45 protein-coding genes and 2 pseudogenes (1 of these 47 only partly in view) are annotated in these 57,671 nt (G+C 44.9%); 10 read left to right on the top strand and 37 right to left on the bottom strand.

Translation table 11 applies throughout. The features are described 5' to 3' along the window. Positions 1 to 195: 195 nt before the first annotated feature. Positions 196 to 3,606, bottom strand: a complete 3,411-nt coding sequence (locus tag ACUTVW_RS23145; RefSeq protein WP_445647923.1) for a fibronectin type III domain-containing protein — start codon at positions 3,604 to 3,606, stop codon at positions 196 to 198. A gap of 353 nt (positions 3,607 to 3,959) precedes the next feature. Beyond that, positions 3,960 to 5,516, bottom strand: coding sequence for an ABC-F family ATP-binding cassette domain-containing protein (locus tag ACUTVW_RS23140; protein ID WP_445647922.1), 1,557 nt, complete (start codon positions 5,514 to 5,516; stop codon positions 3,960 to 3,962). A gap of 203 nt (positions 5,517 to 5,719) precedes the next feature. Between ACUTVW_RS23140 and ACUTVW_RS23135 the strand changes: the two genes are divergently transcribed. Next, entirely contained in the window at positions 5,720 to 6,178 is a 459-nt protein-coding gene (locus ACUTVW_RS23135) for an SET domain-containing protein (RefSeq protein WP_445647921.1), read from the top strand. Between the two features lie 383 nt (positions 6,179 to 6,561). On the opposite strand, the gene ACUTVW_RS23130 is transcribed toward ACUTVW_RS23135, so the two are convergent. Together ACUTVW_RS23130 and ACUTVW_RS23125 are read right to left on the bottom strand one after the other, a co-directional pair. Beyond that, positions 6,562 to 7,476 (bottom strand): phosphotransferase, encoded by a 915-nt coding sequence (locus ACUTVW_RS23130; RefSeq protein WP_445647920.1) that lies wholly within the window; start codon positions 7,474 to 7,476, stop codon positions 6,562 to 6,564. 376 nt (positions 7,477 to 7,852) lie between these two features. Continuing rightward, positions 7,853 to 8,461 carry a DUF1349 domain-containing protein gene (locus ACUTVW_RS23125; RefSeq protein WP_445647919.1) on the bottom strand — a complete coding sequence of 203 codons (609 nt, stop codon included), beginning with the start codon at positions 8,459 to 8,461 and terminating at the stop codon, positions 7,853 to 7,855. 175 nt (positions 8,462 to 8,636) lie between these two features. On the opposite strand from ACUTVW_RS23125, the gene ACUTVW_RS23120 reads away from it, so the two are divergent. Both ACUTVW_RS23120 and ACUTVW_RS23115 read left to right on the top strand, forming a co-directional pair. Next, positions 8,637 to 8,999: an iron-sulfur cluster biosynthesis family protein gene (locus ACUTVW_RS23120; RefSeq protein ID WP_445647918.1), complete on the top strand. Its 363-nt coding sequence runs from the start codon at positions 8,637 to 8,639 to the stop codon at positions 8,997 to 8,999. Between the two features lie 675 nt (positions 9,000 to 9,674). After that, entirely contained in the window at positions 9,675 to 10,451 is a 777-nt protein-coding gene (locus tag ACUTVW_RS23115) for a M15 family metallopeptidase (RefSeq protein WP_445647917.1), read from the top strand. Positions 10,452 to 10,735: 284 nt separating this feature from the next. On the opposite strand, the gene ACUTVW_RS23110 is transcribed toward ACUTVW_RS23115, so the two are convergent. After that, positions 10,736 to 10,978 (bottom strand): hypothetical protein, encoded by a 243-nt coding sequence (locus ACUTVW_RS23110; protein ID WP_445647916.1) that lies wholly within the window; start codon positions 10,976 to 10,978, stop codon positions 10,736 to 10,738. Positions 10,979 to 11,115: 137 nt separating this feature from the next. On the opposite strand from ACUTVW_RS23110, the gene ACUTVW_RS23105 reads away from it, so the two are divergent. Further along, a complete protein-coding gene (locus ACUTVW_RS23105; protein ID WP_445647915.1) occupies positions 11,116 to 11,748 on the top strand; it encodes a nitroreductase family protein in 633 nt (210 codons plus the stop codon). 213 nt (positions 11,749 to 11,961) lie between these two features. Here ACUTVW_RS23105 and ACUTVW_RS23100 read toward each other — a convergent pair whose 3' ends face one another. From ACUTVW_RS23100 to ACUTVW_RS23085, 4 genes are all read right to left on the bottom strand, one after another. Beyond that, positions 11,962 to 13,137, bottom strand: coding sequence for a leucine-rich repeat domain-containing protein (locus ACUTVW_RS23100; RefSeq protein WP_445647914.1), 1,176 nt, complete (start codon positions 13,135 to 13,137; stop codon positions 11,962 to 11,964). Positions 13,138 to 13,394: 257 nt separating this feature from the next. Then, the gene (locus tag ACUTVW_RS23095; protein ID WP_445647913.1) at positions 13,395 to 14,645 is read right to left on the bottom strand and encodes an aminopeptidase; all 1,251 of its coding nucleotides are present in this window, start codon (positions 14,643 to 14,645) and stop codon (positions 13,395 to 13,397) included. A 114-nt stretch (positions 14,646 to 14,759) separates the two neighbouring features. After that, positions 14,760 to 16,373, bottom strand: coding sequence for an acyl-CoA synthetase (locus tag ACUTVW_RS23090; protein ID WP_445647912.1), 1,614 nt, complete (start codon positions 16,371 to 16,373; stop codon positions 14,760 to 14,762). Positions 16,374 to 16,764: 391 nt separating this feature from the next. Beyond that, positions 16,765 to 17,769: an aldo/keto reductase gene (locus ACUTVW_RS23085; protein WP_445647911.1), complete on the bottom strand. Its 1,005-nt coding sequence runs from the start codon at positions 17,767 to 17,769 to the stop codon at positions 16,765 to 16,767. 209 nt (positions 17,770 to 17,978) lie between these two features. On the opposite strand from ACUTVW_RS23085, the gene ACUTVW_RS23080 reads away from it, so the two are divergent. Further along, complete coding sequence (locus tag ACUTVW_RS23080) at positions 17,979 to 18,815, top strand: AraC family transcriptional regulator (RefSeq protein WP_445647910.1); 837 nt, start codon at positions 17,979 to 17,981, stop codon at positions 18,813 to 18,815. Between the two features lie 106 nt (positions 18,816 to 18,921). Here the strand turns inward: ACUTVW_RS23080 and ACUTVW_RS23075 are convergent, their stop codons facing one another. The 9 genes from ACUTVW_RS23075 to ACUTVW_RS23035 form a co-directional block, all read right to left on the bottom strand. Then, positions 18,922 to 19,320: an Asp23/Gls24 family envelope stress response protein gene (locus tag ACUTVW_RS23075; protein WP_445647909.1), complete on the bottom strand. Its 399-nt coding sequence runs from the start codon at positions 19,318 to 19,320 to the stop codon at positions 18,922 to 18,924. 526 nt (positions 19,321 to 19,846) lie between these two features. Beyond that, on the bottom strand, positions 19,847 to 21,811 hold the full coding sequence (locus tag ACUTVW_RS23070; RefSeq protein ID WP_445647908.1) for an FtsX-like permease family protein: 1,965 nt from the start codon (positions 21,809 to 21,811) through the stop codon (positions 19,847 to 19,849). Next, positions 21,786 to 22,556 carry an ABC transporter ATP-binding protein gene (locus ACUTVW_RS23065; RefSeq protein ID WP_445647907.1) on the bottom strand — a complete coding sequence of 257 codons (771 nt, stop codon included), beginning with the start codon at positions 22,554 to 22,556 and terminating at the stop codon, positions 21,786 to 21,788. The genes ACUTVW_RS23070 and ACUTVW_RS23065 overlap by 26 nt, the downstream gene beginning before the upstream one ends. Before the next feature lie 276 nt (positions 22,557 to 22,832). Beyond that, positions 22,833 to 23,816 carry a sensor histidine kinase gene (locus ACUTVW_RS23060; protein ID WP_445647906.1) on the bottom strand — a complete coding sequence of 328 codons (984 nt, stop codon included), beginning with the start codon at positions 23,814 to 23,816 and terminating at the stop codon, positions 22,833 to 22,835. Further along, positions 23,813 to 24,517 (bottom strand): response regulator, encoded by a 705-nt coding sequence (locus ACUTVW_RS23055; protein WP_445647905.1) that lies wholly within the window; start codon positions 24,515 to 24,517, stop codon positions 23,813 to 23,815. Before ACUTVW_RS23055 ends, ACUTVW_RS23060 begins: the two co-directional genes overlap by 4 nt. A 74-nt stretch (positions 24,518 to 24,591) precedes the next feature. Next, a complete protein-coding gene (gene nagZ / locus ACUTVW_RS23050; protein ID WP_445647904.1) occupies positions 24,592 to 25,956 on the bottom strand; it encodes a beta-N-acetylhexosaminidase in 1,365 nt (454 codons plus the stop codon). Positions 25,957 to 26,455: 499 nt separating this feature from the next. Continuing rightward, the gene (locus tag ACUTVW_RS23045) at positions 26,456 to 27,559 is read right to left on the bottom strand and encodes an NADH:flavin oxidoreductase (protein ID WP_445647903.1); all 1,104 of its coding nucleotides are present in this window, start codon (positions 27,557 to 27,559) and stop codon (positions 26,456 to 26,458) included. Positions 27,560 to 27,883: 324 nt separating this feature from the next. After that, positions 27,884 to 29,197: a hypothetical protein gene (locus tag ACUTVW_RS23040; RefSeq protein WP_445647902.1), complete on the bottom strand. Its 1,314-nt coding sequence runs from the start codon at positions 29,195 to 29,197 to the stop codon at positions 27,884 to 27,886. A gap of 172 nt (positions 29,198 to 29,369) precedes the next feature. Then, a complete protein-coding gene (locus ACUTVW_RS23035; protein WP_445647901.1) occupies positions 29,370 to 30,419 on the bottom strand; it encodes a 2,3-butanediol dehydrogenase in 1,050 nt (349 codons plus the stop codon). 373 nt (positions 30,420 to 30,792) lie between these two features. Between ACUTVW_RS23035 and ACUTVW_RS23030 the strand changes: the two genes are divergently transcribed. Next, a complete protein-coding gene (locus ACUTVW_RS23030; RefSeq protein ID WP_445647900.1) occupies positions 30,793 to 31,818 on the top strand; it encodes a LacI family DNA-binding transcriptional regulator in 1,026 nt (341 codons plus the stop codon). Between the two features lie 245 nt (positions 31,819 to 32,063). On the opposite strand, the gene ACUTVW_RS23025 is transcribed toward ACUTVW_RS23030, so the two are convergent. The 3 genes from ACUTVW_RS23025 to ACUTVW_RS23015 all read right to left on the bottom strand — a co-directional run bounded on the left by ACUTVW_RS23025 (position 32,064) and on the right by ACUTVW_RS23015 (position 33,758). Continuing rightward, entirely contained in the window at positions 32,064 to 32,330 is a 267-nt protein-coding gene (locus ACUTVW_RS23025; protein ID WP_445647899.1) for a hypothetical protein, read from the bottom strand. Positions 32,331 to 32,424: 94 nt separating this feature from the next. After that, positions 32,425 to 32,889, bottom strand: a complete 465-nt coding sequence (locus ACUTVW_RS23020) for an SRPBCC family protein (RefSeq protein WP_445647898.1) — start codon at positions 32,887 to 32,889, stop codon at positions 32,425 to 32,427. Positions 32,890 to 33,176: 287 nt separating this feature from the next. After that, positions 33,177 to 33,758 (bottom strand): TetR/AcrR family transcriptional regulator, encoded by a 582-nt coding sequence (locus ACUTVW_RS23015; RefSeq protein ID WP_445647897.1) that lies wholly within the window; start codon positions 33,756 to 33,758, stop codon positions 33,177 to 33,179. Positions 33,759 to 34,039: 281 nt separating this feature from the next. Here ACUTVW_RS23015 and ACUTVW_RS23010 point away from each other — a divergent pair, with 281 nt between their 5' ends. Continuing rightward, entirely contained in the window at positions 34,040 to 35,266 is a 1,227-nt protein-coding gene (locus ACUTVW_RS23010; protein ID WP_445647896.1) for an MFS transporter, read from the top strand. A gap of 88 nt (positions 35,267 to 35,354) precedes the next feature. On the opposite strand, the gene ACUTVW_RS23005 is transcribed toward ACUTVW_RS23010, so the two are convergent. From ACUTVW_RS23005 to ACUTVW_RS22990, 4 genes are all read right to left on the bottom strand, one after another. Next, positions 35,355 to 36,458, bottom strand: a complete 1,104-nt coding sequence (locus ACUTVW_RS23005; protein ID WP_445647895.1) for an HD-GYP domain-containing protein — start codon at positions 36,456 to 36,458, stop codon at positions 35,355 to 35,357. Between the two features lie 300 nt (positions 36,459 to 36,758). Next, positions 36,759 to 38,594 carry a UbiD family decarboxylase gene (locus tag ACUTVW_RS23000; RefSeq protein WP_445647894.1) on the bottom strand — a complete coding sequence of 612 codons (1,836 nt, stop codon included), beginning with the start codon at positions 38,592 to 38,594 and terminating at the stop codon, positions 36,759 to 36,761. 318 nt (positions 38,595 to 38,912) lie between these two features. After that, positions 38,913 to 40,916 (bottom strand): S-layer homology domain-containing protein, encoded by a 2,004-nt coding sequence (locus ACUTVW_RS22995; protein ID WP_445647893.1) that lies wholly within the window; start codon positions 40,914 to 40,916, stop codon positions 38,913 to 38,915. 69 nt (positions 40,917 to 40,985) lie between these two features. Continuing rightward, on the bottom strand, positions 40,986 to 42,053 hold the full coding sequence (locus tag ACUTVW_RS22990; protein WP_445647892.1) for a dockerin type I domain-containing protein: 1,068 nt from the start codon (positions 42,051 to 42,053) through the stop codon (positions 40,986 to 40,988). 478 nt (positions 42,054 to 42,531) lie between these two features. Between ACUTVW_RS22990 and ACUTVW_RS22985 the strand changes: the two genes are divergently transcribed. Further along, the gene (locus tag ACUTVW_RS22985) at positions 42,532 to 42,987 is read left to right on the top strand and encodes a hypothetical protein (protein WP_445647891.1); all 456 of its coding nucleotides are present in this window, start codon (positions 42,532 to 42,534) and stop codon (positions 42,985 to 42,987) included. Positions 42,988 to 43,129: 142 nt separating this feature from the next. Here the strand turns inward: ACUTVW_RS22985 and ACUTVW_RS22980 are convergent, their stop codons facing one another. The 4 genes from ACUTVW_RS22980 to ACUTVW_RS22965 form a co-directional block, all read right to left on the bottom strand. Next, positions 43,130 to 44,422 carry an amidohydrolase gene (locus ACUTVW_RS22980; protein ID WP_445647890.1) on the bottom strand — a complete coding sequence of 431 codons (1,293 nt, stop codon included), beginning with the start codon at positions 44,420 to 44,422 and terminating at the stop codon, positions 43,130 to 43,132. Positions 44,423 to 44,498: 76 nt separating this feature from the next. Continuing rightward, entirely contained in the window at positions 44,499 to 44,792 is a 294-nt protein-coding gene (locus tag ACUTVW_RS22975) for a hypothetical protein (protein WP_445647889.1), read from the bottom strand. Positions 44,793 to 44,873: 81 nt separating this feature from the next. Continuing rightward, positions 44,874 to 45,977, bottom strand: coding sequence for a saccharopine dehydrogenase family protein (locus tag ACUTVW_RS22970; protein ID WP_445647888.1), 1,104 nt, complete (start codon positions 45,975 to 45,977; stop codon positions 44,874 to 44,876). Next, on the bottom strand, positions 45,961 to 46,734 hold the full coding sequence (locus ACUTVW_RS22965) for a class I SAM-dependent methyltransferase (protein WP_445647887.1): 774 nt from the start codon (positions 46,732 to 46,734) through the stop codon (positions 45,961 to 45,963). Before ACUTVW_RS22965 ends, ACUTVW_RS22970 begins: the two co-directional genes overlap by 17 nt. A gap of 132 nt (positions 46,735 to 46,866) precedes the next feature. On the opposite strand from ACUTVW_RS22965, the gene ACUTVW_RS22960 reads away from it, so the two are divergent. Beyond that, entirely contained in the window at positions 46,867 to 48,021 is a 1,155-nt protein-coding gene (locus ACUTVW_RS22960) for a helix-turn-helix transcriptional regulator (protein WP_445647886.1), read from the top strand. Positions 48,022 to 48,171: 150 nt separating this feature from the next. Here ACUTVW_RS22960 and yidC read toward each other — a convergent pair whose 3' ends face one another. The 3 genes from yidC to ACUTVW_RS22945 all read right to left on the bottom strand — a co-directional run bounded on the left by yidC (position 48,172) and on the right by ACUTVW_RS22945 (position 51,306). Next, positions 48,172 to 49,104: a membrane protein insertase YidC gene (gene yidC / locus ACUTVW_RS22955; RefSeq protein ID WP_445647885.1), complete on the bottom strand. Its 933-nt coding sequence runs from the start codon at positions 49,102 to 49,104 to the stop codon at positions 48,172 to 48,174. Positions 49,105 to 49,582: 478 nt separating this feature from the next. Next, positions 49,583 to 50,971 carry an FtsW/RodA/SpoVE family cell cycle protein gene (locus tag ACUTVW_RS22950; protein ID WP_445647884.1) on the bottom strand — a complete coding sequence of 463 codons (1,389 nt, stop codon included), beginning with the start codon at positions 50,969 to 50,971 and terminating at the stop codon, positions 49,583 to 49,585. After that, positions 50,971 to 51,306, bottom strand: coding sequence for a PadR family transcriptional regulator (locus tag ACUTVW_RS22945; protein ID WP_445647883.1), 336 nt, complete (start codon positions 51,304 to 51,306; stop codon positions 50,971 to 50,973). The genes ACUTVW_RS22950 and ACUTVW_RS22945 overlap by 1 nt, the downstream gene beginning before the upstream one ends. A 217-nt stretch (positions 51,307 to 51,523) precedes the next feature. Here ACUTVW_RS22945 and ACUTVW_RS22940 point away from each other — a divergent pair, with 217 nt between their 5' ends. Then, positions 51,524 to 52,114 carry an AAA family ATPase gene (locus tag ACUTVW_RS22940; protein ID WP_445647882.1) on the top strand — a complete coding sequence of 197 codons (591 nt, stop codon included), beginning with the start codon at positions 51,524 to 51,526 and terminating at the stop codon, positions 52,112 to 52,114. A gap of 829 nt (positions 52,115 to 52,943) precedes the next feature. Here ACUTVW_RS22940 and ACUTVW_RS22935 read toward each other — a convergent pair. From ACUTVW_RS22935 to ACUTVW_RS22915, 5 genes and pseudogenes are all read right to left on the bottom strand, one after another. Then, positions 52,944 to 53,665: pseudogene (locus ACUTVW_RS22935) on the bottom strand (TIM barrel protein); the annotation flags it as partial. Between the two features lie 103 nt (positions 53,666 to 53,768). Continuing rightward, positions 53,769 to 55,463, bottom strand: coding sequence for a hypothetical protein (locus tag ACUTVW_RS22930; protein ID WP_445647881.1), 1,695 nt, complete (start codon positions 55,461 to 55,463; stop codon positions 53,769 to 53,771). Between the two features lie 21 nt (positions 55,464 to 55,484). After that, positions 55,485 to 55,721, bottom strand: a pseudogene (locus ACUTVW_RS22925) (ABC transporter permease); the annotation flags it as partial. Positions 55,722 to 55,919: 198 nt separating this feature from the next. Further along, complete coding sequence (locus ACUTVW_RS22920) at positions 55,920 to 56,291, bottom strand: hypothetical protein (protein ID WP_445647880.1); 372 nt, start codon at positions 56,289 to 56,291, stop codon at positions 55,920 to 55,922. A gap of 246 nt (positions 56,292 to 56,537) precedes the next feature. Then, a protein-coding gene (locus ACUTVW_RS22915; protein ID WP_445647879.1) for an MFS transporter crosses the window boundary here: on the bottom strand, positions 56,538 to 57,671 show its 3' portion. 90 nt of this gene lie beyond the right edge of the window; 1,134 of the gene's 1,224 nt are visible here — the last part of the coding sequence; the start codon falls outside the window, past its right edge; it ends in the stop codon at positions 56,538 to 56,540.

Raw genomic sequence — 57,671 nt, 5'->3', positions numbered from 1 at the left:
CGATTATTCAAATTTTAAACCATGGAACAGGACATTAAAGCCGCTAAAATAGCGGCTTTTTTATTTCCCAACCCGAAATATTTGCACGTTGTACATTGACATAAAGTTCCCTGCCAAAATGACACAAAGTTCTCTGCTTTCATCTAACGATGCAAAAAGCCAAAATTAGATGTTGGCAGAATAGTTGTATATAGGTTATTTTTTATTTCCTGGATCACCGCCGGAATTACCACCCGGATCAGGTTTCTCAACAGGCTTTGCAATCATGATCCAGCTGATCATCGGATCCTGTGATGCCGTATTACGCACCGTTATATCCAGCTTGCCGTTGGACACTTCTATACTTTTATGAGCTCGAACACTCGCAGGTGTAAACGTGACTGCACCTGTATTCGTACCGTTTATAAGGAAATCCGCTCGGCGTGAAGTATTGGTCCACGGATCATTGAATCCCGCATACACGTCATATTTACCGTTTGGCACATCAAAGCTATAGGTCAGATCCTTGCCTTTGGGAGAGTTGCTGACATTACCACCATTCAGGTAGCGCACCGTCGAGAAAATATCTCCACCGTTCGAACCGGAAGGCAAGGCATCGGCACTGACATATCCCCATGAATGCCCTTCCCCCGGAGCATACATCTGATCTATAATTCCAGAATGCAAAAGCGTGTCTTTCATATACTCACTCATTAGCTTGTAATCTGACGTCTCATAACCTCCGCTATTCACAAAATATAAGGTGTTCTCTGGAATGACGTATACACGAACCGCCTGTGTCTTATTGTTAAATTCAGGTGTCGTGATCTGTAACGTAAGAGGCCCTGGCTTCGCAAAATCTTCTTTTGTCATCGCCCGATGATTAATCGTCCAAATAGCTGGTGTTGCCACCAAATTGCTACCTTCACGCACCTTCACTGTGGACGGCAGGACGGGTACCTCTCCAAGCTTCACGGTTTCTGGCAACTTATCTGCGATATCTACCTTGCCCATCGAGTTAAGTAAACCAGGTGTCCAGCTGGTATACCACTTGATGGCAATGTCTGAACCTATGCCAAACTCAATTGGCAAAAATACATACTTGGCTCCATCATTCGCAAAGGTTCCTCCGTTCCAAGTGTCTCCCACATAAATAAACTTGCCCTTTTCCGGGTCAACCGGGATGACCGAAGTCGTCTGTGTGCCAAACGCCTTGCCAGGATCAGGATCACTCGGCAACGTGCGCACAAACGGATTCGTCATCGCCGACCAAGGTCCAAAGATATGATCCGCAACCGTGACCTTATTTTCGTTGGGAGCCCAGCCCGAAGCACCTGAGGTTAACATATAATACTTCCCTTGGTACTTGAACATCGCTGGTGCCTCTCGTTGTCCACCGGGGAATACCCGGACATAGTCTACACCGTACTCGGCTTGATACGTCGTATCCCGAACCGGATTGCCTTTATCATCTTTGCGCCCTTCCTTATGCCAGCCTGTGACGTCACTGTAATCCTCAGTCAGTTTGGAAATGTACAATGTCAGATTTTCCTCACTGGAATAAATGAGATAACCGGTGCCATCATCATCTTTGAACAATGTCATATCACGAGCCATGCCCCGATCATTCGGGAAGTAATCTTTCTCCCCTTCAGGGGCGAGATCCATGCGGTAACTTTTCTGATATACAAAAGGTCCAGTCGGTGAGTCACTGATGGCATATCCAGCCTTTGCTTTACCGTAATTCGCATTGTCGTTATAGGGATCTTTATCTCCATCCATATGTGCCCACATCACATATTTCTTCGTTTTATCATTGTAAATGACCTTCGGGCGCTCGATGATCCGTCCTTTGCGAATATCTGCCCAGATGTCCACACGATCCTCGCGTCCAGCATACAATTCTTTAATGAGCGGGTTCGTATCAAAATCATCCATCGATTGCAGCATCGTAAGCGCCATGCCTTCGTCAGTCCAATTCATCAGATCTTTGGAGGCGTACACGCGTACCCCCACAGCGGGCCAGCCGCCTGTATGGTACTCTCCGTACCAATAATACTGTTCTGTCTTTTCATCGTAAAAGAACCCCGCGCCATGGGCATCAATTGGCTTCCCGTTCTGATCCGGCCATAACTGCCCTGGCGTAAAACTCGTGCGAACCGTGGATACACCCAGCGGTGCAGACACAGGTGTATCCTTCCCACCTACTTTGGCTTGAATGGTGTAGAAGTAACCGGTGCCCATCGTTAAACCTCCATCAGTCAACGTCGTTGCACTCCCTGTATAGACTGGCTGGTATGTGCCCGCAGCACTCGTTGCCCTCGATACGGTGTAAGAAACGTCAGATGCATTAGATCCAGGCAGTGCATTCCACTGCAAAGAGACCGACTTATCCGTTACAGCAGCAATGGTAAATCCGGAAGGAGAGTCCGTTGCATACGTTTGGGACTCTACCTCACGATAGGCCGATTCGCCAGCAGCATTATACGCGGTCACGCGATAAATGTAGCCTTTGCCCGCCTCAAGACCCTGATCAGTGAACGTTAACGTCTTACCGTCGTATACCTGTTCATATACCTGTGTTCCTTGCTCGGCGCGAACAATACGATAAGCACTTGCCTTATTCACAGCACTCCAGGTCAATTGCACGCTTGTAGGTGACAATGCCGATGCCTTGAGATCACCCGGAGACTGCGGAGCCTCGGCAGCGGTTTTAACTTCGATTGGAGCAGACCACTGCGACTCGGTTAACCCTCCATAGTCATAAGCAAGTCTGTAGTGATAAGGCGTATCCGAGCTTAACCCTTTGTCGACATAACTTGTTGATGTCACCTGATTTACAAGCGAGTAACCTCCTTCCTGCGTGTTCGAGCGATACAACCGATACCCCGATGCCCCTTCAATCTCAGACCAATGTAAAGAAACGGATGATGCCGTCTCTCCATCACTTGTCAGCACCGTTTCGTTCACTCGCGGCGGCTCCGCAATCATTACATCATCAATATGTACGGTCTGCCACTTGTTTCGAATGCCAACTGTGCCTGTTGTAATCGACATATCGTTCAGATCAAAAACCACACGATCCATTCCATTTTCGACGATGTAACCACGAATGGAGGTGCCTGAAAGCGCCACTTTAAGTGTATACCACGTATTTTTACTAAACGTATAATCCACTGACTTGAGCGTGGTATCTGTACCATTTACTTTTTTGCTAAAAACCAGTTTATTACTGGGCTCATGCATTTGAAAATAATAGTAGTTGTTCTTGTCTTGAAAACGTGGCAAAATGCCGGGAAACCCTTCACCTGCCCCTGTATAAAAACGCATTGACACCGTCTTATCCGCTATGGAATCTCCAGTCATAATGAAGCCTTCATCGGTACCATTTTGAAAAAGAACCTTGTTAGATGCATCCTGGGGATCTGATACTACTTGCCAATTGCCAGAGATGACCTGCCATTCAGGCGAAGAGGTATAGTCTCCATCGGAAAAATCGTCTTGTACCCACAATCCAGGAGTAACAGGTTCATCTGCATGAACCCTGTTCGGGTACATCAAAGGCCCTGAAGATAATACCATGGCTGCAGATAACATAATCACAATCGGTTTTCTGAATTTATCCAATATCGATTCGCTCCTTTGCTTTAGAAAATAGACGCTAATGAAACCGGTTTCATTCAAGCTCAAAAAAAGACCCATTTTCTCTGCCAAGTGCAATATCGAACGTTACAAAGCAGTAACGTATCTTTCTTGCCATGCCATAAAACAGGTTTCCCAGCTCCAGTATGTAACCGCTTTCTAAAACTAGAATATCGTTTGCCTTTCCTACTGTCAACCATCCTTTTGTCCTATTTCCCCCTTCCCGCTGATATGACAAAAAACGCGTATTCCACCTGCGATCTGCAAGTAAAATACGCGTCTTCACCTTTATCAGGAACCGGGATATGGTTACCGGTTGTTCAAAACAACCTGCTCTTTTAGAATACTTTTGTCGTCCAGGATTCGCAGTTCCATGTGTCTGTAACGACATCACGATAAAATTCAGGTTCGTGCGAGATTAGCAGAATGCTGCCTTTGTACGCTTGAAGCGCACGTTTCAGCTCATCCTTCGCATCCACGTCCAAATGGTTCGTCGGCTCATCGAGCACCAGCAGGTTGGTTTCATTATTGATCAGCTTGCAGAGACGGACTTTCGCTTTCTCGCCACCGCTGAGAACTGCAACCTTGCTCTCGATATGTTTGGTGGTAAGTCCACACTTCGCCAGGGCCGCACGCACTTCAAACTGGGTATAGGAAGGGAACTCCTGCCAGATTTCTTCAATACATGTATTGTAATTGGCATCCTTCATCTCTTGTTGGAAGTATCCGATCTCCAGATGTTCTCCTCGCTGGACATTGCCTTCCAAAGGCTGAATTTCACCCAAAATGCTACGCATCAGGGTAGTTTTACCGATACCGTTTGCACCGACCAGAGCAATTTTCTGACCACGCTCCATCCGAAGATCAAGCGGTCTGGACAATGGTTCATTATATCCAATGACCAGGCCTTTGGTTTCAAAAATAAGCTTGCCCGACGTTCTTGCATCACGGAAGTTGAACTGTGGCTTCGGTTTATCCTTAGCGAGTTCGATCACGTCCATCTTGTCGAGCTTTTTCTGTCTGGACATCGCCATGTTGCGTGTTGCCACGCTGGCTTTGTTACGCGCTACGAAGTCTTTCAGATCTGCAATCTCTTGCTGCTGACGCTTGTACGCCGATTCCAGTTGTTGCTTCTTCATCTCGTAAACTTCCTGGAAGTGGTTGTAATCGCCCACATAACGTGTTAGATCCTGATTTTCCATGTGGTAAATAAGGTTGATTACGCTATTTAGGAACGGAATATCGTGTGAGATGAGAATAAATGCATTTTCATATTCCTGCAGATAACGTTTCAGCCACTCAATATGCTGTTCATCCAAATAGTTCGTCGGCTCGTCGAGGAGAAGAATATCCGGTTTTTCCAGCAACAGTTTGGCGAGCAATACTTTCGTGCGTTGTCCACCGCTCAGGTCGTTAACGTCCTTGTCCAGACCGATGTCGGTCAAACCCAAACCACGCGCGGTTTCGTCCACTTTGGCATCGATCATGTAAAAGTCCTGGTTCGTCAGTGTATCCTGAATGGTACCTACATCCTCCAGTAACTGCTCCAGTTCCTCTGGCGTAACGTCGCCCATCTTGCCGTACATGTCGTTCATTTCCTGTTCCATGTCAAACAGGTATTGGAATGCACTGCGCAGCACATCGCGAATCGACTGTCCTTTGCTCAGCACCGCATGTTGGTCTAAATAACCTACACGCATACGCTTCGACCATTCCACTTTGCCCTCATCCGGCTGAAGTTTACCTGTAATGATATTCATGAAGGTGGATTTACCTTCTCCATTCGCCCCGATCAGCCCAATGTGCTCACCCTTAAGCAGGCGGAATGAAACGTTGTTAAAGATAGCACGGTCACCAAAACCGTGACTTAATTTTTCTACATTTAATATGCTCATTCATGACACCTTTTCTATATAGACTTCATTCTTTGTATATTATAAGCGTTATCTCCCGCACAACTCAACGCCCTATTTCAAAATTGATCCTAAAAATGATGTTCCATTTGCCTTATCCCGGCGTATGCGGTAAAATTTTGCCTTAAACGAAGTACGACCATATTATAGAACGGAGCTCTCAGCGAGAGCATCAGGTGAATGTCATGATTGAAGTAAAACAGTCCAGATTGGGTGACGGTGGTGAGTTTAATCGCGGGGTATTTGCTACAGTGGATATCGCCAAAGGTCAATTGATCCATCAGGCACCCGTTGTGCCTTATCCGAATGAAGATCACGAACATATTGAAAAAACGATTCTGGAAGATTACGTCTTCGAATACGGAGCCAATCATACCGCGATTCTTCTTGGATATGGCAGTCTGATTAATCACTCCTATGAACCGAACGCCACGTATGATATTAACTTCGAAAATCACACCTTTGATTTCTACGCCTATAAAGACATCAAAGCTGGCGAAGAAATCCTTATCAACTATAACGGTGAGGAAGAAAATATGGACCCGCTATGGTTCCTGGATGATTACGAAGAACGTATGCGTGAAATGCAAGACAAGGAAGAACAACTAGAGGCCGAGCACACTCAGGAATCTGAAAAGAAGTGACCAGATCAGTACAGAGGCAAATTTATTTTAGAATGTAACACAGCGCCACCTCTAACCGTTCATCGAGCCAACTTATGAAAAGAACGAGCTTGAGCATTCTCTGCAAGAATACAATATTTCACTAGCTGCCTCTTGAGCATTCGTTGAGTGTAACACGATAAACATTAAGGCCATCTAATGTTGATATTTGACCATTAAGAAAACCGCCTTTTGAAAAGGCGGTTTATTACAATCGTGTCCCGTTAGCGCAATCTTACTCTGTTGAATTTCGTGTTCCTCGATATAAAGCGGCGTCAAAGAAGGCGGATCGTACCTTATCGCGATTTTAAACGCCAAAATGGTGCCGATAGCTATAGCCCCATAGCCGAAACGAAATAATGAGCCTAATCCGACAATGCCCGCATGATGTTGGATTTCGCCTCTGCCGCAATCGTTTCATTCCCGTCATCGACCGCTTGCATTAAGATCAGTATGGGTATGTATACCGCGATCAGCCGCGCCAGCAGCTTCGTTTCCTCGTCCACTCCTCCGTACGTTTCGAAAAACATCCCGCGAGCGTAAGGTGGTAAAAAGCTATAAGCAATGCTCAAATCGCAAGCCGGATGACCTACGCTCAGATCACCCCAATCAATGATGCCGGAAACAATCCCGTTCTCATCCACAAGCATATTTTTGAAATGAAGATCTCCATGTAGCAGTGTATTCACCGCCTCGACACGGTCCTTTTGCAGCCTGCTAATATACGCTTCGATCACACCAAACTCATCCGGCGTCAAGTGTTCAACCACCTTCGACAGAAAGCCCTCCAATTTCACTTTGCGCGATGCGATGTCCGTCAAGTTTCGATGATCTTGCTGAACTCCGCACTTCAGCGCCGCCTGCACCGGAAACTCATGCAATCTCCGCAAAAATTTCGCCAGCGTCTCTGCCGATAAAGCCCGGCACTCTTCCGTCAAACCGATTGGGAAATCTCCTGGCATGTGGGCATAGCCGAGAAATGGTGCCGGGTATTCGTCACTTGCTTCGCCATAAAACAACGGTTTCGGATAGGGGATGGTCATATATGCCTCCAGCTTCGGCAGCAGTTCCCCTTCCATACGAATCGAGCCAACTGCAATCGTTCTTCTTGGAAACCGGAACACGTACTCGTCACCGATGAGAAAAACCGTATTGTCCCAGCCCCATCCTAATCGCTTCACTTCCTTCGATGACAGCTGAGGAAATTGTCTGCCGATCAGCGTCCGCGCCTGCTCTTCGTTAACCTCCCACTCCGCATCCCATACATTCGTTCCTCCCATAAATTGTATGCCGCCTCGTTTCTTAGGTTATTTAGATGTTTACATTCCCTGAAAATTACGAATAACTTCCCGTTAGCTTAACAAGAATAAGCAGAAAAATGAAGTTTGGTATTCGTACCATGTTTGGCGACACGATTTACTGACGTTTAACCTCTCCAGTGCGTGTTCTTACAACGTACTTTCCAACCATTATCGCCCAACGTTTCAGCAAGACATTTAAAAGAAGCAACTTTTCTATATATGATAGCTGCTTCTTTTGAATTTCAGATATTTTCATATGCAATATGATTTAATTTTCAGCCTGCGACTCATATCTTGGATTCACTTTATATGCACTGATTCCCTTATAGAGTCTATTTCTGTTATACTCACGCGTCTAATCGTTAATCGGTGGATCGGTATGCAAGTCTTCGTCCGGTGCTGTATAGGCCCATCTTGTAAAAGCAACCTCAAATCCTGCCCGTTTGGGCGAGCAAAGGAACGGCCCTGCCTGCTTCTCCGCAGGATAAGCAAATCTGGCTACCCGGATAGTACGCCATGGATGTTCGTCCGTACGTGCACGAATGACAACGGATTCCTGATGGTATGATGCACGAATGGTAACAATTCGACCTCCCCATTCAGGCACGGGTGACAGCGACCAATCCGAGAATTGATCTGTGACAACAGCACCCACATGCACAATACCATCGTTGACTTCCACCCCGGCTTTAATCCACTGATGCTCTCCATGCCACAACATAAGTCCCGCCTGATCATATAATTCTGTAAAAGAACTTAGATCAAACGAAACTTCAACAGCCTCCCCACTATTCCACGGTGCAAGCAATGCATGCCCATTCCGATGGCAGAAGCCATAGAACGTCTCTTCCCAAAAATCACTGCCCTCATGCGCCTCTACAATCAATCTCTCCCCGTCATGTTGAGTATGGGCAGGCTCGGTTGTCCATTTGCCTTCGTTAATCTGAACAAAGTTCGATGACATCGTCAATTTCATCCTTTCTTCAATAATGAATTTATATTTCGTTTATTTCCTATTCGACATTTCCTGTAGATTTACCTCGTGTGATTTATTTTTCGACAAGGTGGTATAATGGCATAAGAAGCACAGTGAATCTTTTTTCATTTAGAACGAACTTATATAAAAAGGAGTGCAGACCATGCATATTCAAATTACAGATCTGGCAGCAAAACGTTTAACGGAAAGTCTGAATGACCAACCCGGGTATTTCAAAGTATTTTATGACATGGAAGGCTGCGGATGTAATGGCGTTGTCGTTATGCTGATCGTGGATGAACCAGCCACACTGGATGAGCAGATTGAAACGAATCTTGTTCCCTTCTACGTTGACCCTAAGCACCAGCTTAATCTGGAATCCAGCATGAAACTGAATGCACAAGACAACTATCCTGCCTTTACGCTCAGCAGTGACTCCGGGGTAATTAGCAGTAACCTTCGCCTTCGTGATGCACGCGCTGCCGCTGTGGGGACCCCTGGTGCTATTAATGCATGTACGCTGTAATGAACAGCAGGTAAGCAGAGCATCCTTATGCTTGGATGAAAGCATCACCCTCGGAAAAAGGCATGTTTGTTTTCAGGATGCAGACTCATCTAACCACTCCCAATCCAAAGGCTACTGCCTGCTGTATCTACACAAAGGTTTTCCTAGCTTACTCTAGCACTTCATGCTTGGCTCGAATTCTAACGATCATGAGGAACCTTATTTCGCCCAAAATCGATGGATTGGAATTCTAACGATCACCAGTAACGTTATTTGTTCAGAAAACAGCCTTTGAGGCTGAAAAACGGACTATTTTTCCAAAATAAGCTCTCTGGTGATCGTTACAATTCCAAAACGCGAAAAAAGCGGCAAATAACGTCTCTGGTGATCGTTAGATTTTTTTGCATATGTCCGCACTACTGTTTTCACCATTCACGCTCGCTAATCATTCATCATCTTCTCTGTATATCGTCCCGAACTGAACTCTGCTCTCCAGTTTTTCGTTCTCACTTTCCAACTCACTCTGATCCTCACTTTATCCCTCCCGACTTCATGCCTTCGGACAGCACATCATGAACAAAAAAGAGATTCTAGCAAACTTTGTTTACAAGTCGGAAACATTTGGAGAACCTCTGGATATAATCCTCCAGTATACTTGGTTTATAGATTAATATATTCCAAGGAGGAACTCCCATCATGTCATCATTTACGCGCAAATCCATCATATCGACACTTCTAATTGGCTCAGTGCTTGCAGGCACGGCGTTTACTACACTTCCAATCAACCAAATGTTCAATCCGGTTGCTTCGGCTGCAAGCTCAAGCTTCTCCCAATTTTTGCATGATAACGCGCCAAGCCGCACCATTACGACCAGTAGCAAAGGAGTTGCCACCGTAACGAATCTTTCCAGCACCGTTGTGCTTGTGAATAAAAAAAGAAACCTGCCATCCACCTATGCACCGAAGGATCTGGTTGTTCCTAATATTCCATTCAGCTTCTCCGGCTCCAGTCCGAAAAAGCAAATGCGCAAAGTTGCTGCAGCGGCCATTGAGAAATTATTTGCTGCAGCCCAAAAAGACGGTATCGATATCAAAGCCGTTTCCGGCTATCGTTCTTACGCTACGCAAAAATCAATCTTTGACCGCAATGCCAGCGTTAAAGGCGAAGCTGTCGCCAACAAAACGAGCGCCCGCCCAGGGCAGAGCGAGCACCAAACCGGTCTAGCCATGGATATTTCCAGCGCTTCGGCCGGATATGATCTGCAGCAAAGCTTCGGCAACACCAAAGAAGGCAAATGGCTCAAAGCCAATGCCCACAAATACGGATTTATCATCCGGTACGGCAAGAATCAAGAAAAACTGACCGGGTACTCTTATGAACCGTGGCATGTCCGGTATGTCGGAGTTTATATCGCTGGGGAGATTACTAGCCAAAAACTCACACTCGAGCAATATCTGGAACGAGCAAAATAAACATTTAACTTTATATTTCTATAACCCTGTTCTGCTTATGCGGATTACTATGCTTGTGGGGCGCATACGCATAATATTCTGTTCACACTTGATGTTCAATCCAACTTTTCGGCAAAAATAAACCCGGAGAACGGGGCAAAGATGCCCCTTCTCCAATGAAGTGTATGATCCACGCCACTCGCAACATGCTTATTACAGCTATTCTGCCAATACATTCTGGCGAGATGCCGTGCAGGCAAGCGTGGCCCAGGGATCAAGGCACTAGAAGCGAAACTTCAAACGTTTCAAACTCCGACAATACGCCGGAACAAGGGTGGCAACCGTTTCACGCCTTCCGTTCCCGCCCATGAGCTTGCGCCTGCCAGCAAATCATTATGGCACAGATAAAGGGCCACATTGTACACCAGATAACCCAGTATGAGTTCCACTACCACAAACTTTTTCAGGGTAGAGGATTTGACGACATACACCCGGAACTCATGATGGTGCAGCCTTGCTGATTTTAATCTGTGGATGAACGATATCATGACTCACCTCTGCTGTTTTCTACTAGCGTATGGCGAGTACATCTTGTCTTATTCAAAAATAATACTTACATAAAGTAATTAAGTATGTTATATTCACTTTACAAGCAAGCAAATTATACATAAGTGAGGTAAACAACATGAGCGAATTAAACGAATTAATTAAAAACCGCAGATCAGCTGTTACTTTTGAAGAAGGAATTGCAATTTCGGAATCGGAACTACAGGATATGTTTGCTTTGAACAAATTCGCGCCATCCGCATTTAACCTGCAACACACTCACTATCTTGTATTGACCGATGAAGCTCAGAAAGAAAAAGTGTATGAAGCTTCGCAGCAATATAAAGTGAAAACAGCTTCTGCGGTCATCGTGGTATTAGGTGATGTTAACGCTCATCATCATATTCGTACGATTAACGAAGGACTGCTTAATCTGGGGGCACTGACACCGTTCCAATACGAACAGGAGTCCCAAAGTGTTATTGAATTTTATGAAACTCGTGGCAGATTCTTTCAACGTGAGGATGCCATCCGTAACGCCAGCTTGTCAGCGATGCAATTCATGCTGATTGCTCAAGATCGCGGCTGGGACACTTGTCCGATGATTGGCTTTGATGCCGAGGAACTGCAGCAGAGCTTGGGCATTCCAGATCACTACGTACCTGCAATGATGATTACGATTGGCAAAAAGAACGAATCTAAACAGCGCCCGCGTGGATACCGCAAGCCCATTCATGAATATGTCAGCTTTAATAAAATGAACGCTGAATAAACCAAATCGTATCTACATCAACTCATAACTATCAGTTAGACTATACGGCAACATGATCATTATTCTATCAGCTACAATCTATCTGGTTTATCTTTTGATTTAAAACTGATCATGCAATTTTTTCTCCATCGCCATCTTTTCTGTAATGAGATATTTAAAAAGCCACGAAATCGTGGCTTTTTATTTTTGTAACTTTATAATGCACTATTCACTTCAATACGTTTCGTAAATCAACTCATTCGAGATCTGAAGACCGCTATCAAATTCGGCATAGATGTAGAGCTGTCCGGCTGGCGTATCTCCGGCATCAAATCCCAGTTTTAAGCTGCCGTCTGCTTGAAATTCTGCATCCGCCAGCACCAATGTGCTTGTATCCTCATCGGGATGAGCTTTGCCAATGATATGAAGCGCCCGTTCCCGCAGAACAGGCCATTCTTCCCATACAGCTTCGAAGGAAGCAGACAACGCATCCATACCGGCCTTCGTTGAAATTTGTGCGGTCACTCGCAGTTCTCTTCCTTCGTCTTGCATATTCAAATAATAAACGGTCGTTTCATTATCATATTGAAATGTACCCATACCCGGTACTTCATGATCCGGTTCAACGATCAGATTATCGCCATACTGAATTCGCTCCAGCTTGGAGTTATGGCTTATATCGAGCGATTTCAGTTTATTTTCAGAACAATATAGCTCTACTAACTCCAAATTATGAATCAGTTGCAACTCACGGATATGATTATGGAAACAACGCACACTTTCAAGCCGTTGATTGGAACGGAGGTTCAAATTTTTCAGATGGTTATGATGACAGCGAAGCTCAATTAAAGCGGGACATCCTGCAACATCAAGCTCGGTGAGATCATTGTTCGCACAATCCAGATGTATTAGCTGATCGTTATTTGTGGTATCCAGTGAGAAAAGTGTATTGTAGCTGCAAGCCAGTCTCTCTAATGGTTTAAGATGACTTACGTTCAGCTCAGAAAGCAGGTTCCAATGACACTCAACTGACTTAAGTTTCTGATTCCGCGAGAAATCCAGTTTACGTAATCGATTAAAGCTGCAATCCAATGTTTCCAGCTCTGTATTGGAGTGAAGAAGCAACTCAACCATTTGATTTTCTCTGCATAACAATGTTTCCAATTTAAGATTATGTTCAACATTGAGACTGGTCAACGCATTATATGAGCAATCGAGCAACTTAAGCTCCGTAAAATATTCTATCCCTTGAAGGTTTTTCATACCGACTTTGGGAAGCTCTAATATTTCGATTCCACTTACATCTTGTGCATGAATATAACCTCGCTGATCACAATAATTCACTAATATGTATTGCTTGAAATGTTCATCCGTGAAGGCATTTGTGATATCCATTCCATCCATGCTCATCTTCGAATCTCCTCCCTATCTACTTTGTATACGTTCACTATTTAAATGTCATTTCGTTCCTATTCTAAGAGTTCCATGAGAGGTTTTCAATGCTACCAGACTATCATTTCTGTGGTGAGTCCCCTACTGAATCAATGTTTTAGCAAGTTTCCCAAATAACACTATGTATTTTTTTATAACATGTTAGCTTTTCTGAAATAGAAAAGTGACTCCCATGGAAGTCACTTTTCTCTACTTACAACTGTTATTTATTTGATTCAGACCTGGAACGCCCAGTTTCCTTTACGGAATACCGGCTCTACCGTGCCATCCTGCAACTCCCCATCGATATCCAGCTCCGCGGAACCAATCATGAAATCAACATGCGTGAGACTTACATTACATTCATGTTTCAGCAGTTCTTCATTCGACATCGTTGTGCCATCCTTCATATTGAACGGATATGCACTTCCAACAGCCAGATGGCAGGATGCGTTCTCATCAATACCCGTATTGTAGAAAATACGGTTCAGGTTCGAAATTGGGGAATTATGCGGCACCAGCGCGACTTCTCCCAAATAACGGGCCCCTTCATCTGTAGCAAAAAGATTCTTCAGGTGCTCTTCGCCAGAAGCCGCTGTGTAAGCAACAACCTGACCATCCTTGAACGTAATTCGCATCTGATCAACAAGCTGCCCGTTCAGGTTCAGCGGCATCGTGCTGCTAACATAACCGTTAGCACCGCTGCGCTTTGGCATCGTGAATACCTCTTCTGTTGGCATGTTTGCTACAGTGTAGACACCTTGTTTGTTTTCACTGCCTCCTCCGCCCCAAATATGGTTGCCCACCAGTTCAATTTTCAGATCCGTACCTGGTGCACGATAGTGCAGGCTCTTGTAATTTTTCTCATTCAGCAGATCACTCATCTTGTTCAACGTCTGGATATGCTCTTTCCAGTTCTGTACGGCATCTCCGCCGTCTACACGATTCATCTTGAAGATGGTATCCCACATCACGTTGATGCGATCTTCCTCAGGAATATCGGCAAATACTTTATTCGCCCATGCCTTCGTAGGTGCTTTGATCAGACACCAGCTGATCTCATGGTTACGTGTATATTTGGAGTATCCTTTGCGCGCTTCTGCTGCTGCCTTCGTAGCACGGGACACTTTGCTCGCTTCGATTCCGTTGTACAGATCCGGATCAGGTACTTTGATCGTCAGCGTTGCCCCACCAGCTTCGGCGAACCGTTCCATCATGTCACCTTTCCACGCCGGATAATAGTCAAAGCTGTCGTCCGAACCTTGCTCAAAACGACTGCGTGTAATTTTATCGTCCTCGAAATCAACTTGTACATAATTGGCTCCGGCTGCGTATGCTTTTTGGACGATCAGACGGGTGAATTCCAGTGTTTCAATGGGTGCTGTCACCAGCAGATCCTGTCCCTTCTGAATGTTCACACCAACCTTGACCACCAGTTCAGCATATTGTTCCAATGAGGTTGCAAAAGACTGATCAAACGAACTCATGTTAAATTCACTCCCGCTTCGGTTAAGATTCAAATTCTTGTATGTTATAACATCATCTTCAAAGATGTTTTTTCATCATTTCGCCTATACATTACGCTATGCATACTCCGCAAACTAACCGTTACGTTTTTCCTGCTCACGTAATTCGATCCGGCGAATTTTACCGGAGTTAGTCTTCGGCAGATCTGTCACAAACTCAATTTTGCGCGGGTATTTATAAGGTGCCGTCCATTCCTTCACATGTCTTTGCAGCTCATGCGCGAGTTCCGTGGAAGCCAGTGCTTCATCTCTCAGCACAACAAACGCTTTGACAACATTGCCGCGAATTTCATCCGGACTTGCAACGACAGCACATTCTTTCACGCTTGCATGTTTCATGAGCGCTTCCTCTACTTCAAACGGCCCAATCGTGTATCCCGAGCTGATGATGATATCATCACTGCGGCCTTCAAACCAGAAGTAACCTTCTTCATCTTTGCTTGCCCGGTCGCCTGTAACAAAATACTCTCCGCGCTGGTTCGCTTCCTTGCGACCCTCGTCCTCATAATAAGCACGGAACAGCGCCGGCATGTCCTTATGCACAGCAATATCTCCCACCTCGCCCGCAGGCAGAGGTTGTCCATCTTCGCCGATGATTTCAATCAATCCAGGGGTAATCGACTGACCCATGGAACCGATCCGCACGGGCGCATCCTTCAGACTGCCAATTAACAGCGTGCTTTCCGTCTGGCCGTAACCATCCCGTATCGTAAGATCGAAATGGCGCTGGAAGATCTCAATCACTTCCTGATTGAGCGGTTCGCCCGCTGATACAGCACTGCGCAGATGGGATAAGTCATAATGTCCCAGATCATCCGTTTTCGCCATCAGACGGTATTCGGTTGGCGTACAGCAGAGCACGTTAATCTGATGCTCCTGCATCAATTCCAGATAACGTCTAGGCTTGAATGAGCCGTTGTATACCAAACCTGTTGCCCCTCTTCCGAGTACCGACAGGAACGGACTCCAGATCCATTTTTGCCATCCAGGCGCAGCTGTTGCCCATACCGTATCTGATGGTTGAACATCCAACCATAACGACGATGCGATTCGCAGATGCGCGTAACCCCAGCCGTGGCTATGCATAACCCCCTTCGGATTTCCCGTTGTACCAGAGGTATACGCCAAAATCGCCATCTCATCACGGTGCGTCTGAACAGCAGCCATCTCATCCGGCTGGTTCTGCATCAACTCGTGTACATTAACCCAACCTTCTCCAGGAACAGTATGATCACCATTAGGTGATGCAACGATACGGTGGGCAAGTGTCGGCAGATCAGAATCCATTTTTTCCACTTCCGTTGTTGTTTCAGACCATACAATGACCGCTCGCGCCGATGAATGCCGCAGACGATATTCCAGATCTTTTGCTCGTAACATCTCGGAAGATGGAATGACGGCAATACCGAGTTTCAGACATGCAATGTAGATCACATAGGCAATAATCCGGCGTGGTACCATGACCAGCACCCGATCTCCTTTAACAAGTCCAAGCTCACGCAGACCTCCGGCCAGACGGTTAGCCTGCTTTAACAGGTCACCGTACGTAATCTCTTCTACTTCTTGTTGATCGCTGAGCCATCTAAGTGCAATCCGGTCTGGCGGGTGATTCTCCATCTCGGATGTCAGGTTATAGGTTTCAGGCGAAATCCACTGTTCAAAATTCAAATGGAGCCTCTCCTTTATCATTCAAATATATAGCTTCTTTAATATTATACATTAAATCCTAAGACCAGGTACTATGAACAGCAACCTTTTTATTATAAAAGCGAGACCTACCTCATTCAATCCCTGATTATTTAGAGGCCAATTATCTCTGGAAGCCATGTATGCTGAAGGTGTCAATTCATCACTCTCAATTACAATCGCCGTCAAACCCGTCGCTGTTGTAGGTTCATGCCATTCTCCATGATGCATCCCCTTTTATTGCTCATCTAAAAACCTAATAACGAATCATTCCAGTATAAACCTTATACCATGCGCTATGCCAGTTCTCCCCATTCGTGCAACAAAAAAAGTACCTCTCCTCTATTAGAGAAAAGGTACTCATTGTAACATATTCCGCATTCAGAGCACTTACTTACCAAGGATAATTTCCGATACCATCCAAAATGGACTCCATCTCACTCAGCTCTGCAGCTGTGAGTTCTGGTGCGTTGAGCGCAGCAACATTCTCTTCAATCTGGGATACGCGACTGGCTCCAATTAATGCAGACGTAACGCGGTTACCGCGTAGTACCCAGTTAAGTGCGAGCTGGGAGATTGTCTGTCCTCTCCGCTCTGCTACTGCCTGCAACCCTTCGAATTTAGCAATACGTTCGTCGGTGTATGACTCTTTTTTCAGTGTTCCGGTTGGATTCGCTCGTTCTCCCTTGATCTTGTCCACGTATTTGTTCGTCAACTGACCGCGGCCGAGCGGGCAAAAGGCGATGGAACCTACACCTTGCTCATCCAGCACATCTTGCAGGCCATCTTCGATCCAACGGTTTAACATCGAGTAATTCGGCTGATGAACGAGGCAAGGTGTTCCGAGACGGCGCAGAATCGTTACCGCTTCTTGTGTCTGCTGTGTATTATAGTTGGATAGGCCCACATAAAGCGCCTTTCCTTGCCTTACGATGTGATCAAGCGCTGTCATCGTTTCTTCCAGTGGCGTTTCCGGATCTGGGCGATGATGATAGAAAATGTCCACATAATCCAGTCCCATACGGCGCAGGCTCTGGTCAAGACTGGCAATCAAATTTTTACGGGAACCCCATTCACCGTAAGGGCCACTCCACATGTGGTATCCTGCCTTTGACGAGATCAGCAGCTCATCCCTGTAGGGGCGCAGATGTTTATGATAGATCGAACCAAAATTCTCTTCGGCTGATCCCGGAGGCGGGCCATAGTTATTTGCAAGATCAAAATGGGTAATCCCAAGATCAAACGCACGCAAAATCATTTCTTCCTGAACATCGAGCGTGCGATTACTGCCAAAATTCTGCCATAATCCGAGTGCAATCTGAGGTAGTTTAATGCCCGATTTACCAGAGCGTACATAGTTCATGTCGTCATATCGTTGTTCATTTGCAATATAAGGCATCGTTATTCACTCTTTTCTGTAAGGTTGGTCAAGGTCGTTGCTACCCCTTTATCTTAGTCATTTTCCAACAAGAACGATATGGCTTATCACTACATTGATATAGAAAAATGATCGGTATATAACCATAATTGTTTTATTTCAAATGACAAAACAGTCGTTAAATATGTTAAAATGCAAGAACCAACCACCTTACAACAGGAGTGAACGCTTTGATTACGTATATGTTCAAAAACAGTCATTTCCAGGAGCTTCAGCTCCTTCATTATGGTATGGAAGCCTGTACACCTGGACACCATTTTGGCCCAGCGATGAGAGACTACTATAAAATTCACTATGTACTGAATGGCAAGGGCACGTTTGAAGTTTCAGGAAAGACGTATCATCTGCACAAAGGTCAGGGCTTCCTCATCGTGCCTCACTCCGTAGTGCATTATAAGGCTGACCTGGATGATCCTTGGGAGTATAGCTGGGTGGCATTCCAAGGCTCGCAGAGCTCTTCCTTTCTACAACAAGCCTGTATATCCGAGCAACACCCTATCTTCGATCTTGGTAATGAAGACGATGAGATGCGCTCCTGTCTGCACCGAATGATTCATTCTCGTACAACACATAAAGGCTGGGAGATTAGCATGACAGGATGGCTGTATCAGTTTTTTGCGATTCTCGTTGATCATGCCCACGATGAGAACTTGCAGCCTACGGATGATTTTGGCAAGGAAACTTATGTGACACAGGTGATCGATTTCATTGAGATGAACTACGCCAACGCCATCACGGTACAGTCCATTGCCTCCCATATCGGATTACAGCGAAGTTATCTGTGCTCACTCTTCAAAGATCAGATCGGGAGCAGCATCCAATCTTACCTTGTCCATTATCGTATGCGCAGAGCAGCCGAGCTGACGCTTAACCTTAACCTGAGCATCGGAGATATTGCACGTTCTGTCGGATATAATGATCAGCTTCTGTTCTCCAAAATGTTCAAAAAGGTCATGGGCGACGCCCCCACCTATTATCGCAGACAAAAAACAGCACCTTCGATGTAAATATCTACAGAAAGGTGCTGCTTGAATGAAATATAAACGAGCTGCTTCGCATTAAATCCTTGTCAGAAGTACGTTACCCGCATACGCTACCTGCATTAAATTATGCCTATCCGTTTTCAGGCATGGCAATGCCAATAACTTGCACTTTAACTTCTTTTACGATTACGCCTGCCATCTGTTCCACCGCTTGCTGAACATTATGCTGCAGATCCTGGCAAACCTCATGCATCTTGCGCCCATACTGTACATTAATGCGCAATTGAATCGATGCTTCATCATTTTGAATATGAACGTCTATTCCTTTTTGCAGACTTTTGCCGCTAATACTTTTGGCAAGGCCTTCCGTCAGCCCGACTGACATGGACGACACACCCGGTGTGGTTTGTGCAGCCATGCCTACAATTTTGGATACGACATCATTGGAAATATGGATGGTTCCTAACTGAACCGCTGGAGGTGCAATATATTCCGCTGCCGGTACATTGTTTTCAATCATTTCAGACATAAGTTCCTCTCCTTATGATCTTTATTTTTGATGTTCTAAGTATGGGTGTTATCCCTTCTATTCTACCATGGTTTGCGAACAGTTACATTTCTGCTATCTGAGCAGGTCAGCAAAAGCGGTCAGGCATTCTGCCACTTCTCTTGGAAGAACATCTGATAGATTGGAACCAGCAATATTTTCACAATCATATACACTGTGATAATAATTAGATATTAACCGAAATTAAGGCCCGTGCAATACTGAATCGGAGAATGATTTGATTTACCTAAAAAAGAAAAGCCCTGGCCTCCCGGCCAAGGCTGATAAAAAGGAGTGAAATGGGTTTGGTGCACTGCTAATTTACACAACAACGGAGAGGACAGAAAAGACCTGAAGAAGCGAAGCGCTCGCCTTGATCACCGGATTTTCCCCTTTGGAAAAGGGAATCTAAAAAAAATCTGGGGATAACAGCGATCGTAAGGTTATTCTGTCATCGGAGTTCCATGTGTAAATTCCCCAAAGCACCTTATAAAGGGGGAGCTTGTTTTTACACCAGTTTCGAATACATATGACGAAGATAACGCCAGCGCACCAGTGCAAAGAATACGACCTGCATCGAGACAAACACCATGAAGATGCGAAGGCTATGTTCCAGAACAGAAAACTGAACCAGCTGATAGAGAGCTGCAAATGCCACCGTGCTGTGAATTAAAGCCACTAGAAGTGGTAGGAAAAACATCAGCATCAGTTGCCTTGTTACAGTTTTGCGAAGCTCTGGGCGACTAAGACCCATTTTACCAATCATGCGATATTGTGCTTCATCCCGCTCCAGGTCTGCATACAATCTGAAATACGTAAAGCTCGCTGCAAAGGTGAAAAACACAATCCCGATCAGACCACTTAAGATGAGAATAATACCGTTCGTTTGTTTCGAATTCAGCCAATCCACGACAAGAGAACTGAACTGAACATACCCCTTCTCCGGGCGGTCTTTCTGGATCGAATCCAGCAATTCCGGAGCAAAGCTGCGCGTTGCCATCCAGTCTTTTACCACAAAAAATGTGGTCTGATCGGAGTAAAAATCAATATCCATTTTAATCTCTGCAATGTATGTTTCCCGAATCTTGGAATACAGGTCATCCGAAACAATGTAGATGCCCGCCTCACCCTCCATCGGAAATACGATATCGGTTGCCGGTGGCAACATCTGCATTTGTAAATGCTGCTGTTCTCCAACATACAAGTCAGCGGAGTATGGGTAACTGTCCGCTTTCGTTTCTAACAGTTTATTGCGTGCAGTAATATTGGGTGCTGTACTAAACGCAAGATCATTGCGATCCAGTACCCGTTCTTCATAACCAAGTGCTTTGGCTAGACGGTTATATTCGCTCAGTTTTATGATGTAGTTGTTATTGTTCTCATAAAGTGGCTGATAACTGCCTTTCACATATGGAACTTCGCGATTAACCAAGGTCTCTTCAATTTTTCGGATCTGACGATCAACGACCGCTGAATCGGTAAATCCTGAATTCGTATAAGTAAAAGCATATGGATTCGTCATGGAAGACAGCCTTGGATCACCTATCGTCAGCATGCTGCCAATGCCTGTAAACGCCGAAGCAGAGATAACACTGACCATAAAAAACATCACGGCGTTATCTTTCATACGATACGTAAGCTCGGACAGGAAGAGCAGATTGGTTTTACGTAAAAATAGTCCTTCATTCTTCTTCAGTGCCCGAATGACATACACGCTAAGCTGCGTAAACAATAGATACGTGCCTGCAATGACACTGAGCACACTTCCAAACAGTAACGGGAACAGAAGCACCCCCCACGCAAAGATAAATACGCCAGTATATCCTCCGCCAATCAATACAACCGAAAGCAGCGCAAGCATACGTGATGCCTTTGGTTCAGGCTTTGGTTTTTCCTCCGACTTCACCAGATCAATCAGCGTTCCCTTCCGGATCAACAATGAAGAGGATAGAGCAATACCCACAAAGAGTAACAAAAACGCTCCGGCTGTTAACAGAATTCCTTCGAGTGGAAAATAAAATCTCAGACTGTTCTCCACCGCAAGCATCGAACCACAAATAAGCAAAACTAATTTACCAAAGATCAGTCCAAGTCCAATACCGGCCACAATAGAAGCTATGCCGATACACATATTTTCCATAAACAGAAGCCGGTTCATCTGTTTGTTCGTCATACCGATGATCAGGAAGATACCGAATTCCTTCTTCCGGGTCTTCAGAAATGATCCGACCGAATACAGCAGAAACAGGAAGGAAAATATGAAAATAATAATTTCGGCAATCATCAGACCCTGGTTAGCAAGCACCGTAACCGTCTGTGAAGAACCTTTCAAACCATCTTTTAAATCCGGGTGAAACAGCAACAAGGCATAGATAAAAAAGATCATAACCGAGAACGTACTACTTAGAAAATGAGCTAAATAAATCCGTTTGTTTCGAACTACGTTATTAATGGCGAACTGGCGAAAATTCATGTCCAGAGCCTCCCATCAGGGATAATACGTTAATAATCTTCTGGTAGAAAGCTGCACGGTTATCACCGTAATGAATTTCGTTATATAACTGACCATCCTTAATGAAGACCACTCGGCTACAATAGCTGGCTGCCACAGCATCATGGGTGACCAGTAACATCGTCGCCTGATCCTCTCGATTGCGCTGTTCGAGAATTTCCATCACATCCTTGGCTGCCTTGGAATCGAGATTACCTGTCGGCTCATCTGCCAGTATCAGTTTGGGAGAATGGATTAAGGCTCTGGCTATAGCTGTCCGCTGCGCCTGCCCGCCCGAAATTTCATACGTACGCTTATCCAAAATACCTTCGATGCCAAGTTTGCTTGCCAGATCCGCTACTCGTGCATTCATCTCCTGAACGGAAACACCGTCTAGGGTTAACGGGAGAATGATATTTTCCTTCACCGTTAGCGTATTTAGCAGATTGAACGATTGAAAGACAAAGCCCAATTCTCTCCTCCGGAATAAAGCCAGCTTATCCGAATCCAGTTCAAACGGATTCTGACCTGCGATTTGCAATTCCCCTGACGTGGGATGATCAATCGTTGAAATCATGTTCAGCAGCGTTGTTTTGCCACTGCCGGATGGCCCCATGATACCTACAAATTCTCCCTCCTGAATACTAAGGTCAATGCCTGACAAGGCCTCATAGGACACAACACCTTTATAAATTTTGCTGATCTGTTTGACGGAGCATATCTCCATACGTACAACTCCTTTATCTCTTCATTTATGTTTTAACTTTTTATCCAGGCTAACTTCTGATATCAGTCTACCCCAAACCTCACTCATTCTCCTATGGCTTAACCTTTCACCAACATGACAATATTGTAAGGTTCCGTCACGTCACGTTACGTTCCAGTTCATAAATCGCAAAAAAGACGCCTTCCTCACAGCATGGCAAAGGGCGTCATTATAATTTGTGTTTAATTTATGTTTAGTTTTGTGATATCCCATCTTTAATTCGTGATTTGTTATCATTCAAACCGTAAATGTAATTCGCACGGTGGTTCCTTCCCCATACACCGACTCAAGGTCAATCTGATGATTCATGCGTGTTAGCACTTCTTTGGCAATGTACAGCCCCATGCCTGTAGATTCCTTGAAATGCCTTCCGTTCTCCCCGGTGAAAAAAGGTCTGAACACCCGGTTCAGGTCTGATTTGGGTATGCCGATCCCATGATCCTGAACTTCCAGTATAATTTGGCGCTCCGCTTCATAGGCGCGAAGATGCACTTTCTGTCCGCTGCCTGATGCATATTTGATGGCGTTGGATAACAGCTGCACCAGTACAAATCGAATCCACTTCGCATCAGATTGCACAACCAGTGAATCATCGATCTGCATTTCAGGATAGACATGATTCTGAATGAAAAATCGTTTTAATTCATGAATCGCTTCTTCTCCTACCCCTCTGAGCCCAACCGGTTCGACAATGAAATCCTGTTCGAAGGTATCCAGCCGAGCTACATAGAGCACAGTTTCCAGTCCCCGACGCATCTGATCCGCTTCCTCACGGATGCTGCGAAAACGAGCATCATCGTCTTCCTGCTCTTCCACCGTCAGCTCAATGACTGATAACGGTGTCTTCATCTGATGGACCCATTGGTTCATAAACGTCAGATATTCCTGTTGCTTTTGTTCCAGCCGGCTCAGGTGTGTGTGATACTGCGCATATTGCGAATCCAGCAGCTTCTCCAGTGCGACTGAGATCGGTGCCGTTTCATGAAGAGCGACCAATTCATTCAGAGAATTCACGGGTTGTGTCATACGGGTGTAAAAGGCACGATGTGACATGTAACGATACACCAGGTACCCGGCATACAGGAACAAACCTAGTCCCACAGCGTATAGAGCCGTCTTCCAATGATCGTATCCATCGTACCAGAATACGGCCACCACGGTCAGCATCATCGCTACCACCCAGCACGTCAGAGCAAGATGCTCACGGATAAACAGCTTCATAACGCTGATGTCGCTTTCCAGTTATTAATCAGCCTGTAGCCAGATCCCCTGACCGTTTCCAGCGCATCTGTAATGCCCAGTTCAGCAAGGCGTTTGCGTACGCGTGTAATATTTACACTAAGCGTGTTATCATCTACAAACGAATCATCCCAGAGCTTTTCCAAAATCGTTTCCCGGCTGACCAGCTTTGGACTACGACGCATTAACGTTTCCAATAAAATCGTTTCCTTCTTGGTGAGCTGCACTTTCAGATCGCCGAGTTCAATCTCCAGCCTTTCCAAATAAACCACGAGTCCGTTCAGCTCCACTTTGCGTTCTTCATCACGGGCAGCATAATCCCCGTACACCCTGCGGAGCTGGCTGCGTATTTTGGCCATAACAATTTCGTGTTCAAACGGTTTGGTGATATAATCATCGGCTCCATTCTCCAGTGCCATCACCTGATCCATTTTGCCACTTCTCGCAGAAATAAACAAAATCGGACAAGTCGATATTGTTCGAATCTGTCTGCACCAGTAGAATCCGTCGTAGCTCGGCAAGTTGATATCCAGTAATACAACATGGGGTTGTAACCGCTTGAACTGTTCCGTCACCTGCTCAAAGTCCTCAACCAATACAGCTCGGTCACCATAACGCTCAATATGTGATTTCAGCAGTCCCGCAATCTTGGGATCATCTTCGATAATCATAAGGGTATACATAAAAAGCCTCTCCTCTAACCTGTTATGATGGCATACTTCCCTCTATACATAGCCAAATCATAACACAGGATAGATCAGCGGGCATCGACCTGCTTGCGCCAGCTCCGAATATCTGCATTTAGCTGTTTCACATCCCCTGTGGCCTGTTGCTTGTCCGATAACTTGTAATGCTGCTTCAATGCCAGAATACGATACACACTCTCATCAATACGGGATTCCTTGATTATGCCTGATTTCACTGCACTAATTAATGTATCAAAAATCGTTTTTGCACTCTCATAACTATGAGCCACCAGCAAAATGTCACTTCCTGCCTGAACGGTAGCGACAGTAGCTTCGCGTAACGGATAGTTCTTCGAGATGGCTCCCATACTCAAATCATCTGTGATCACCACACCGTCATACTTGAACTTTCCGCGCAGATGATCCCCAATGATTACTTTCGACAGGGATGCCGGATAATTCGGGTCCAGCTTGGGAAACAAAATATGGGCAACCATAACTGCCTCGGCCTGTTCTTTCACAGCAGCCTGAAACGGGATCCACTCCAGCTCTGCAAGCTGTTTCTCCGATTTGTTCACCACAGGCAAGTCCAGATGAGAATCGACGGAAGTATCCCCATGACCAGGAAAATGTTTGACCACCGGAATAACTCCTTCACTACGCAGCCCTTTCATCCCGGCGATCCCCATTCGTGTAACAAGGTCAGCAGTAGTGCCGAAGGATCGATCCCCAATGACCGGATTTTTCGGATTACTGTTAATATCCAGTACAGGTGCAAAATCAACATTAAAACCGGCAAGTTTGATCTGCCTTGCCAGCAATACGCCCATCTGCTGGGCAAGGTTGGTATCATTCGTTTTGCCTACTTTTCGATTGGAAGGAATGGACTCGACCGCGTCTGGCATCCGGCTCACCTTGCCACCCTCTTGGTCGACACTCATCAGGATGGGAACCGGGTTTTGCTGATTCGCCTGTTTGATCGATTGCACAAAATTGGCCGTTCCCTGAAGCGTTGTCACATTGTTGGCATAAAAAATAATGCCACCGACTTTCTGGCCCGCAATCATCTGTTTTGCTTCTTTATCTAACGTTGTTCCCTGCACACCAGCCAGGATCATCTGGCCTACTTTCTCTTCGAGCGTTAGTTGTTGAAGTTGTTCTTTTACCGCGTCAGTCTCTTCTTGCGGTTTATCCTGAGGAACTTCTTGTGGCTCTTCTTGTACCTCATCTTGTGAGGAACCCCCATTATTGCTGGAAGGCATATTGTTATTATCCGGACGTGTTGCTGCCCCACCACTATTGCCTGTGGCGGTAGAGGGCTTTGGCTCCTGTCCACATGCCACTAATAACAAGATGCTCACCGCAAGCAGAGACAACATATGTAAGAATTTTAATCGCACGTTTGAGTCCATTTTTCTATTTCTGTTTCTGTTCAAGGTTGTTCACCCTCCTTATGTCTTGTTCGTTATGGGAATGTTGAGGTTTGTTTAGGCCTAACCTTACCATATGGTGAAGGATTTTCAAAATCGCTCTGAAATGCGAATTTTTTCTTTCTTTTTGTATCGAGATATGGCAGTAATGGCCTTTTAAACTAAGGGCGAGTGTGAACGAAACGAATTCGCTGATGGTGACTGCGGAGTGTCGTTCTTTAATTATTGTGAATTTTTCATATGTTGAAACATTCTCTTTAAATGGTTTTTGAATACCAAACTGTTTTGTTTTGAACTATTTTACAAGATGGGTATTTTAAAGTGTTTAGTTCAAGTGATTATTTCAAAAAATAAAACCGCCTTGCGGCGGCTTCAAGTTTGATTATTGTATTTCTTTTTCTTTTTTTTTTTCTTTTTCTTTGTTTCTTTCTTATTGTTCTTCTTTCTTATGGATGTTCATAGACTTCACACATTAACTATTATGAATTTTTCATATAATGAAATTTTAATATAAATTGGATAACACTTCACTTGTAAAAGGAATAATATCGGAATTACGGCCCTCCTGCACTTTGAGCGGCCATTCTGGATCACTCAGGAGCACACGTCCCAGAGCGATCAGATCGAATTCCCCTCGCTCCATCTTTTCGTTCAGCAAGTCGAGATGTGCGTCACCTGTTTCTTGTTTTTTACTTCCACGCTCAACAAACTCTGCCTCTAAACCTACCGAGCCCACCGAAATCGCAGGTTTGCCCGTTATTTTTTGGGTCCAGCCAGCAAGGTTGAGATCAGAGCCTTCAAATTCCGGCAGCCAGAAGCGACGTGTGGAACAATGAAATAGATCTACACCGGCTGCACTGAGCGGTTCCAGAAACTGTTTCAACTCCTCTGGCGATTCGACCAGCCTCGCCTCATAACTGCCCATTTTCCACTGTGAGAATCGAAGAATAATCGGAAAGTCAGGTCCCACGGCAGCACGACAAGCTTCAATCACTTCTACCGCAAACTGTGTTCTACTTACCAGATCTCCGCCGTACTTATCTGATCTGCGATTCGTCTGCGCCCAGAAAAATTGGTCGATCAAATATCCATGCGCTCCGTGTAACTCTATACCATCAAATCCGATTCGTTTCGCATCAGCCGCCGCCTGGGCATATGCTTGGACAAGCTCTTGAATCTCTTTTTCAGTTAACGGTTCGTAAGCGGCTTCACCAGCCATACTGATCCCGGAAGGACTTACTGGCTGAGCATCTGCATTAGGCAAATCTCCAGAACGCCGTGCGGTACCGACATGCCAGAGCTGAGGCATAATTTTTCCACCCGCATCATGGACAGCCTTGACTACATTCGCCCAACCTTGCAACGCTTCCTCACCATAAAAAAGTGGAATACGCTCTCCACTTACCGAGGAAGGATGGTTGATGCCAGTTCCTTCTGTGATGATAAGTCCTACGCCGCCAGCTGCTCTGCGACGGTAATATTCAGCCACATCGGGCCCCGGCACCCCATTCTGCGAGAATCCACGTGTCATGGGTGCCATAACAATTCGGTTCCGCAAGGTAAGCTTGTCGGACGTGAACGGTTCAAACAAAGATGAAGGTACGTTCATGTTTTAGTCTCCTTTGCAATGGGAAGTATACGTTTCGCACTTACCTTGAGATGTGACATGCTTTCGTAAAACAAGCAGTGGTCATACGCCTGTGGACTGTCATGAATAGTTCTCTTTATCCATTTTATAGATTATTATTTTTATTTTCAAACAAATTTCTCACATGAAGTTTAGGCCAAAAAAAAGAACAGCCTTGTAAGTCCCGCTGTCCAGTGCCCTTAGGTGCATCAGAGTGTCTTGCACAAATGAACATCATCAGCACCTTTCCCGGTCACCAACAATGTGGATGCAGCATAGTATATAATCCATAATCTTCCTTCTTCTTTAATTTGAATTTACAGGAATATCATCTCGGTTCACTCGCAACAGCTTCCCGGAAGAAGCAGACATGACATCCGGATCTGTCCCCAAGCCAAAATAAAAATCACCATCGTACTCTTCAAATGACTTGGCATAGGTATCCTGGGTAAATCGCAAAATTTCACTCCAGGTTGTCAAATCACTTGATTGATAGACCCTGCTCAAGTAGAGATTAGTCTGTTTCCGGGTATACGTTAGCACATACACCTTATCATTACGCACGAGCAGATCTGTAGGCAGCGCATTGGAATCAGGCAGATTGACACGTCTCACCTGGTTGATATCTGTCATCACATTTAATGATTTGGGCAACAACTGACCGTCATTAAACACACCGCCGGCAATATACACCAGCTTGTTGTTAAAATTAATATTTTTTCCGATTTTGTTATACGGAATCGTTCCTGTTTGATAGGTTAATCCAGGTAGCATTTTACTGCCATAGATCGCCACATCTCTCTTTTCCAAACGCTCATTAATCTCCAGGATAGTCGTCTTGTCATTCCAGATTTTATTGGCAGGATACATCATCGCTGAGGCATATAATTTCCCTTTGATCTCGAACAGCGTATATGCTCTGAAGCCAAGCGAATTAATTGTAGCAAAATGCTGCCAGCTCTCCCCTTCATTATGCGAGATTAAAACCGTCGGTTTGGTTTCCGTGCCGAGTGCGGCGAACATTTTACCTTTATAATATGCGAGGTCATAGACATGCACACCTTTTGGCAAATTACGATATTTGGTCCATTCCTCTCCATCCAGGCGGTAAAAGTTACCCCAATCCCAGCTCTCACCATCGGAATCATTGCCGGGAATATACAGTTTACCATTTAAAACCTTATAGATATCGATCTGTTCTTCATCCACGAACATTTTCGTCGAAGGTGCAATGCTCGGATTACTGTTCGTCACAGCCTGTGTCTCAAAGTTGGCTCTCGCTGCATCATAATACACGACAGGTATTGGCCCCGCATTCTGTGATGGCCCCGTATTACTGCTGTTCCCATGACCCAAATAAATTTTACCGTTGTACAGCTGCATGTCCCAGACATTGTTGGCGTAAGGTGCTTTGTTAAAAGGTTTTCCGAGCAAGTCGAGTTGGTTTGTCACGTCAACCGACTGAATTGGGGCATTTGACACCTGAACACTCCCTCGTTCTGTTGCCGCGGGCCTGGTTGACGGGGTGCTCGGCTTGGGCTTGGAGTTCCCCATGAGCACCCAGCCTGCTCCGGCGACAAGAGCCAGCACGATCGCTGTCCATGTAACTTTCCTCTGCATGTCCGCTTCCTCCTTCAACTTGATCACTTTTCAATCATCCAGAAACGATACAAATTGTATCTTTTTATAGTATGTAAAAGGTGCTTACGCTGCAACAAATTTCGCCCTTTTCAACAAAAAAAAGTAGACTCTCATATCCGTAGAAATGAGGTCTACTATAGAAATTTAAGGACTATTCTGCCTTAACCAAAATTTTCACCTGATTTTTTTCTTTCAGAAGTGCTTCAAAGCCATGTTCTACAACCTCATCAAGTACAATACGTTTGGTCACCAGCTTATCGGCAGGGAAAAATCCTTTTTCCATCAAACGGATGACAGCCGGAAACACATCGCGATAACCGATGATCCCGTTCACCGTACGTTCTTTCATTACAATAGAGTTCGGCTGAATCGGGGCTTCTTGTTCAAAAATGCTCACAATCATAAGTTCGCCACCAATACGTGTTGAGTCAATGGCTTGTTGCAGCACACGCGGAACACCCGTTACTTCGTAGGCCACATTCACCCCACCTTGCGTTCGCCGGTGGATCTCCTCAACCACATGAACCTCGGTGGGGTCAATCACAATGGCACCCAGCTCTTCCGCTTTTGCCTTACGTTCAGGTGACAGCTCCACAACATAAATATCAGAAGCCCCGGATGCCTTGAGCGCTTCAATGACAAGCAGTCCAATCGGTCCTGCGCCGAATACAGCTGCGGTATCCCCAACGTTCAGCTTACTCTGACGTACAGCATGAAGAGCTACTGCAGATGGTTCAACCAGCGCGCCCTGCTCATAGGAGATTGAATCCGGAATCCCATGAACCATGTTCTCGGCTGCGGTAACATACTCGGAGAAACCGCCCCCACCTCCGGCCAGACCCAAAAATCCCATCTTGTCACACAGATTATAGCTGCCCTGTTTACAAGCTGCGCAATGACCACATGCATAGATCGGCTCTACGACCACACGATCACCCGCTTGAAAACGAGTCACGCCTTCCCCCACTTCAACAACTTGTCCAGAAAATTCATGCCCCATCACAACAGGTGCTTGTTCCCCTGTTAACGGATGTGGTTCTTGGGAAGGGATAAAAATTGGTCCCGCTGTGTATTCGTGCAGATCGCTGCCGCAGATTCCGCACCATTCCACTTTTATTTTCACTTTACCCTGTTCAGGTTGAGGTTCAGAAATATGCTCCAGGCGAAGATCTTTGACACCATGCCAACGCAATGCTTTCATTCCATTCATCTCCCAAAAGATTATTTCAGTACAATTCCGGAAACGTTTCCGTAAATTAAATATGTCACATTTGAGATACACTGTCAAACCTATCTCTTCATAAATATGTCGATTTCGTGTGTGAAGCCGTCGATTGATCTGCTTTTTTGTACGGAATTGAAGAATAAACTACAGCTTCCTTTCAAGATTTCGTTCATTATTGATCCTTAATTAGAAAAATAAACATAAAGATGCATAAAATTACATCTATTTTAGTTTATTGACGGGCTACTGTGATGCACTAATGATATAATCAAGTTATATGCAACTCATGTAAAACATACATAAACCGAAAATACGGAATCGTTTCCGATGAAGTGAGGTCAAATATAAAGTGAGTAAAGAACAGAAAATCACGATTAAAGATGTCGCTGAGCACGCCGGTGTAGGCATCGCAACCGTATCGCGAGCCATTAACAATTCGGATGGAATCAGCAGTGCAACGCGGGATAAAGTTATGCGTGCGATCGAGGAGCTCGGTTTTGTGCCAAATACCTCTGCACAGAGCCTCAAAATCCGGCAAACCCATCAGATTGCACTTGTCGTTCCTGACATCCGTAACGCCATCATTCCCGAGATCTCCTGGTCGGTGGAACAGACTGCCAAACAGCACGGATACCATGTTGTACAGATTAATACTGCAGGCAATGCCCGGACAGAGATTGAAACCATACGTAATGTTAAAAAGTTACACGTCGATGGCCTCATTTTCATGCCACTGGCCTATCCAAAAACGCTACCAGGACTGATCGACAAGGCTCCTCTTCCGATCTCGATCATTAATTACGGAAAAAAACTTGAGCCTGGCATTCAGGCAGATATTGTCTCCTTGTCACAACCTGAGGGAAAGCTCGTCATGGATCATCTGTTCAAGATCGGAAGAACCCGAATTGCTTACGCCGGTGCCCCCAAAGATATTATTGAAGAGCGCTACCGTGCTTATGAGCAAGCTATCGGTCAAGTGGATATTTCCCTTGTTTATTTTGGGGAAGACTTTTCACTAGGTACGGGGGCCAGTGCCGCGGATTATTTCTACGGGTTGACACATATGCCGGATGCAGTCTATGCAATCAATGATATGGTCGCGATTGGACTTGTGAACCGCTTTAAAGAATTGGGTGTACGGGTGCCTGAAGATGTTGCTGTAGTAGGCGTTGATAACAATCAATGGACGACGGTGTCTTCACCACAGATCAGTTCCGTTTCCATCATGGGTGAGGAGGTTGCTCGGCTCGCTACGGAGCTGCTGCTTAAACGAATTCGTGAGATGAGCACATCGGATTATGAGCATATCCAGTTTGAACCTCGCTTGATTGTTCGCGAGTCTAGTGTAACTATGATCCGATCTTCACCACACTAGGGAAGTCACATCACATACCATGATGACGAAGTCGCATTGTGCTTCATTAATACGCTGCCTCTGTTGATACGGGGGCACTTCAATGTTGCATTGGTACGAGGGCACTCTACTCCATAGTTCATCATTGCAAAAGGTACTGTCACAGGACTCTTTAATCCCATGCCGGCACCTTTTTTTTGCTTTTAACTTTTAACGATTCTATTCATTCGTCTTGTTGGATCTCATTCTGGGGTCCGCTCCATATTTTAGCCAAATAGAAATACAATGCCTTTAATCAGGAGAACCGTTAAGACTGCGATGACCATCACCTTGCTAATCGCTCGAAGTTTCTTCACAAACAAGTCCAATCGGGAATGGTTCACACTAAACAGAGACTCGCCAATCGCGATTAACGCAACCGTTCCAGCACAGATAAGGAAATATACAAAAATATGAAGCTTGCCCGTTGCCATCAGAAGAACACTAAGTAAAAAAAATACGACCAATTGGATTCGATAAAAAGTCAGCTGCATATAACGCCCCCCCTTACAAATACATACGTTTCAAGCAAAGGTTGGGTTGTCATAAATTCCTTTTTAGCCTTCTGGCAAAAGCTCTTCGCTTATTTCAGGTTTCACCTTGCTCTAGCAGAGCTTTCAGTTTACCATTACGGCTTTCAAGGAAAGTCTGCATATATCTTTGTAGAACAAGCCTTTCTACCGCCCATCCGAGAAATCCCATTGGAGCTTCGAAACGCAGTGTATCTCTCATGCAAGTCCCATGTTCTCCACATACGCTGAAATGATGCTCATGTCGCATGCTCTTGAATGCACCTCTCTCCATCTGATCGACAAACAAGAAAGGTCGCTCATAAGCCGTAATGCGTGACATCAACCTTTGTCTTATTCCAAAATGCGTGGCCTCAAAAGTAACCGTATCGCCAGATCCAATTCGGCCACTGGTTACTCCAGCAACGGCTCGTTCTCGCGTATGTTTCCACACCGTCTGGGTATGGAGATCAATATCACGGGCCATATCAAAGCAACGCTCAATCGGAGCATGTATGATGGTTACTGTAGTTACCTCAATCATCAGCTTCTCTCCGTCCTATTGGAAATTTCGTTGATATTTCGTGAAGTCTAACGATCTCAGATGAGCTTATTTAAGCCAAATCGGGCTTGCTGGAATTGTAACGATCACCAGGAACCTTATTCTGCTGAAATTCATGATTTACACTCATTTCTTACACCAAATTCTCAAAATAAGCTTTCCTGAGATCGTTAGAAAATAAAAACGTGTGATTTCACCCAGATAGCGTCTCTGGAGATCGTTAGAAAAACAAATACTTCCCGGAGCGGTTAATCCCCTCATCGAAAGTGCTATTGCAACACAGCTAGCGATGCCTGGATACTTTGCTCAATAAACGAACGTTCCGGTCCAGACTTCATTAGCACCGTTATTCCAATCATAGAAACAAGCAGAGATTGTGCCACAAGTCCAGCATGTATATCTCCTGTTAATTCTCCACTTTGTTGGCCCTTTTCGAGTGCCTCTCTGAAAATGACTGCTAAATACATCTGATGCTCTCGTGATAACACGGCAAATTTCGGGTCATGAGGAGCCAGTTCAACCATCGTGTTAATACAGAAACACCCGTGACTGGCATGACCTGTGCCCCCCTCTGTTGCAATATGCTCAAAAACAGCGCGAAAAGCTTCTTTAACGGACTCTCCCTGACCAAGCATTGCTCTAATCTGTGCAGCATGAGCGGTCGTATATCTACGAAGCACATGTTCAAATAACTCCCTTTTATCTCCAAAAGCCGCATACAAGCTAGGTCGCTGAATCCCCATTGCTGTCGTTAAATCCGTTAGTGATGTCGCCTCGAACCCTTTAACCCAGAATACATGCATGGCCGCATCAAGCGCCTGGTCTGTATTGAACTCTCGCTTCCTAACCATAACACCGCCCCTTTATTTATCGAACAGTACAATAATATTTTAACTCAACCGATTAAAAAGTCAAAATAAGTGTAACGCATATCACTCTTCTTTTCTCCGGACGAAGACCTTTTCAAAGCTGAATTTTCTAATCTCTCAAATCCTATTCCCTGACAAACCTTAGATCCATTTTTAAAGCAGCAATCCCCATTGACTTTCATGCCAAAAAAATATATCTTTAACTCCGACAATAATGTACTGATCAGTACAAATTAATTCTAATATGAAAGGATACGAAATAAATGCAGAGTTCTTTACAAAATTCAAAAGTACGCACTTCAACAAACCAGAGCATGACCAGTGCACTGGCGTGGGTGTTTGCGATTTGCAGCGGTCTATCCGTAGCGAACATCTATTATGCACAGCCTTTGCTGGATTCCATCGCTCTCGAGTTTGATCTATCTCATGCAACCATAGGCTTAGTGATTACAGTGACTCAGATTTGTTATGCACTTGGTCTGTTACTACTTGTTCCACTTGGAGACCTCGTCAACCGCCGAAAACTGATCTTAATTCAGATGTTATTTTCGGCAGTAGCATTAATCGTTGTAGGTACTTCTACTACCCAACCGATTCTGTTCTTCGCTATTGCGATGGTTGGCTTATTAGCTGTTATCACACAGACCTTCGTTGCTTATGCAGCTTATTTGTCCGCCGAATCCGAACGAGGCAGCATCGTAGGCCGGGTAACCAGCGGTATCGTCATTGGCATCTTACTTGCACGAACGGTGGCCGGTGTAATGAACGACTGGCTTGGTTGGAGGTCTGTATATTTATTATCTGCCAGTCTCACATTGATAAGTGTATTTGTTTTGATTCGTATGCTTCCTCAACAATCATTCACAAAAACAAAACTGAACTATCTCCAATTGATTGGCTCCACCCTGCGACTATATGGAGAGTTACGTGTGCTTCGAATTCGCGGAATCCTTGCCATGTTGATTTTTATGGCGTTCAGCATTCTGTGGACAGCCGTAGTATTACCACTCAGTGCGCCCCCAATATCGTTATCTCACTCTCTAATTGGCGCCTTTGGTTTTGCAGGCATTGCCGGAGCACTCGCTGCTGCCAAAGCGGGTAAACAAGCTGATCGGGGTTTTGGACAGAAGACAACCGTCATTTCTCTTCTTCTTCTAGTGTTATCCTGGATTCCGATTGCATTGTTACATACTTCTTTATGGTTTCTGGTTGTAGGTGTAATTCTCCTTGATCTTGCTGTGCAGGCTATACATGTGACCAACCAGAGCTTGATCTATCACGTCCGTCCGGAAGCGCAAAGCCGATTAACTGCGTCATATATGGTCTTCTATTCCATTGGCAGTGCCGTTGGTTCTATTGCTTCTACACAGGTATATGCTTGGTTCGGCTGGGAGGGAGTATGCTGGTTAGGGGCAGGTGTCAGTGCCACAGCTTTGCTAGTATGGGCCGTAGATCGTCTGTCTGATCGGTTGGATGCATCCCAGGCGTGAAGGTTAACTCTTGGCAAATTTCCTACTAAAAAACGAGCTTCTCGTCCAAGGACAAGAGGCTCGTTTCAACTGTCTACTTTTTCGTAACTCAAATCAGTAATTCATGAATGGAAAGTGTGCGCTCCTTCGACAGATCGCGGTATTCTTCCGACTCCACTTTAATCAGCGGTTTGAAAATATCGGACGTATTGTTCATGACAATAACACCTTTTTCACCATTGCTTAGAAGCACTTGTTTTCCGATAAAGTTAGGCAGCAGATGCTGCATTAACGCCTGAACTGGCTTCTCACTTAATTTACCAAATCCCATGCCATAGATATCTCTAAGATTGTTGATAAGGTTCGGATTGCTGGCTCCATGATTACCGGATCGCATGCCAATGTATATGTCAGCTACAGATACAATTTGAGTATATGGATGAATTTCACCTTTTCCAAGCTGCATTGGATACCCCGAGCCATCTTCCCGTTCATGATGCTGTAATGCTACCAGAGCGGTTGCCTCATCTGTCATCGAGTTTTTAATGATCTCATGTCCGTAGATAGTATGACGCTGCAGTTCGAGCTGTTCTTGCGCGGTCAAAGGCTCTGTTTTGTTCCGAATCCGGAGTGAAACTTTACATTTACCGATATCGTGCAGGTAACCCCCGCGGCTAATCTTGTAACATTCTTCCTGAGAATACCCCAACCAGCTCGCGATATAGAAGGATAACAGACCTACCTGAATCGAATGGGTGTAGTTGTTAACGTCATCCCGTTCCAGCATCATCAGAAGATGTACAACATCCTTTTGCTCATCAAGTCCATCCACCATGGGCTGCAAAGCATCATCCACCATTGTAGCATTAAACTTGCCTACAGTAAGTGCTTCCAGAAATGCATTTTGATAATTATGTACAGTCTGAAGGAATTGAGACTTCATTTCTTCTTCAGGAGGTTGTTCAATACTGCTAGTACTGTTAGTGCTACTCGACTCCGATGCACGCTTCATTGAGGCTGCAAAAAATTCTGCTTCGGTAATGCCTTCATCACGCAATTCAATATCTACGTAATCTACCCGATGCTGCATAAGCAAGGTAATATCCTCGCTTCGAATAACAGTCCCCTTTCCGAGAATGTGCAGTCCTGCATCACTAAACGTATCCGCTGTCAGACGGTCCCCTTCATGCAGGTTCATAATATGGATTCTCAATCGGAACTCCCCCTGAACAAATGTTTATAGTTAACAGCACCCGGACAATCGGGGCCAAGACATACCTATACTTCTTATATCGTTTACATCTCACATTTTTTACATAGTCCAAATGACCTTAATCGTATAGACAAAAATGAACATCTAAGACTTTATCCTCATAGAAAAGACGCAAGTCCTCCTGGTTTCCATTCAAAAAGGAAGTCCTGACATACGTCTGGACCCCCTCACTCTTCATGAATATCTTCTTTCGATACACCCTAATATATTCAGATAAATTTCTTTTTCTCAAAATTTTAACTAGATCTTAATGGATTCCAGACTTGCGCCCTTTACGAAAAAACGTTCAATGGCCTTCTCCACAGACGCATCAGGAATCAACGGCGGGGCCTGATGCGGCTTCACCCGTGCATCGATAATAATCTGATCACAGCCCCAGTGCTTGTGAGTATAACTGCTGTTCACTCCGTACATGTCATGCGACGGGTTGCTGCGCGTAAATGTAGCCCACAAGAAGTTGCTGAGATTTGCACTCAGGAAGGAGCTATCGTCACACACGATAATCATCGGACAAGCTTCAAGCCCTCCGCGCTGTTGTAGAACATCCGTAAAGTCTTTCATCTCACTTGCCGTATCTGCATAACTAGTGAAAGGAGCTGTCTGAATGGAAACCATACCCGGCAAAATCAGTTGCGGATTTTCGTAACCACGAATATTCTTCAATGATTCCGGAACTTCCTTGCACAGTTCACGAATCTTGTCACCATATGCTGCCATGACCACTTTACTGCCACTGTTCAGCCCCGTACCAGAGTAGTCGAGTGTATCAATGGTGGTATGAGTATAAAAATGAATATCTCGTTGCAGATCCATACGCTCCAGAATATAGGTCAGAAATTCAACTTCTTGATGTGTATCCAGTGGCTGCTGATCCTCGGCTGTAATGAACAGGTATTTCGCCAAGCTGAGCTGTCCTGTACCCAAAATTCGGTTGGCAATGGTCAATAGCTCGGTTGGTTGCTTCACAGCTGTGTAAGGTGTATAACGCTCACTGCCTATAGCGAACAACAACGGATGTACCCCGGCAGCATCCACGGCGTGCACTTCTTTTACGCCCGGGATCTCCTGTTTGATAGCATCTCCCGTGATTTCATGAATTAGATCACCAAAAGCGGTGTCCTCTTGCGGCGGTCGTCCTACCACTGTAAACGGCCAGATGGCGTTAGGTTTGGCATACACTTTATGCACACGCATGAGCGGGAATTCGTGAGTCAGACTGTAATAACCCAAATGATCGCCGAACGGACCTTCCGGCTTGGTCTCGCCAGGATAGATCTCACCTGTAATAACAAAGTCCGCGTCATTGCTGATGCAGTACCCATCCTTGTAGCTGTATCTGAAACGACGTCCAGCAAGCAGGCCGGCAAAGGTCATCTCACTTAATCCTTCCGGCAGCGGCATCACTGCAGATAACGTATGTGCTGGAGGACCGCCAATGAAAATACTGACTTTTAACGGTTCTCCTTTTTTCACAGCCTTGGCCTGATGGATTCCAATTCCGCGATGAATCTGGTAGTGCAAACCAATCTCCTTATTCATCTCATAGTCGTTACCACTAAGCTGTACACGATACATACCCAGATTGGAATTCATAATGCCCGGTTTATCCGGATCTTCCGAATACACTTGCGGCAAGGTTACAAACGCACCACCATCCATTGGCCAGTGTTTGATCAGTGGCAGATCGGAAATCTGAATCTCCTGTGCCGTCACAGGTAAGCTGATGGATTTTTGCTTAGGTAATGCCTGCCAGGCGGCAAGACCTGTGTGAATATGCTTTAGCGGGGTCTTGAGCGCTTTCATCGGATCGTCTCGAACGTCCATAACCCGCTGTACACCTTCCAGTGTTTCACGGAACATGAACTTGCTGCGTTCAACGGTGCCGAATAGATTCGATACGGCTTTGAACCTGGAACCTTTTACATTTTCAAATAACAGCGCCGGGCCCTTGGCCTCATGCACCTTCATGTGAATTGCAGCCATTTCCAGATTCGGATCAACCTCTTCCTTAACCCTGATCAGATGACCATGCTGCTCCAGATCGTGAATACAATCTTCCATATTGCGGTATTTCATCGGATGGCTCCATTCTGTGTATAATAAAATCGCTAGATTATGTTCAACTATTCACATAGACGCACGACAAGGCTCACAGTAAAGGAACTTAAATGTGCCCGTATACTTTTCTATTAAAACGTTTGCTGAGGCGTCCCTTCTATTTTATCAAATGATCTGCCGCTAAACAAAGCTTTCGTTAAAATTAGGATTAAACAGAAGTCATTTGTTGTTAGAAATCAAAAACACCTGTCGTTCATTCAACGATAACGTTAAACGAACGACAGGTGTTCCATGTTGCTAGGATTACCTTTTAATGAACAATCATTTGAAAATAAATTAGATTAATCCGGCTTTCGCCAGCAAACGTTTCACAATGGCTGCCGTCTGTGCACGGCTAATGTCTGCGTCAGTCATCAGTTTTCCGTCAGTACCTTGTACCAGACCTTGCTTGATCCCTGATGCTACCGCCTCTGCAGCCCATGCTTTCACTGTGCCGCCATCACGGTATGAACCGAGCAGATTTGCTGTTTCAGATGCATCCGCTTTGGCCAAGTCTACCAGTTTCATGGCACGTGAAACGATTGTCATCGCTTCGGCGCGAGATATTTCGCTGTTTGGACGGAAGCTGTTATCTGTGTAACCCGAGATCAGTCCGTACGAAACTGCGGTTTGAACTTCATCTTCATACCAGCTGTTCGAATTCACATCTGTAAATGTCGTGGTTACTGTACTTTCAGGTGAATGCAGACCCAGACCTCTGAGCAAAACAGCGGTGAACTCTGCACGGGTGATGCTGCGATCCGGTGCAAATGTGTTATCTCCTGCACCTTCTACCACCAGACGGGAAGCCAGATCCTCAACATCCGTGCGGCTCCAGTGGCTGGAAATGTCAGTGAACGTTGCCGGGTGATAGATCAACGCATACGTGCTGTTTGTCAAACTGTTGATAACCGCAGCATCATTCGTTGTGCCTTTGATCACTTTGGTTGGCACATGAAGCATTGTACCATCCGCTTGAAGCACAACGCCCGTTGTAATTTTGGAGCCATCTGTGTCTTTAGGCAATGCAATCGTGCGCTCTACATACGAATTAAAACGATTTACATCTACTTGTTTTCCTTGGTAAACGGCTTTGACCTCGAAATCTACTGGAGCGGCAATCACGGTAGTATTGTTCATTTTGCTTGCTGCCGCCTCAATCGCTGCTTTTTTCGTGTCGTTGCTTGGTGTAATCGCAATTTGGAACTTAACATCTTCCAAAGCTGCTGAGCCGCCAAGCTGTCTTACGACCTGATCTACCTTAATTTGACTGGCTGGAAGGGTATACGTTCCTGTATCCGTTTGGATAACAACCTGTGCATTACTGCCTTCCATCGTTTTTACCAGTTTACCGTTCAATTCACCAACGACCGCGTTTGTACCTGTGCCTGTAACCGGAAGCAAGATTGTACGAAGTCCGTTCCCCACTTGATTAATCACTTTATTGTTATCCACTTGAATCGTTGTTGTCACCTTGTTATCGATCGTGGAAGTAGCGGCCGTTGCCGACTGCTCTTGCTTTTGACCGTTTACATAAATGTCTACACCTTTCGTCGCTGCCGGAGTGGAAGGTGCAGGAGATGGCGCTGGGGAGGATCCTCCACCACCCGATGAACCCGTTGAAGGCGAACTGGAGTTGCCACCTGAACTAGCTCCTGTAATCGTGATTGTTCCGCCTGACAATAGACCAGGCATTCCAAATTCCGAATTTTCAAAATGCCAATGTTCTGAATCATTCTGACTTACTTTAAGCTGTTTTTGTCCTAAAGTTGCATTGGCTTTAGCTTTGAATTTGATTGTGAATAAGGTCTGTTCTCCATCAATCAGTTGCTGCATCCCTGAAAGATCTGTCCAGATAATTCGTACCCAACCTTCGTCGTTTTTAACGTACGATTGGAAGCCTGCTAAACTATTTTCTTGGGTAGATGTTGATGTGTTTGTGTTTGTGTTTGTGTTTGTGTTTGTGTTTGTGTTTGTGTTTGTGTTTGTGTTTGTGTTTGTGTTTGTGTTTGTGTTTGTGTTGATCACACTAGGTGTAATCCCTACGATCTCCAAAGCAGTATTGTCATAGTCAATCTGCATGTTATAAGCCTTAATTGGCAAATCACTCTCTTTCAACACAACTGGCACATCAACCGTTTGCCCCGCCTGTACACTTTCATTGGCGAATTGGATCTGTGGTGGATGGGCAGGTTCAGCCCCTACTACACCGGGTAAGACAAGCGAAGATAATAATGTCAACATAATCAGACCTGACATTGTTTTTCTCAATCTTGGACGTTTCTTTTTCGGTTGAAACATGTAATAACCTCCATGTACATTTTTACGTTATTTGAAAATCATTTTGGTTGTAAAATAGTAGCATTTAAATCAAAAAGGAAATGGAGATGGAGTCGGAACTGGGACGTGCGTTTTACTTATGATAAAGAACGGATCGATTTGAATATCATCCGGGTTTACCATAGGTGTAACTCCAAGAACGAGATACTTACCAGCTTCTGCAGAACTAATCATGTAACTACTATCTGTAGCGTTAGGTATAATTTGTTTATTTGTTCCTGACGAATCCGAGGAGGTATACCACTGATAAGATAAATGAAGGTTATAATTATTATCAACATTCAGCACTTCAACATCAGTTGATATGTTGCTGTTGACGTTTACCTCACCCATTAAAGAGTCATTTAGAACAACTGGTGTGTCCTGCTTCTGTTTGAAAGTAAGCACATAGCTATTATTCTTTGCTCCGAGGGTACCTCCAATATAGCCTTGCATGAAAGCACTCATGTCATTTTTCTTATCAGGTACACCGTTTCGATCGATATCCGCTTTGTTCATTTCCACATAGGAAACGGAGGTACTTCTACCAAACTGTATGTTACGAAGGTAACTGAATAATTCAACAGCATCGGCAGAATCCACATATCCGTCATTATTGAAATCACCTTTTTTGCTGATGTGAAGCTCAATAGTATCCGTAATGATTTCTGATTCCAAATTTGATTCTTCCGATAACTTGTAATGAGCTTTTAATTCAATTTCGACACGACCTCTGGCATGCGGAGTAACAACCAATTTATAGCTAGTATTATCATCATTAATCACGTCCACACTAGCGGTATTTTCATTACTAGAAATGGCACTAATGCTACCGTACTGACTCGATGGAAAATGAGTGCTCAAATCAATGGTTATTCTATTATCTAATCCAACCAAGATTGGTACAGAATTCTCCATAGGTCTCTTGGATGAGATACTTAACCAAGAGATGCCGCTGTTAAGTACTGGTTCTGAAATCACAAGATTAGATTCTGGTAATGTTGCATTCGCGTGAGGAAGCGAGCCGGCAAAAGGTAAAGCAATACCTAACCCTAGTGCGGCCAACATGCTTTTTTTCATGATCGGCTTTAATTTGTTGTGTTTATTTTTCCCCTTCAATTCATGTTCCTCCTCGTGTTTATCTGTCATTTCGTATAGATACATAGCAAGTATAACGACCTATTCTGAACCGATTCTGAACAGGTCTATAGAACTATTACCAGTTCAAAATCGACAAAAAACGCCATGGGATAGGCTCCCATAGCGTTTTAATTATCAAATCATTTCCAGTTCCTATTGATTTCTGAAAAAAATATTTTTCAAAGATCTACAGGTTCCCATATGTAGGTCATCATAAACATACATTTACCCTCTCTCATATACCAACAACAGAATATTCAATCCAATATATTACATGTTATACTTTAGTGTAATACACTAATTATACTTCAGTTCAATACACTAAATTGCACTTCCGCGCGCACCTCGAATTCCGGATATACTTCTATGCTTAAGCGAAATCAACAAAATTGTTTTTTTATGATAGATCTTTCAAGTTAATGACTTATGGAAAGGCGGTCATCTTATTAGAAAACGAATGGCATTAATCATTTTCTTCGTTAGTTTTATTGCGCTGATCATATTATATAAATTACCTTATGACGTTCAACAAAAATACACAGCTAGTACATTAGATGGGGAAAAAATCGAGATTCAAATGAATATGAAAGGTTACCTGGATTTCTTTAGACCTACTACCTTTAAAGGGAAAATGCTTATTGACGACAACGTATATGATGTTTTTGAACCTGAAAGGTCAGATCGTTTAATAGCTAAAATGAAGAAAAAAATGAATGGAGATCGATATTTCCCCATTATTGCAAACGAAAACCGAACTGATCTCGACGATTATTATACGATTCAGTGGGCTGACGATAAATTCAATAAATTATATTTCATTCATGCAAAAAATAATTCTCGGTATGTCGCACCAGCACAAAACGCCTTGGAAGCCAATAAAATATGGGGAGAAATACAGCACTTTTTACGATGAAATTAGAAATTTCTTTTGAATTAATCGATGCAATTCTAACAGATTACATGTTCATGAGTAGGCCTCCGGTGAATCATGCGCCTTTCACCGGAAGTTTACACGGCACCCCTTTTAGATATTATTTAAACGAAAATGATAATATTTAAATTCCTTCCACAATCCGCTTCGCGCGAGTACTCACTTCATGATATAACAGATCCTCATCTATCGTGAGCAGTTTCCGACCCCGCATCAGAACTTGTCCATCCACGATTGTGGTGTGCACATCCGCTCCATTTACGCTATAGGCCAGAAGCGACTCCACATTATGAATAGGCTGCAGATGCGGTTTGGCAAGGTCAATCAGAATGAGATCAGCTTTGTACCCAGGCGCAAGCATACCTACTTCATTCTGTAGTGACAACAGGTTTGCACTTCCACGCGTTGCCATATGAAGTGCTTGACGCGCGGGCAGACGGGTCGGATCGCCATAATCCAGTTTTTGCAGCCAACATGCGGCCTTGATCTCCTCAAACATATCCACCGTTGTAGCACTCCCTGCCCCATCCGTCCCGATTCCTACCGTAATATCTTCTGCGAACATGGCCTCAACCGGCGCAATCCCACATCCGAGTTTCAAGTTACTAACCGGATTATGAGCCACACCACCGCGCATCCCCTTCAGTCTGCTAATGTCTCCTGGAGTTAAATGAACAGCGTGAGCCAGCAGCACATGCGTCTGCTCAAACATTCCTGCTTCCTCCAAATATTCGGTCGGAGTCATACCATAACCGCTTCCAATCTTCTCCACTTCCTCCTTCGTTTCCGCCAGATGGATGTGCAATGGAATGTCGTCCTGAACGGCCATTGCAACCACTTCACGCAGGGGTTCCATCGGACAAGTATAAGGGGAGTGTGGTCCGTACATCGTTGTGATTCTTCCATTTGCCTTGCCGGACCAATGCTGCACCAGATCAATCGCTTCCTGCAGTCTGCGTCCTCCGTCATCCTCCATAAAAACCATACCGCGTGTCAGCGATGCACGTATGCCTGTTTCCGTGACCGCTTCCGCAATCTCATTCATATGAATATACATATCGGCAAAAGCAGTCGTTCCTGAACGAATCATCTCCGCGATAGACAATTGGGCTCCCCAATACATATCTTCGGGCGTCATTCGGGCTTCGGCGGGCAACATCTTACGTTCCAGCCAGTCCATCAGCTTCAGATCATCAGAAAAACCGCGCAGCAAGCTCATCGGCGAATGCTGATGTGCATTTACAAGCCCAGGCATAGCCAATTTGTTACGGCCATCCATTACATCATCCCCCGGCTGAGGCACGATATGGCTGGCGATCTGCACAATCCGATTTCCTTCCATCCGAATATCCCCCGTAAAAGGGGCTTCACCTTCTTGCATCGTTAGAATCATTGCTTGCTGAATCAAAATACTCATCGGTTTCACATCTCCTCTGGATTGGATCGTATCTATTCCAATTCCAGCGTAAGGCTTCACGCAGCGGCAAGGTCAATCATTTTAATCGGCCAATCGCCACTTGGTGGAACGTTTGAATAAATGGCTTGGGATCAATCTCCACCATATAAGGATACACACCCGTGCTGGTATGCAGATAGAAGAATCCGCCTTCCTGCCCCATTCGGCGAAAAGACATATCAAACACTTCTGTAATCATAAACTCCCTGTACTTGGTCACGATTCGATCCGAATAAAGGGTCATGGTGCGGGCATTCATCTCAATTTCCTGCGAAAGGGCGGTTACCTCACGCTGTACTCTGTAATAAGGCAATACGGCGATACTATCCATGTTTTCCCTCCAATCGCACTTGATCCATAATTCCATCATAGCAGATTGGAGCCTGCGGACAAAAATGCCTTACACATCGTTTTATCCGATCTTCGTTACTACCTTCAACGGCTGGGCAAGTTCATCCCCGATATCGTGTAACGAGAAACACTGCTCCACATGATACACACCCGGTTGTTGAGGTTTCGTGTACACTCTTTTTGCCACAGCCACAGCAACATCCGCTGTTACAACAGCTTCCTTTTCGCCAACAACAAGTTGTTGCATACAGATCCGCTCTCCGTTTTTCCAACCTGTCGCATCTACCTTCACAGCAAACATCGGTTTACCACCAGGGATCAAAGCAAATGCTTTTACCGCCATCCCACGAATCCAGCCGAGTCGCAACAGCTTCAATAGTCCTGCTCGTCTGGACATCGAAAGCACTCTGGTGATCCAACGGGAGTCTAAGCAGAGCCGAGTTGACACCGAAGGGATGCGAAGCGTACGAGCTACAGCCTGTTGGTCTGAAAAAGGAAATCGATAGGCCATACGCCGTCCTAGTCGCTCACCAAAATCAATCCTTTTACCACCGCTCAGGCTCTGCACTCTGGCTAGCTGTCCTTGCTGCATGACTTCATAAGTGGTATTCATCTGATCCACTGTCCATTCCACAGCCGCTTTGCCATGTTTCTCCCCAAGTCCGAGCATTACCGTGATATTCACCTCTTGCACTTCGTGCAGTTCAGTTGCCGCTTCACGAACAAGCAGATTGGTTATGCCGGGAGACAATCCGACACTGAGAATTGCGGTGGAACCAGCAGATTTTATAACAGAATCGAGCCGTTCGACCTGTTTCAAATAATCAACCTTGGCAGAGATATCGATATAATCCACTCCGGCCATGGCACAACTTTCAACGAAACGGGTATCGTTCTGATCTACACACATGATGACAAGTTTAACGTTTTGTAACATCGCAGAGTCTATAGGCTTCATAATGTTCAGTTGCAGCGGCTTAACTGCTCCACCTGTCTCACGGCTGAATTGTTCGGCGCGTTCCCGGCGTGTACCCGCTGCCCACACTTTGCCGGGAAATGCACGGGCGAGCTTAGTGCAGATCATCTGCCCAACCTGACCATATCCACCAACGACCCAGATTTGATCTTTCATGTTGCTTTGTTGTATATCAGTCTCTAATCGCATAATATCCCTCCACCCAGAATGCTCCGAAATAACGTGTTATCCGAGAAAAACCACACTCCGTGAGTAAACTCACCAAGGTTTCTGCTGATACAGGATCGGATGATTGACTTAGAGATGTCGCAAACCGCTCCCATTCCTCGGCAAGCACACCCGCTTGCAACATATGTTCCTTCCATGCCCTCATCATGACCGGATAAGCCGGAGAATGCAGATCTGCATTGACAGCCGCGATGATTAGAGGAGCGCGGGGTCTGAGCCTTTTGGCGAGATGCAGCAGAAAAGACTTTTTCGCTTCCAGTCCCCGAATAAAATGCAGCATCAACATGCTCGTTGCCCCGTCATATACTTGGCCCTCTGGCAATTGTTCGATCGTCACAGGCAGAAGTTTGACCTGGTTTATCATACCGGCTTCCTCTGCTCTTTTTTCCGCCAACTTCAACATAGGCTGAGAGGTATCTATACCTATCAACCGCCAATCGGGATGTACCTTGCCCAGCAAAGTGATCTCTTTGCCTCCTCCAGCTCCAGCAATCAGTACACTAATGTCGTTGTTATCCGCTATGGAAGCTGTAAGAAGCTTATCCATCAGATCATGCATATGAGCGTAACCCGGAATTTTGAGAGCGATAGATTGTTCATATCGATGGATGTCCGCGGTATCCCAGCTCATAGGAGAACGGTCACCCGACTGTTTATGATCAGTATCCGTGCTTTCATTTTGTTTTTCATAGCGTGTACCATATATATGATCCGTCATCTCTACTGCACTCCTCTGAATTTGAAGTTAGACTTGACTGTGTATTCGTCTACTTTCATTATAAAAGGATACTTGCAGACCACCATCCCATAAGTATGGGATATTGCAGAACACAGGAAGGAGCGAATCCACTTGGCAAGCTTGAACAGCCCACAGAATCTACACCGGATTACTTCTCTTGAAAAAGGAAGCTGGACTTCTCGCACCTATCGGGAGGCTGTTCTAAATCAGATTCAAACCGTCGTTGCATATGATGCCTACTGTTTCACAACTGTAGATCCTGCTACCCTTCTTTCTACAGGCGCTGTGACCGAAGATGGCATAGAGGCCATTCATGACCAGTTATTTTTCAATGAATATATGGAAGAAGATCTACATAAATATGCTGATTTGATCCAATCCGGTCAGTATGCTGCGATTTTGCATGCTTCCGTTCAATCCAGACCTGATATAAGTTCGCGTTATACCCATATTCTGCTGCCTGCAGGTTTTGGGGATGAGCTTCGCACGGTGTTTGTGAATAATAATGCTTGCTGGGGTTATCTCACGTTATATCGCAAACAAGACAAGCCTGCATTTTCAGAAGAAGAAAGGCTGCTCGTGCAGCACTGGACATCTTCAATTGCATTCATGCTGCGAACAACCCGTCTGATGCTCATGGAGGAACTTAAAGGTGGAAGTCCGCGGGAGCCCGGCATAGTACTTTTACAAGCTTCGCTGGAACCCGTCATGCAAAATGCAGCCGCACGTTACTGGTTATCGGAGTTACGCCGCTTAGAGCAGGTGGAAGCGGCTGTCCTCCCAAGACCTGTTCGCGCTGTAAGCTCTCATCTACTGCAATCTATCGCCATGAAAACAGCATCTGAAATGCCTGCATCGGAAGGTACTCTGTCGAAAGTATGTGTGCAATTGACAGACGGCCGTTATGTTATGCTTCAAGCCAGTGTGATGGAACAAATGGAGTATTCAGAACGGAACGAGCTTGCTGGTAAAGCGTTTCACATCGCCGTTTGGCTGGAGCAGGCCATGCCTCAGGATTTGCTTCCGCTCCTGTCCGAGAGTTATGCCTTATCTGCCAGGGAACGTGAATTACTCGGCTATGTACTACGCAGCTTTTCTTCCAAGGAAATTGCAACAGCCATGCATATTTCAACCTATACCGTTCAGGATCATCTGAAGTCCATCTTTGCCAAAACAAAAGTCTCCTCCCGCCGTGAGTTAATCTGGCATTTTGTTTCCCGTTTTCAGTTATCGGTGGAGCCAGAGATATCAGGACCAGGCGCATAAGTTAAGTTATATACACAAAAAAGAAGCGCGTCTCTATGGACGCGCTTCTTTTTTTGTATTTAAACATTATGAATCATTTATGATTTAAAAACACAACGAAGATCATCACGGCTTCACATACCTTGCAATTCCAATGATCTCTTATCTTATCTACGACTTGGCTGGTTTAGCAGAACGTTTGGCAGCGCCTGAATTTTTAGTGTTCTTCGCGCTCTTGCTATTAGAGCCTTTGGTGTGATTCATCTTTTGCGTAGTTATTTCTTCCGTCACCGCAGCCTCCTGCGGGTGTTCCACCGGGTACATTTTACGGAACAGAAGGGTCTGTAATACCAGGAACGAACCCCCAACGGTCCAATACAGCGGCATAGCCGCTGGTGCCGATAACGAGAAAAATGCCATTATCAGCGGGGAGATGTATCCCATAATCGCAAATTGTTTACGTTGCTCAGGAGCCATATTGGCTTGAGATACCTTTGCCTGAATCAGATAAATGACTGCGACAACTACAGCTAGTACATAGTCAGGCGCTCCAAGCTTAAACCACAGAAACGAATGTGACGAAAGTTCTGGTGTCAATCGAATCGCTGTGTAAATCCCCGATAGAATAGGGAGTTGGATAAGCATTGGAAGACATCCAATATTAAGCGGATTGAACTTATGCTTTTTATATAAAGCCATCGTCTCTTCAGACTGCTTCTGCCGGTCAGCCGCATCACTCTTACCTTCATATTTTTTCTTGAGCGCATCCAGTTCAGGTTTCATCGCATTCATAATCACACGTGTTCCCTGCTGGGACTTGGCTTGGCGCATCATAAGTGGCAATAAAGCCAGACGAATGACCAGTGTAATGATGATAATCGCTACACCATAACTCCCATTAAATACACTGGCAATGTGCTGAATCAGATACGAGAGTGGAAACACGATGTAATGGTTAAAGAAACCTGGTGTTGATGAATTAATCTCCGATACATTATTACTGCATCCGGCAAGCAGCATGACCGCGAATAAAATCGCAATCAGGCCATAGATCCGTCCCTTGCCAGATGTAAGTGTGAACCTCTTGTTTGTATTATGTTCCATATAGATCCTCCTCGTTGATGGGTTGATTCCATTCTCAACGAGGAATGACAGTCGGGCTCATCTTCATCCGGTGCTTCTTTTCGTCTGACCATGCGGCTCCAGTTTTCAACCCTGTGCTGTCTGTTTAAGCCTAACGCCGGAAAAACGGGTTCGATTCCGCCCCCAGCGCCGCCCTCCATCCAGTACTCCGTCATGCCACAATGAAGGTGTGCAATATAAGCATAACTCACCGTAAAAATCAGGCCGATGGAGAATATATACGGCAATAGCTCATGTAATTCAAACAAGAGATTCACCCCCTTCATACGTTTATTTTTACATTATATCACTTACATATGACGTTTGCATAAAGGAACTGCTTCAAAACTCAAACTCGGGTCTAGTCCGTTCTTTATTTGGACAATTCTATCTGAACTCGGTGTATCGCCAGATAAGCAATATCCATATTGCCCCTCCGGTAAATCTCGGACACAGTCCATCATCTTTCTGGTAAAGTCAAACTCTGCACCGTGTGGGTACGGTTGTAGTTACGGCTTAAGGAAACGGTATCCTTCCTTCGATAAACACCGATAAGCAATCCGATCATGGCGTATTCAAGTATCACATGGGAACCATATCCGATAAAGGGAAATTTAATACTCATGATGGGTACCATTCCCGTGATGATCGCAACTGAATAAATCAGTTGAAGTGCAAGTGTAACTGTTACAGAAAGGACAACGAACGAACCAAACTTGTCTTGTACACGCGGCAGTATTTTAAATAATGTACTTACAAACCACACAATGCCAACAAAAAACAGCGCACAGGCAGACCATCCGAACACATCTATAAGCATAACTCCTGGATAACTCAGATAAAGATATTTTAAAGTTGAACCTATCGCAATGTCCGTCCCATTCCCCCACCATCCTGCTGTTTTGACGATATCGATAATAGCGTTATTCATAAATCCCATACCCTTAGAGTCTTGATCCAGATTAAATACAGCAGATAACCTTTCGAATCGACTATATTGATCTGTCATAAGCAATAACAAACTTGCAGCCGCTCCGCAAAAACAGGCAGTAATCAGCGTGTACAACCACTTTCTTGTAATCCATCCGAACAGTAGCAAAGATATGCATCCAAATAACAATAATCGGACCCAATCCGAGATTTGATAGATGAGTACCATAGGCAAAGCTACTAATGCAATATAGGTAAATATCATTCGCACGTTCAGACCCGAACGAAAATGAGGAATCACAATCCCGCCGATCGCGAGTGGCAGTATCCAAAGTGCAGCTGTGGTAACATCAATGGTGAAGCCATATGGTAATGAAAAGAATCTATTCATGCCACCATACGAGTCCGCTATCATCGGGGTAATCCATAAGAGGACATTCATTAGAATGTATACCCACCAAGCAGATTTAATCCATTTCCTGTAGTCAAAAAAGAGACAGAACAACATAGCTAACATCCCCATACTTGTATACAGTAGATGAACGGATGAGTATTCATATCCCAAGCCTAACAAACTATTCGTATAAATCCAGGTCAAAACCATACCAATAAGAGCCATCCCCACGACTCCCGACAATAATCCCCAATGCATCCGGTGACGATGAATTTTGTGCATTCTTTTGCCTAGATCAGCCGGATCACCCATTTGTTCAATAGCATATGTGGCAGCTTCCACAGGGGAAAACCCTTCCTGCTCCTTGTCATGGATCATCTCTTCGAGATGATTCCCAAGTTCTTCACGAAGATCATTATGTACTTCACTCGCCTTAACCTGACCACAGATTCGATCCAGATATATCTGAATCTGCTCCTTTTTTTCTTTCTGCTTCCCCTGCTCTTTTGCTTCCTTCAGATTCATCAGGTTAAACCTCCTTCACCAAGTACACGATCTACAGCACCGCGGAATAAGGACCATTCTGCTTTTTTCTCCTGCAATGCCTGTATGCCTTGCTCTCGAATGGAATAATATTTCCGTTTTCTGCCCTCCACTTCTGCCCAATAAGCCTCAACCCATCCTTCGATTTCCATGGCGTGTAGAATAGGATACAACGTTCCTTCTTTGAGACTAAACACTCCCTCCGATTGACGATGCAGTTCCTTAATCAACTCATAGCCATACATGGGTTGTCCATGAAGTAAGGTTAAAATTAAAGTTTCTGTACTTCCTTTAATCATTTGTTTATTGATCTGCAAACAAAACTCTCCCTCCTAAGTACATTGCTTAATGCATCGGAAATCTATGCATAGTTAATCTAGGTGTCATATTACCTTATAATTCCTTATATGTCCAGCACCCAATTAATATATTTATGTTAAAATACCTCTATCTAGCCTTGAATTGTGAATAGATTTTTTCCATCTTCACAGATTTAGACAGACCGATATCAAGAATTAAAGGAGACATTCTCGCATGAGCAAAAGTAAACTTATTTTCTTTCTCGGCGGAGCCGGAAGTGGCAAAACTACGCTCGCCAAAGCGCTCTCGCGTAAATATAAAGCAGCCTTTCTGGATATGGATATCCTGCTTCGTCCAGCAGCTGAGGCAATCATGACGTTACAAGGGCTTGATCCATCAGATCGGGATTCACCGGAATACAAACGGCTGTGCCGTGATTTGGGTTATCGAATCACGATGGACGCCGCTCTGGACAACGTGCAGCTTGATGTAGATACTCTCGTGGTTGGGCCTTTTACCAAAGAGACCGAGACACCCAATTGGATTGAACAGGAACTCGCACGCATTGGCCGTTCCCTTATTGACACCGATGTTCGAGTCGCTTACATTTATTTGCAGGACGAGGCATTGTATCATCAACGAATTACAGCAAGACACTCTCCACTAGATGAATGGAAACTAGCTAACTGGGATGCGTTCCGTGCTTCTCTTGATCGAAAACAAGTGGCCTGGCCGCTTCCAGCGGAATCTGTTGCATATATCGACAACTCCTGTGATGATCCTGCTATTACTTTTGCTGAATTGGAACGACGGATGTATGAGTGAAAGGAAGGGTGACTTTTTCAAAAGAAAGGTGTATTCATGAATTCTGCAGAAATCGTTTAATGGAAATTGGAGTGTACCGGTTGAGTCAATTGTGATTGGACTGTGGTGAAATGCTGGTTTTACCGGGCACGCTTTCTCTGGGGCGCAGATATGTGGGGTGAACTGGAGCTGGTTCGGGTATGATGGGATGCAAGTTGCGTTGAGCGTGCGGGTGTGGGTATGAAGGCAATCAAACTCTAACGATCGTGAGAGAGCTTATTTTAACCTTTTGGTTCATTTTAAAATTCTAACGATCTCAGGTGACGCTATTTTCCGAAAAAAGGCCTAGATACACCCCAAAAGTTACTGAAATAACGAAATAAGCTCTCTGGTGATCGTTAGATTTTCATATCAGTCTATATGGAGAAAATAAGGTTCCTGGTGATCGTTAGAAATTTAAGAGTAAGGATGTGAACTCGCTTTTGTTATTAGTATCTGATACGTTGTTGTTTTCCTATCACCGTTCCGCTCCATCGATATGGAAGAGGGGTACATCTGATATAAAAAAAGACCAGTTTCACCTAGCCTGTAATGCTAATAAAACTGGTCCTTTTTTTCATACTGCTTAGTTGGAGATCATTTTTTGTCATGCAACACTCAAATCTTACTTTTACCTTCCTGGGACTTCTCTTGCCTTCTTCTGACTTCTTTTTACTTGCTCTGCTCTGTTCTTGCTCTCGTACTTCACCCTACTCTTTTATGCTAAAATTCCGTACATACTCCTCATTCCACTCTTCCCTATGTTCACTACTGCATCACCCTTCATTCGGCTGCATCTTTTTCTCCCGACGTTCGCTTCACGCACATTATCATATAGCCCCATCCGATCCATCATCATTCCATGGCCGATATCGTACCATAATCCAAGTGGAGCGCCCTTCATCTGACCGATAATGGTGCCCGATTCCTGTAGTGTAGGCATCTGGTAACAGCGAGAACTAGTCTCAATTCCGAAGTTCACACCGTATCCACGCTGCTCCGACAGATTACATACCTCTTCCAGGCTTTCCTGGATACGTCTCAGATAACGTTCACTGCCAGCATTCCGTTTCTCCAGCATCTCCTGCCACAACGATTGATAGGCCGGGGAATCCTTGCCTTGCTCGTGATAGATTTTTTTCAAAGCTTCATCGATGTTATACTCGAACGGTACTTCGCCCGGATGTACAACAACCGCCTTCGCACCAAAGCGATGAGCATATTCGGCGGAACGAAGTAGCAGTTCAATGGCCCGTTTGCGCCGCGGTTCATCCTCGAATCCAAGCAGCACCGAATCCGTTCCATAATCCGGATCGGCTACATGCGGAAACGTGTTATGCACACTTGATACCCCACTTGACCACGTTCAATCATCGGTTCAACCGTCTGCAATAACTCATCTGTCACATTATAATTTAACTCTACCTGCCTGAAACCAAGCGACAGAATCTCTTCAATCATACCCTGTCCCGCCGTACGCCGCTTGATATTCCAGCATGTCGAGAAGGAGAATTCTTTCTTGTCGGTATATATTTACTCTCCCCTTCCTCCTTCCGTAATTTCACCCTACCGTAGCCATAAATGCTTAATCATAGTCTTCTTTCTAGCCCTATAATAGCCGTCTCACATCATTGATCTACTCACTAACTTCGAGTTCAAACCTCATCCGCTTCTCTGTCGCACCCGGAATATAGCGATAGATTATTTCAGCATAATCGGTATACATCAAAACCGTTGGTTCAGGCGCTTCCGCTTTTACAGAACAAGTCAGTCCCGGAAGCTCCCACCGCTCTCGCTGTAAATTCTGAGGAAGCAGATTGGGTCCTCTAATTTCGAAATAAACTTCAATCTCTTCCGCCGTATCCAGCTGCACATCCACATTCAATGATTCAGGGGTTACCTCCGCTTCGAATGTAATGCCTCGCAGATGGCTGTTCCAGTCTCCACCTGTTTCACGCCGAATCAGACGCAAGTAATACCGCTCCCCTGTATCGGTCTGCCAATGAATCGTCGCTGGATGCATCTGGCCGTTCGTATTGCGGCTACCGGACAAGGCTCCCATCATACGTTTCTCACCAATCCAGGCCGAAGCTGTACACAAATTACGATTCGCTTTCGGGTCATTACGTTCACACAGCTCCATGAACTGTTTTCGCACGAGCCGATCCCCTTGATGAGCTTGGAAATAAGGTACAGCCTGAGCAGGGACATCAATACCCAATAGCGCAATCATCGGATCATGACCCGATTCGCAATTCATGCCCGTTAAATACTCGTAACCTTCTCCTAGTAAAAGATAGAGAAACACGCCGATCGAGCTGTGCTCACGCATCTCCATATCATACGCTCGTGCAAACGGGCCCGACAGATTTTCCAGATTCGCATTATAAAACAGCGCTATATTGTTCCATAATCCATGTTCAATCCGATGTGCAATTTCAGTCATACGTTCAGTTATGGCATACTTTCTGAACATACCAAGTACGGCGAGATCCACTCCGTAATAAGTCGTTGTATTGAACTCGGCAAACGTTCCACCATACTCGTCAAATTCCTGCAACAGACCTTCAGCCTGTTCATCTGCATGTTGAATCCAGTCTGTCCGCTGGAACCGATGTCCATAATAATGGGTGATAAAAATATGCATCAGCTCAATGTTCGTGTTCATCGGAATCACATCCGACAATCTGCGTTCCACGGAACCCTGAACAGCGCGTTCCATCGCTTCATCCATTCGCTGTATCAGCTCATCTGGCAGAAGTTCCACAAACTCGGCTGTCGCTATCGCACATACACATGCGATAAATTCCCGCCAATTCGGATCATAGCTGATCCAGACCGGAGGCAACACGGCGTTCACTGACGCATCAAACAGTTCTCTCAATTGTTTAATGTCTGCGCCTTCCTTTAACAAATCATTTTCTTGCTGCAGATTATGAATGAACTGCGCAGACACCTTCTCAAAGGTGCGTTCCAGGAAATAAGCTGTGCCTGGCGCAAATGATTTCCATGCATAATGCCCTATAGGCGGATGCTCGTCGTTCGTCTGCGTCGCAAAGGTACCGTGATAGATTTCTTCCGGCGCATCATATTGATAGTCGAGCACCTTATGAAGCACACGTATAGCCTTTCCCACATCGCCGGACTCCTGACGAATCAGTAAGCCCAGCGCATAATGCGCACTCCCCCGTGTGCCGTACTGCGATGAATCATCTTCAAAGCTGCGAAGCAATGCGACTTCATCGTCATAAAAACGATCCATCATCGCCATAGATTGCCTGACCAGATGTTGCTGTTGGTTTGACATCATCTTTACCATTGGTTGTGTCATGTCCTATGACCTCCTAAGACGTTAACCTTTAACAGCACCTGCCATAACACCGCTGATGAAGAAGCGCTGCAACAACGGATATACAAGCAGGATCGGCAACGTCGAAAATATAACACTAGCTGCTTTCAGACTTTCGGGCAAAACCTGTACTGCGCCAATGCCTTCATTTTGCATCAGTTCGGTGATCTGATTTTGCTGTATCATCTGATATAACTTCAATTGTAACGGATATAATTCCGCTTTGGTAATATACATTAACTAAAGTTCCAATCTGTGTACTGTCATAAATGTACCGGAATCATCGAGTCAGTTAACTATCCGAGAAGATGTAATGTGCCGGTGTATTTCCCCGTTCAAAATTTTCACTTTCAAAGTTGTTATGTTCTATTTGTGAAAATAAAAAAGACCGCCTGATCAGCGGTCGATTGGTAAACAATCTATAAAGATGTTACTCGTCTAATTTCTTGGCGGAAGATTAAAACGAATTTCTCCAAAAAGTGTATCTACTGCACTTTCCCCAAATTCATCCAACACATACCCTTTACTCTTGTCGAGATGTTCCAGAATTAATACATTAAATTTCTTATCATTATGAATGCCGCCCAGTTTGAACTGTACAGGCCAATTCAGATCTTCAGCTGTCCTTGCCATCGTCTGGACAAGTTCTGACTCATGTCTGTTCCTACTAGTTATGTAGCTTCCTGTTGGAATGACAAACGAATATGCCGAACCATCCACATTGAAGGCGAAGGTATGGTTATCTGTTGTAATGTCCACTTCGCGATTAAGCTCCGCGGAACCCCAGAATTGTTGTCCATATTGAACCATATTATCCCCCTGTTTTGATATTTATAGGATAGAGCAGGTTGATTATCTTCTAACTGTGTTACCATTTCACTTCCTGGTAGCCTAATAAAACAAGAAACCTCCGCTATGTAGAGAATGAGAATTTGCACTCTGCTCATATAGCGAAAGTTCTGATTAACTTCATATTTTGTTGTAGGGGCTAGACATCATCTCCAGAAGTCACACCCATAACACGCCTAAACCCTCTTTCAGCCACTCCAGCAAAACCTAATCTAGCGGGTAAGCCCTTCTCTGTTCTTTGGCCTTCCTGCTGACGATATACAGAATAACCGCACCCATCGCGGCGCTGATTGTACAAGCCAGATACATCATCGACGGTCCGCCTGTATCCAGTAAATAACCGTTAAGCATGTTACCCACAATACCGCCCAGTCCAGCAAACACCATGTTGAACAAGCTTTGGCCCGTAGCCTGCATTTCACGTCCAGTAACGGAAGCTACATATTCCACGGCCGCGATATAAAAGAATCCAAAGGATAATCCGTGCAACACTTGAACACCAATCATCACTTCTGGATTAGGCCATAACCACTGAATTCCCCAGCGTAGCATATAAGCCCCTGCCGCCAGTAGCATGGTGCGCTCATGACCCCACTTCCGAAGTATATATGCGGCTGCCAGCATGGATGGAACATTGGTGATGGATGCGATCAGAAGAGCTGTGCCCGTTAACGCAACCGAGCCGCCAGCCATCTGAAATGAAATAACAAAAAAGGAGTTAAACGCCGTCAGCGTCTGATTCACCAGAAAACAACCGGTGAGAAAGAGAAGGAATGTACGGTTTCGAAGTAATCTTGCCAAACCTACGGAGAAGGTTACCGAGGACGAGGAGATGCTCGTCTGCTTGGGGAGTGTGCCCGCCAGTATCGCGCTCAAGATGTTAAAAAATAGAAAGGGGAGCCATAACATATGAATGGAAAACTGGGTGAGATACATCCCTGCAGCGAATCCGCCAAGCCCTGTCCCCAGGCTTCCGAACAGTCGAATCATACCGTAAGAGGTATTCGCCGCTCTTGCTGCCGTTACCGCATAGGAATCAGCTACAGGTATCTGTGTCACTTGAAATATAGTGCATAAAGTATAAATCAAAATTAATATAATGTATATCTGAATATTATAAAAGTATGCTAAAGCCGCCGGAACAAGCAGGCTAATCACAAGTACAAGGCGTGTCTTCCTGAATTTATCCACCATAATCCCCCAGATAGGCTGGAGAATGATGGATATTAATGTTCCGAAAGCCATGATAAATCCGGTCTCTTTACTCGAAAAGCCCTGTGCAACCAAAATCGGATTGATGTAAGGATTAAATATTCCACCAGCAAGTCCCATAAACAGATA

Source organism: Paenibacillus sp. TSA_86.1, assembly GCF_052691815.1.
Note: the sequence above shows the minus strand (reverse complement) of the source record. Positions and strands in the feature narration are given on the sequence as shown.

What these genes read in the sequence shown, in the direction of transcription:
- ACUTVW_RS22995 (WP_445647893.1), bottom strand. Translation starts at nt 40,916, where the DNA reads ATGTTTCAACCGAAAAAGAAACGTCCAAGATTGAGAAAAACAATGTCA.
- ACUTVW_RS23140 (WP_445647922.1), bottom strand. Translation starts at nt 5,516, where the DNA reads ATGAGCATATTAAATGTAGAAAAATTAAGTCACGGTTTTGGTGACCGT.
- ACUTVW_RS22975 (WP_445647889.1), bottom strand. Translation starts at nt 44,792, where the DNA reads ATGGATAGTATCGCCGTATTGCCTTATTACAGAGTACAGCGTGAGGTA.
- ACUTVW_RS22930 (WP_445647881.1), bottom strand. Translation starts at nt 55,463, where the DNA reads ATGACACAACCAATGGTAAAGATGATGTCAAACCAACAGCAACATCTG.
- yidC (WP_445647885.1), bottom strand. Translation starts at nt 49,104, where the DNA reads ATGGAACATAATACAAACAAGAGGTTCACACTTACATCTGGCAAGGGA.
- ACUTVW_RS23125 (WP_445647919.1), bottom strand. Translation starts at nt 8,461, where the DNA reads ATGTCATCGAACTTTGTTCAGATTAACGAAGGCAAATGGACAACCGAG.
- ACUTVW_RS22985 (WP_445647891.1), top strand. Translation starts at nt 42,532, where the DNA reads ATGGCATTAATCATTTTCTTCGTTAGTTTTATTGCGCTGATCATATTA.
- ACUTVW_RS23035 (WP_445647901.1), bottom strand. Translation starts at nt 30,419, where the DNA reads ATGAAAGCATTGCGTTGGCATGGTGTCAAAGATCTTCGCCTGGAGCAT.
- ACUTVW_RS22920 (WP_445647880.1), bottom strand. Translation starts at nt 56,291, where the DNA reads ATGGTTCAATATGGACAACAATTCTGGGGTTCCGCGGAGCTTAATCGC.
- ACUTVW_RS23010 (WP_445647896.1), top strand. Translation starts at nt 34,040, where the DNA reads ATGCAGAGTTCTTTACAAAATTCAAAAGTACGCACTTCAACAAACCAG.
- ACUTVW_RS23025 (WP_445647899.1), bottom strand. Translation starts at nt 32,330, where the DNA reads ATGCAGCTGACTTTTTATCGAATCCAATTGGTCGTATTTTTTTTACTT.
- ACUTVW_RS22970 (WP_445647888.1), bottom strand. Translation starts at nt 45,977, where the DNA reads ATGCGATTAGAGACTGATATACAACAAAGCAACATGAAAGATCAAATC.
- ACUTVW_RS23060 (WP_445647906.1), bottom strand. Translation starts at nt 23,816, where the DNA reads ATGAAGCTGTTTATCCGTGAGCATCTTGCTCTGACGTGCTGGGTGGTA.
- ACUTVW_RS23020 (WP_445647898.1), bottom strand. Translation starts at nt 32,889, where the DNA reads ATGATTGAGGTAACTACAGTAACCATCATACATGCTCCGATTGAGCGT.
- ACUTVW_RS23015 (WP_445647897.1), bottom strand. Translation starts at nt 33,758, where the DNA reads ATGGTTAGGAAGCGAGAGTTCAATACAGACCAGGCGCTTGATGCGGCC.
- ACUTVW_RS22965 (WP_445647887.1), bottom strand. Translation starts at nt 46,734, where the DNA reads ATGACGGATCATATATATGGTACACGCTATGAAAAACAAAATGAAAGC.
- ACUTVW_RS23090 (WP_445647912.1), bottom strand. Translation starts at nt 16,373, where the DNA reads ATGATAAAGGAGAGGCTCCATTTGAATTTTGAACAGTGGATTTCGCCT.
- ACUTVW_RS23135 (WP_445647921.1), top strand. Translation starts at nt 5,720, where the DNA reads ATGATTGAAGTAAAACAGTCCAGATTGGGTGACGGTGGTGAGTTTAAT.
- ACUTVW_RS23115 (WP_445647917.1), top strand. Translation starts at nt 9,675, where the DNA reads ATGTCATCATTTACGCGCAAATCCATCATATCGACACTTCTAATTGGC.
- ACUTVW_RS23000 (WP_445647894.1), bottom strand. Translation starts at nt 38,594, where the DNA reads ATGAAATACCGCAATATGGAAGATTGTATTCACGATCTGGAGCAGCAT.
- ACUTVW_RS23040 (WP_445647902.1), bottom strand. Translation starts at nt 29,197, where the DNA reads ATGCAGAGGAAAGTTACATGGACAGCGATCGTGCTGGCTCTTGTCGCC.
- ACUTVW_RS22940 (WP_445647882.1), top strand. Translation starts at nt 51,524, where the DNA reads ATGAGCAAAAGTAAACTTATTTTCTTTCTCGGCGGAGCCGGAAGTGGC.
- ACUTVW_RS23045 (WP_445647903.1), bottom strand. Translation starts at nt 27,559, where the DNA reads ATGAACGTACCTTCATCTTTGTTTGAACCGTTCACGTCCGACAAGCTT.
- ACUTVW_RS23075 (WP_445647909.1), bottom strand. Translation starts at nt 19,320, where the DNA reads ATGTCTGAAATGATTGAAAACAATGTACCGGCAGCGGAATATATTGCA.
- ACUTVW_RS23095 (WP_445647913.1), bottom strand. Translation starts at nt 14,645, where the DNA reads ATGAGTTCGTTTGATCAGTCTTTTGCAACCTCATTGGAACAATATGCT.
- ACUTVW_RS23100 (WP_445647914.1), bottom strand. Translation starts at nt 13,137, where the DNA reads ATGAGCATGGATGGAATGGATATCACAAATGCCTTCACGGATGAACAT.
- ACUTVW_RS22950 (WP_445647884.1), bottom strand. Translation starts at nt 50,971, where the DNA reads ATGAATCTGAAGGAAGCAAAAGAGCAGGGGAAGCAGAAAGAAAAAAAG.
- ACUTVW_RS23085 (WP_445647911.1), bottom strand. Translation starts at nt 17,769, where the DNA reads ATGCCTTATATTGCAAATGAACAACGATATGACGACATGAACTATGTA.
- ACUTVW_RS23065 (WP_445647907.1), bottom strand. Translation starts at nt 22,556, where the DNA reads ATGGAGATATGCTCCGTCAAACAGATCAGCAAAATTTATAAAGGTGTT.
- ACUTVW_RS23120 (WP_445647918.1), top strand. Translation starts at nt 8,637, where the DNA reads ATGCATATTCAAATTACAGATCTGGCAGCAAAACGTTTAACGGAAAGT.
- ACUTVW_RS23070 (WP_445647908.1), bottom strand. Translation starts at nt 21,811, where the DNA reads ATGAATTTTCGCCAGTTCGCCATTAATAACGTAGTTCGAAACAAACGG.
- ACUTVW_RS23110 (WP_445647916.1), bottom strand. Translation starts at nt 10,978, where the DNA reads ATGATATCGTTCATCCACAGATTAAAATCAGCAAGGCTGCACCATCAT.
- ACUTVW_RS22980 (WP_445647890.1), bottom strand. Translation starts at nt 44,422, where the DNA reads ATGAGTATTTTGATTCAGCAAGCAATGATTCTAACGATGCAAGAAGGT.
- ACUTVW_RS23130 (WP_445647920.1), bottom strand. Translation starts at nt 7,476, where the DNA reads ATGGGAGGAACGAATGTATGGGATGCGGAGTGGGAGGTTAACGAAGAG.
- ACUTVW_RS23055 (WP_445647905.1), bottom strand. Translation starts at nt 24,517, where the DNA reads ATGTATACCCTTATGATTATCGAAGATGATCCCAAGATTGCGGGACTG.
- ACUTVW_RS23105 (WP_445647915.1), top strand. Translation starts at nt 11,116, where the DNA reads ATGAGCGAATTAAACGAATTAATTAAAAACCGCAGATCAGCTGTTACT.